The organism is Sphingobacterium allocomposti (genome assembly GCF_008124885.1).
GTDB classification, from domain to species: domain Bacteria; phylum Bacteroidota; class Bacteroidia; order Sphingobacteriales; family Sphingobacteriaceae; genus Sphingobacterium; species Sphingobacterium allocomposti.
This window is the reverse complement of the sequence record NZ_VNHX01000029.1, coordinates 1-56996: the sequence shown is the minus strand read 5'-3', so window position 1 is coordinate 56996 and position 56996 is coordinate 1. Positions and strand designations below refer to the sequence as shown.

Below are 56996 nucleotides of genomic sequence, written 5' to 3'. Positions count from 1 at the left end.
TTGCAAAAATATCTTCCGGAAAAAGACTCGGACTATTGGATGGTAATGCTTTGAATAGTATGTTTGCCATATTGTTTGGGTACACCTAAAAATAAACATTTTTTAGGACAAACAATAAAAATCCCCGACACTTTCACGTATCGGGGATTCCTTTTAAAAAAAGGCTTTTTAGACAACCTCTTTTCTTAATAACCGTGCGGGCGCTCTATGGGAAAATACCAAGCTCTTCATAGGCCACACCGATCTTATTGATCGCACAGACGAAAGCGGCCGTTCTTAAATCTTCTACCCCTTCCTGGGACACATAAATATCTCTGATTTCGCGATAAGCATTGATCATCGTGTCCTCCAGCCCGGAGTGTACCAAATCGATCTCGTCGGGTCCGCGGAGAATCGTTTTTCGTTCCAGGTCAGAGACCCTCTTTCCGGTGGTCGACTCAATGATATCCACGACCTCCTTATACATGTTCTCGTTAAAGCGCTTTTCAAGCCGTCCGTACCGCACATGGCTCAAATTCTTAAGCCATTCGAAATAAGAAACCGTTACACCACCTGCGTTTAGATAAATATCCGGAATAATGAGTACGCCTTTCTTATTTAAAATGTCGTCCGCCTCCGAGGTCAACGGGCCGTTCGCCGCTTCACCCACGATTTTGGCTTGTATGCGGTCTGCGTTGCCCTTATGGATAACACTCTCCAACGCCGCCGGAATAAGGATATCACAAGGCTGCTCCAAACCTTCCGAAGGATCGGCAAAGCTGATCGCTCCCGGATAATTGACAATGCCGCCCGACTTCTGGCGGTGTGCCTGCACAGCATGGAGGTCCAATCCGTTTTCATCGTAAATAGCGCCGTCATATTCAATGAGGCCTACAAGCTTTGCGCCGGCCTCCTGAAAATACATGGCCGCATGATAGCCGACATTGCCCAAGCCCTGCACAATCACCCTTTTTCCTGCCAAGCCGGTACTCAATCCTAGTTTCTCCATGTCTTCAGCAAACGAACAAGCTTCCCTAACACCGAAGAACACACCCAGTCCAGTGGCTTCCGTACGTCCGCGAACACCGCCCTGCGAGATCGGCTTTCCCGTTACACAAGCCTGTGAATTGACATCGTTCGGATTCAATGACGAATAGGTATCTAAAATCCAGCTCATCTCCCGGGCTCCCGTACCATAGTCTGGAGCCGGAACATCGATCCCCGGACCAATGAAATTCTTTTTGCACAACTCCGAAGTATACCGTCGCGTGATTTTTTCCAACTCGAATGCAGAGTACTTTTTAGAATCTATCTTTATACCGCCTTTACCACCTCCGAACGGGACATTAACGATAGCACATTTATAGGTCATCAGCGACGCCAGAGCCATCACTTCCTCCTGATCTACTTCCATACTGAAGCGTATTCCTCCCTTACACGGTAGTTTATGATGTGAGTGTTGGACGCGGTAAGCTTCGATAACTTCGATCTTATCGCCGATCTTCACAGGAAACTTTACCCGCAGAATAGAGTTACAGGCTTTGATCTGGTCAAGTATTCCTTTGTCAAACCGTGTATGTTTAGCGGCTTTGTCAAAGTTGCGTAGGACGCTCTCGAAAAAACTGTTATTCACTGAATTTGTAACTGCCATAACAATGCTGTTTATGTGTTTACTTGGTTTTATTTACAGGTTAAAAATAAAAAACTTCTACGCACAAAACGATTAAATTGGCAGGACATTAAATATTTATGGTTTTTCTGATATACCGTTAGTTTTCTTTAGGATCAGACAAAAAAAAGAAGCAAACACTGACGATTTCACGGCAGAGCCCTTCTTTTTTTAAAAATTAAAATGGGAGGCTGAGAGCCTCCTTTGCTATTTCTTTCTGTTTCCTGCTAGTAAACATCCATGTCCGGATCGATCTCCTCTTTCCAAGCCAGAATTCCGCCCTTCAGGTTAGCAAGGTTATCAAACCCCTGCTGTTCGAGCAACATAACCGCCTGTGCACTGCGCTTGCCGCTACGGCATTGTATGATTACAGGTCGGTCCTTTGCTACCTTATCCGATTCTATAACAATTCCTGCCAACGGAATATTTAGACCATTCAGGTTGGACACTTCATATTCGAACGGTTCGCGAACGTCAATCAACTGAAATTCGTCATTGCGATCCATCATGTTTTTCAACTCTTGAACTGTAACTTCTTTCATATTTTTTATACTTTTATCAAACTTAGAGAAATTTATGTTGGTATGCAATATCTTCGATTCTGTTTAAGTAGGTGCGTGAGAAATTTATAGTCGGCTTTAGGGCACACGGGGCGATGCCAATGAGCAGGTTGTTGCTTTTTCTGCCGAAAATTACGCCGGTGCACACACATAAATCTTTACGGTACAACTGAACTACACACAATTTTGAAGCAAAAACCATGAGCACAGCTATGAAAATAAAACCTTCCTTCTGGACGGTCCTGCTTATCTTACAGGGTCTTTCCACCGTTCGAACGAGTCAAGCGCAGACCGTAGACACACACGACATCCAGCGCATTATTCAAACGCTCACTGACGACAGCATGCGCGGTCGTGCAGCGCTGACTCCTGATATTGAAAAAGCCGCCGACTTCATCGCCCAGGAGTTTCAAAAGGCAGGACTGGAACCCTACGCAGAAAAAAATTACAGACAGAGCTTTCATGTTACCAAGGTAAGCAGTGAAGAGCAGCGGATAGAGGTAAACGGTGCCGCGCTTCCGCCGGAAGAATTTCTTATCATCAGCAGTCAACCTACTTTATCCTGGGACAAACAGGCCGGCATAACGTCCCTGGAAATTAAAGCAGGAGAAGATTTTTCCGCCCGTTTTCGGGACATTGTCCGCAATGATACAAGTAACCGCGTTGTTTGGGTCGATCCTTCCTTCGAATCCATGATGGATCGATTCAAGAAAATCTTTGCCCGCGAAAATGTAGTCACTAAACAGGAAACCGCCACCTACGGACCAAGCAAAGTGTTTATCCTTAAGAGAAAAGCTGCGCACGACTTCCGGATAGAAGCCCGTACCAAGCACGAAGACTTTCCTCTATTCAATGTTGCGGCCGTTATTCCAGGCAAGTCCAGGGCCGACGAGTTCGTTGTATTCTCAGCACACTACGACCATATCGGGATCCTCGACCCGGTCAACCAGGATTCCATTGCAAACGGAGCAGACGATGATGCCTCGGGCACCACGGCCATGATTGCCCTGGCTAAACATTTTAAGAAACTGGGTAATAACGAGCGAACTTTAATTTTTGTTGCGTTTACGGCCGAGGAGATAGGCATGTTTGGTTCGAAATATTTCTCTAACCGCATCGATCCAGATAAAGTCGTGGCCATGATCAATATCGAAATGATCGGAAAAGATTCGAAGTTCGGCCCCAATTCACTGTATGTCACCGGGTACCACCACTCTGATCTGGCGCAGCTGATGCAATCGAATGTTAAAGGGACGGCCTTTACATTCCATCCTGATCCTTATCCGCAGCAAAACCTCTTTTATAGAAGCGACAACGCCGTGCTGGCGGCACTAGGTGTTCCTGCACATACGTTTTCAACCTCGCAGATAGACAAGGACGAATTTTATCACACGGTGAAAGACGAACTGTCGACGTTGGACATAAACAATATCAAATCGAGCATTGAGGCTATCGCTCAGGGCGTTACCGGGATCGTAAACGGCACACAGACCCCCTCGAGAGTAGAGAAATTAAAAGACTGACCGCGAAGGTCTTATGGAAGTGAGAAGTCCAAAGTGAGAAATTAGATGTTAGTAGTGAGTAGTGGAGACGCAAGATCTTGCGTCTCCACAGCTATCTGCCATTAGCTATCTGCCTTATTAACCCTAACAACCTTCTTTCGCATGATGTAGTCATCGAGTAAGAAACCGAAATAGGGAATATCGATCTCGGCAGTCACTTCGAACCCTTGCTTCCTATAGAAATAGTACGCTTTATTCTTTCTGTTGACATTCAGTTCAAGCTGTGAGCATTTCTGCTTAGAAGCCTCCTGTTCCGCAAACCCTATAAATTGCTGCCCATATCCTTTACCTTGTACCTCCGGAAGGAGATACAGCTTTTCTATCCGCAGAACGCCATTGTCCGCTCTCTGTAAAGCGATAAAACCCACAGCGCGCCCACCGCAGCTGCCCAGGTAAAACCGCTGTCCTTTATCCATTGCTTCCAAAATTCCGGGCTGGCTATACGACTTTTCCAGCATGAACTCAATTTGTTCCGTCGACAACACATCCTTGTAGCCCGCCCGCCAGCTCCGTTGGGCAAGATCCGATAAGATGCTCCATTGCGTTGCAGATGCTTCTTCAATTTCCATATTTGTTACAAGTCTTCTCCAACCGTCACGACGCGATCCGTGTTAAACTCCAGGTAAAAAAAGCCATCCTGTTCGGTCTCAAAAACATGACGTGCGATCTTTCTAAGACCGGACAGCGATTTCAGCACATTTTCCTGAACGAAGATACGGGAGCCGGCCTCCTTCCACTTTTCGTAACGGTGCTGCACATATACATAGCGCCTGTCATCGCAAAATACGACGGCGGTAAGCCCATTTACATGCGCACATAAATCGTCCGGCAACGTGTCGCAGAGGATATTCACCGATCCGTAATTACTTTTGGCGAGATAAGATAGACCATCTATAAGGAGGCCGCGTTCTAAAGGAAGCGTTTTAATCTGCTCCTGATAGTAAGACGCTGCACGATTGGTGAACACAATATCAACTTTAATCTGCTCTGCCAAGAGGAAATCGACGGTCTGGTCATCGGCCAGGATGGTAGGGCTCCATTCCAGCAATTGCCCCATCTGTTCGCTGTCGAGTACGCCGACGGCGGCCACAAGAAGTGCGAGCTCCTGATTTTCTCTAACAATATGGTGGGAAGACATACGTTAAAATAGTCTTTAATAAATATTCACGTGTATGCAAGCTAGCGGTTAATGATGCGTAACGCAACCATCTCCTATTTCTCCATCTGACGCATGGTCATATAAGCCATTAACCCAATGCTGGTCCGCAAAGCCCGCTCATCAATATCGAATGTAGGCGTATGCACGGCAGCAGTAATTCCGGCAGCTTTGTTTCCGGTACCTAGCCGGTAAAAACAGGCATTCACCTCTTGGGAATAATAGGAAAAATCTTCGGCTGCTGGCCAGATATCCAATTCAACAACATGTTCTTCTCCAAGATACTCCACTGCAAATTGCCGGCATGCTTCGGTAATTTTGGCTTCATTAATCAAAAAGGGATAACCTTTTCTCACCTCGAAGTCGCACGACGCCCCCATGCTTTCGGCAATTCCGACAGCCATCTTTACCATACGGCTGTGCGCCTCCGCCCGCCACTTCTCATCGAAGGTCCGAAATGTCCCCTCAAGGTAGACTTCTTCCGGAATGACGTTTGTAGCCCCGTTTCCAATAATTTTTCCCCACGACAACACCGTAGGTGTCCGTGGGTCTGCATTTCTGCTGACGATCTGTTGAAGTGCGGTGATAATCTGTGCCGCTATTGCAATAGGATCTATGTTTTGGTGAGGATGGGCACCGTGTCCGCCCTTCCCTTTGATTGTCATAAATAATTCGTCACAGGAAGCCATATATTTGCCCGCGCGGAACCCCACCTTTCCAGCTTCGATCAACGGCATAACGTGCTGTCCTATTATACCTTGTGGCACAGGGTTCTCCAGAACGCCTTCCTTTATCATGATGGAAGCCCCCCCGGGGAGACGCTCCTCGCCAGGCTGGAAAATGAGCTTTACCGTCCCTGCAAAAGAGCCCCGTAGCTGCTGCAGAATAGAAGCCACCCCCAATAGCGAGGCGGTGTGTACATCATGGCCACAGGCGTGCATTACGCCGGAGCGGCGCGAGCCATACCGCCGTCCCTCTACTTCCTGTATAGGTAATGCATCCATGTCGGCGCGCAAAGCCAAAACCTTTCCTTCGCCCAGTTCGCCCCGTATGGTTCCAACAACGCCTGTACCGGCCATACGTTCATATGGAATTCCGAGGCTTTCGAGACGTTGTTCCACAAACCTGGCTGTCTCATGTTCCTCGAACGATAACTCTGGGTTTTGGTGTAAATGACGCCTCCATGCCACGGTATCAGCAAAGAATTCTTCCGCGAGCGTCTCTATACGTTCCTTAAGTATGGACATGTCCTATATCGTCTTTATTCGTAAGCCCAAACATCTTCTGTAAACACGAAGACATTACTGTATTGTGAGCGCAGCTCCCGCATAAAACTTGTCGCCTCAGAGCGGCTTCTAAAATCGCCGACCTTCACGCGGTAATTTGGCTCCTCGTAAGTCACGTAGCAGCCAAAATCCTTGTACGAGTTCTGAAATCGGGCCTGCACGGCATACGCTTCATTACGGCTCGATCCGGAGAATATCTGCACTCTAAATCCACGCACCTTCACGCGCTTGGCGTTCTTCTTGTCTACGGCTTTTGAACCCAGGCTTACCATACGTGCGGTAGTAGGATTGATACCATTTTCTGCCCTAAACTCTTGTAACAAACTGATTAAAGAATCTTTTTGGACCTCAACAACGCCAGATTGTGCTCTGCCCGTCTGTATTAATCCTACGAGTAAAAAACCGAGTATCACCCCTCTATATAACATGATCTTTAAATTTACTAACTGTTTCTTCCGTGACAGTTTTTATATTTTAGCCCCGAACCACAAGGACATTCGTCGTTACGTCCCACCGTATGCTCCTTGCGGATAGGCTGTGTCACCTGTTGTTCCCGTGTATCCTTATCTTCTTCAGAAACGCCGGTCGGAGACTTTAGTTCTGCCTTGCTGGCTTTCACCTGAGCGGGTTGCGCCGGAATTGGACGTGCCGCCTGCACATTTTGCGGTTGCTGCTCCTGTCCCGGTATTTCTCCTTTGAACAAGAAGCTTACAATCTCCTTGTTCATCGAGGCAAGCATACTTTTGAACAGGTTATAGGCTTCCATCTTATAGATAATAATCGGATCCTTTTGTTCGTATACAGCATTCTGCACAGACTGCTTTAGGTCGTCCATCTCACGCAGGTGTTCTTTCCACGCTTCATCGATCAGGGCTAACACAATGCCCTTTTCAAATGACTTAAAGACTTCCTTACCTTTCGTTTCTACTGCTTTTTGTAAGTTGGTCGCAACTTGTATGCCACGAATTCCATCTGTAAATGGTACCACCACATTTTCTATCATTGCTCCGCGCTCTGCCAACACGTTGGTCAGCACAGGCAGCGTCTGATCGGCTATGTTCTGCGCTTTTGCATGATAGTGGTTGATCACCTGTTGGAAAAGCTTATCCGTCAAGGACGCCACGCTTCCCTGAGCAAACTCTTCTGCCGAGATCTCGGGGTTTATAGCAAACAGACGAATCACCTCTATTTGAAAATCTTCGTAGCTTCCCCCCTCTTTTGTCTCTGTTAAAATGTCTTCTACCACGTCAAATATGGTATTATTCAAGTCGACGTCCAGGCGCTCTCCGAACAGGGCATTTTTCCGCTTTGTATAGATTACTGTACGCTGCGAGTTCATCACATCGTCATATTCCAATAATCTTTTACGTATACCGAAGTTATTTTCCTCCACCTTGCGTTGCGCCCTTTCGATCGACTTGGTCAACATACTATGCTGCATAACTTCGCCTTCTTCGACGCCCATCTTCACCATGATGTTGGAAATCCGCTCCGACGCGAACAGACGCATAAGGTTATCTTCCAACGACACGAAGAACTGCGATGATCCTGGGTCTCCCTGACGTCCGGCACGTCCACGCAACTGCCGGTCTACGCGCCGGGACTCATGTCTCTCGGTACCGATGATTGCCAGCCCCCCGGCTTTGATAACATCTTCCGTAAGCTTGATGTCGGTACCACGTCCAGCCATATTTGTGGCGATAGTTACCTGTCCAGGACGGCCTGCTTCGGCTACAATATCAGCCTCCTTCTGGTGAAGCTTCGCATTCAGCACATTATGCTTAATTCCGCGTAGCTTCAACATCCTGCTTAACAGCTCAGAGATTTCTACCGAAGTGGTACCCACCAAAACCGGCCGACCTTCTTCCGTCAGGCGTTGTATCTCTGCAGCGACCGCATTATATTTCTCCCTGGCTGTACGATATATCAGGTCGTGACGGTCATCACGCTGTATAGGCCTGTTCGTCGGGATTTCTACAACGTCCAGTTTATAGATCTCCCAAAGCTCTCCCGCCTCGGTAGATGCTGTACCTGTCATTCCTGAAAGCTTGTGATACATCCGGAAATAGTTCTGCAACGTGATAGTCGCATAGGTTTGTGTCGCGTCCTCAACCTTTACATTTTCCTTGGCTTCAATTGCCTGGTGTAAACCGTCGGAATAACGGCGACCTTCCATTATACGGCCTGTCTGCTCGTCGACAATCTTCACCTTCCCTTCGTCGACGATATATTGGTCGTCTATTTCGAACAGGGTATATGCTTTCAACAGTTGATTAATCGAATGTATCCGTTCAGATTTAATAGAATAGTCGCGTAGCAGTTCTTCCTTTTTCTGCGCTTTCTCTTCTAAAGAAATATCCGATTTTTCTATGTCAGCTATTTCCGAACCTACATCCGGCAGAATGAAAAAGGTAGGATCTTCGCCTGACGCGGTAATCAGCTCGATACCTTTTTCCGTAAGCTCAACCTGATTATTTTTTTCGTCGATGACAAAGAAAAGCTCGGCGTCAACCTTTGGCATATTACGGTTCTGCTCCTGCATGTAATAGTTTTCCGCTTTCTGCAAAATCTGTCTATGGTTTCCTTCCGACAGGAATTTGATAAGCGCTTTGTTTTTCGGTAGGCCGCGGTACGCCCGCAACAGAGCCATGCCGCCACCTTCTACATCCGTGTCTCCGGCCGCTATCGCTTTTTTAGCCTCATTGAACACTGTGTTAATATACGCCTTCTGCGCATTAACCAAGCGCTCTATGCGGGGCTTCAGCTGATAAAATTCGTGTTGGTCGCCACGGGGAATAGGTCCTGAAATAATGAGTGGTGTACGGGCATCGTCAATTAATACCGAATCCACCTCGTCAATCATTGCAAAATGAAGCTTGCGCTGCACCATTGCGTCAGGTGTTTGCGTCATATTGTCACGCAGATAGTCAAAACCGAACTCGTTGTTTGTCCCGTAGACGATATCACTGGCGTATGCTTTTCTCCGCTGTGGAGAGTTTGGCTGGTGTTTGTCTATACAGTCGACACTTAGCCCGTGGAATTCAAACAACGGTCCGTTCCACTCGGAGTCACGACGAGCCAGGTAGTCGTTCACGGTTACGATATGAACCCCTTGTCCCGACAGCGCGTTGAGATAGGTCGGTAACGTCCCCACCAATGTCTTACCCTCTCCGGTAGACATCTCGGCGATTTTACCTTGGTGAAGAACAACACCACCGATCAGCTGTACGTCGTAGTGAACCATGTTCCAAGTCACTTCAGTACCTGCTGCGACCCATGTATTTTTCCAGATTGCTTTGTCGCCCTGGATAACAACATTCGGCTTGCGCGCAGCGATCTCCCGGTCGAAATCTGTAGCCGACACCTCGATTTCCTTGTGCTCGGTGAAACGTCTAGCTGTTTCTTTTACCACGGCAAATCCTTCAGGAAGTATTTCCATAAGAACCTCTTCCAGCTTTTTATCCCGGTCTTTATTTAGTTTATCGATCTTTTCATAGAGGTCGGTCTTTTTGCCCATGTCAACGTCGTCCCCATCAGCCGCCGTTTTTAAAGAATCGATTTCTGCATCTATCTCCGCTAGGTATTCTTTGATCTTATTTTTAAAAGCGATTGTCCTTCCACGTAGTTCGTCGTTGCTTAAGGAAGAAAGTTTTTCATATTCCTCCTTGATCTTATTCACAATAGGTTGTATGGATTTAATATCTCGCTCAGACTTGCTGCCAAATAATTTGCTTAAAAATTTCAACATAATATTTTTTTATCTCAGTTTACCGCGGTGCAATAATGGCTCCAATCCTATTTTGCAGACATTTTGGCACTAACCGGGCAAATTTACTTATTACATGTGATAACTAACAGGATTACAAGTTATTTTTTTAATTTGTTACGGGACAATTTAGCACTGCTTCTCCGCCCTCCGCGGACTCTTATTCTCCCGATTCCGTCACCTGTCGTCAAGGCCGTTTTTCAGCCGGGCGCTTATGCCCGTGTCAGGAATAGTTCTTTCTTCAGCGGCGGTATCACCCCCAGTTCAACAGCCTTATCAAACATCTGCTGGATAGCCTGCCGCCCTTCGCTTCCGAGGTTGACTGAATACGCGTTTACATAGAGTTCTATATGTTTATACATGACGCTCTCCTCCATTTCCTGTGCATGCGAACGGATATAATCCAATCCCGATTTTGGGTTTGCAAACGCAAACTCTACGCTTTTACGGATCAATCTATTGACCTTATGCTTTATTTCCTGGTCCAGGCTTCTCTTAATGACAATACCACCCAAAGGAATAGGACATCCGGTTTCACGCTCCCAGTAGTCGCCCAAGTCAACTACTTTATGAAGACCCTTCTCCTGGTAGGTAAACCGGTTTTCATGAATAATTAACCCGACATCAATCTGTTCCGTGAGTAGGGAAGATTCTATATCTGAAAAGACCATCTCCTGTTTATTCTGTAGCCTAGGGAAAGCGAGTCCCAATAAAAAGTTAGCAGTTGTATACTTCCCCGGAATCCCCACACGGAGGCCATCCATTCCGGCTGTGTCTCCTGACGACAGCGACGCGCGCAACTGCGCGGCCAGCTTTTCACTTTTGGTGATAAGCAAAGGGCCGACGCCGAAGCCCAGCGCGCTTCCTGCGTCCAGCAGTTCGTAATCGGATGCCGCGTAGGCAAATGCATGGTAGCTTAGCTTCGTAATATCCAGCTTTCCGCCAAATGCATTTTGATTCAACGTTTCGACATCCTGATAGTCGACCGAAAAATCCAATCCTTCGGTATCGATCTTGTGATGAATCAACGCATCAAAAATAAACGTATCGTTCGGGCAGGGAGAAAACCCCAGTGTCAGTTTCATATGGAATAGTTATTCTTGTGTGTTAATTTTTTCAATGGTATTCATGAGCTCACTACGCTCAGTTATTCATATCGGGGTTCTTCTCCATAGGCTGTCCAGTTGAGCATCATAGCTGCAGCTTATGAAAATACAGAAATACCAGCATACTGCCGAAAGTGGCAAGTACGATTCCCTTTGCTACCTGTTCCCTGGGAGCCGAACCCTTATAAAAAAAACGGATCAGGAAAAGATTAACGGCTGCCGCTACCACATATAACACATACGGTTTGTCCGACGAGATGAACGTTGCCGCACCTGTAAACTTGGTTAACAGATACGCCACCAGCGGACCGCATAAACCCAACACAACCCCTCCCCATATACTGTTTCTCATTCTTTTATATCGAAGTTCCACGAGTTCAGTTCAGTGATGGTATGATGGGCAGTCATATCAAACTGTGTCGGTACGACCGATACAAAGCCTTGACTTAACGCGTACGCGTCTGTATCTTCTCCGCGATCCAGCAGCTGAAATTTTCCCGTCATCCAAAAATATTCCCTATTGTAGGGATCCAGGCGTTCGTCGAATTCTTCGAACCATTTTGCTGTTGCCTGCCGGCATATTTTTATGCCTTTTATCTCCTTGCTTATATGCGGGAAGTTAACATTCAGCAGTGTGGCTTTCTGCAAGCCGTTCTGCAATACCTGTTGCGCAATGGCTCGTATGTAGGGTCTGCAATGCGAAAAATCAGCGTGGTGCGAAAAGTCGTCCAAAGAGAAGCCTATCGACGGGATATCTTCAATAGCGCCTTCCACGGCGGCAGACATCGTTCCGGAATATAAGACGTTAATAGAGTAGTTCAGACCATGATTAACTCCTGAAACACATAGATCCGGCTTTCTACCCTTGAAAATTTTGTTTACTGCCAACTTAACGCAGTCGACCGGAGTGCCGGAACATTTATACATTTCTACACCTTCGTACAGATCGATTTTATCGAGCCGGAGCGGCCTCCCGATGGTAATCGCGTGTCCCATACCTGACTGTGGGCTATCAGGTGCAACCACAACAACCTTTCCGATCTTTTGCATCTCTTCCAGCAAAACCTTAATGCCCGGAGCGGTAATCCCGTCGTCATTCACAACGAGGATCGTTGGCTTCTTTTTTGTCATAGTGCTAATTTAGAAAAAACTACAAACGTAGCCTAACATAAAATGAAGAAGGCGCTGGATATCCCAACGCCTTCGTCCTTGTTTAGAAAAGATATTATCCTAAACTTTTCAACCAATCTATTACTTCCTCTCGTGTTTTGCCCAATTTCTGCTGAATCTTGCCCAATAGCTCGTCGTCCTTTCCCTCCTCATATTTTAAGTCGTCGTCTGTCAGGTCTGCATACTGTTGTTTTGCTTTTCCTTTCCATTCATTCCATTTTCCTTTTAGATCTAGCTTATCCATAGATTTTCCTTTTTATTTTAATTACTTACTTACTTAGTAACAATTCGCTCAGGAAATTGTTTCGACTGATTAAGCACATGATAAAATTCGGAGCGTGTTTATCTGCAGCTTGTTGACACCGGAAAGCAGGCTGCCCATAAGCCATCCAGCCCCTGCCTGAACACAGGCTTCACTTACGCTTAACTTACTGTAGATGCCCTACGCAAGTTGCTAGATTTGGTAAGAATAAATAGAATTAAGTATGATCCTTCCGGAAATAAATTGTCCGTTAATCAGCTTATTAGCAGGAGCTGAAACTTGTAAGAAGTTGTTTTTAAAGCTGCTTAAAGGCATTCTACGCACAATAATCCAAAAAAAGTTGCGCGGACGTAATCTCGTCAGCGCTGGAGGATATTACGCCAGCTCTCGACGTAAACTTATGCGGAGCGGACGCTATGTCGTGGACAGCGGATGACTTCACACCGGACGCTGACGTACTTACGTGGGCATCAGACGACATAACGTCTACATCTAGGGTGATTTCTTCCGTGTTCGACGTAATGACGTCCGCATTCGACGTAAATGTTTTCACCTTCGACGTGTTTACGTCCATGGTCGAAGAGATTACGTCCATAGTCGAAGAGTTTACGCCCACGGTCGAAGAGATTACGTCCATAGTCGAAGAGTTCACGCCCATGGTCGAAGAGATTACGTCCATAGTCGACATGTTTACGCCCATGGTTGACGTGTTTACGTCCACGGTCGAGGAGATTACGTCCATAGTCGAAGAGTTTACGCCCACGGTCGAAGAGATTACGTCCATGATCGAAGAGATTACGTCCATAGTCGAAGAGTTTACGCTCACGGTCGAAGAGATTACGTCCATGATCGACGTAATGACGTGCAGCATCAACGTAATGTCGTCCACGTTGGTTCAAATAACGTCAGCAAAGCGCTTTTCTTTTTCCGGCGGGGAAAAACTACTGTATTTTTCAATTAACAATGAACTGTTTTAGATTTTAAAAAAACGTACCGACGATATCTGTCCGGTAACGTTATAAATTATTTTAGGTTGATTTTGTCTTGCGCATTAGAACCCATAAGAGTTCAATATACTTTGGAATCGGATAGCTGTTACACAATAATGCGGGGTTAGCATCTCCCGGAATGCCCGCGATTATTGACCCCGCCCGAGTTTTACATACCCAAACAACCTCCATATCTGCGGGGTCAGCTTGCTCCAGTGTATGCGAAATGACAACGTTTCCGAAGATAAGCCTACCTTTTACGGGTTTTAAGCCTTATCTTAGACTGATTATCAATCTTTGTTTATTTTATTATGAGCCATACAATTTTTGAAAGCCGATATGCAGTTGGCCCGAATGAGGCCAAGGGGTTGGACACTAAAGGTCTCCGCGAAAATTTTCTTATAGAAAAAGTTTTCACCGCAGACAAGATTCATTTTGTCTATACCCATTACGATCGCTATATGGCCGGGGGGGCAATGCCGGTGGAGGGCCGTCTACAGTTGGAAACGATCGACGAGCTTCTGAAAGAGCCATATTTTTTGGCCCGCCGCGAATTAGGCATTATCAATGTCGGCGGTGCGGGACAGGTGGAAGTCGACGGCACGGTCTATGAGGTGGGTCATAAAGAGGCTCTTTATGTCGGCAAGGGCGCAAAGGACGTATATTTCAGCAGCAACGACAAAGCCAGTCCAGCTAAGTTCTATTTAAACTCAACACCGGCACACCAAAGCTTCCCCACAAAACGTGTTACCAAAGACGAAGCCAACAAAATTGAACTGGGATCGTTAGAAACGTCCAACCACCGGACCATCAACCAGATGCTGTTAAACAAGGTCGTCGACACCTGTCAGCTGCAAATGGGGATGACAGAGCTGCGGCCGGGATCGGTTTGGAACACCATGCCGGCACATACCCACGACCGCCGTATGGAGGTGTACTTTTACTTCGAAGTTCCCGAAGGGCAGGCCGTGTCTCATTTCATGGGACCGATCGACGAGACCCGCCATATCTGGATGCATAACGAGCAGGCCGTGATCTCGCCGCCTTGGTCGATCCACGCGGGGGCCGGCACCAGCAATTACACGTTCATATGGGGAATGGCCGGTGAGAATCTAGACTATGATGATATGGATAAGTGTCCGATCACAAAACTAAGATAACGAAGCTGCGTCCGGCGCTTTCCTCCTTTTCCTGATGTTGGCTACAGCCTGTAGGAAGGATTGGGAAGACCGCTTAGGACCGCATCTATTTAACATTTATCGATTAAACTTTAGCATTTAGTTAACATGTCCATATTGAAATCCTTCGATCTTTCCGGAAAAGTAGCTTTAGTGACGGGCTGCAAACGCGGAATTGGAAAAGCGCTCGCAGAAGCGCTGGCAGAAGCGGGCGCAGACATCATCGGCGTATCCGCCACCCTAGAGCTGGAAAACTCCAATGTTGCGCAGTCGGTAACGGCTCTCGGCAGAAAATTTTATGCGTATCAGTGCGACTTTTCCAATAGAGCATCATTGTACGCTTTTATTAACCAGGTCAAAGAAGATCACCCTGTCATTGATATCTTGTTTAACAACGCGGGCAACATTCTGCGTAAGCCGGCGGCCGAACATCCCGACGAATACTGGGACGAAATCATTGAAGTGAACCAGAATGCCCAGTTTATTTTGACCCGCGAGATCGGAAAGGAGATGCTTTCACGTGGAACCGGCAAGATCGTCTTCACGGCCTCCTTACTAACTTTTCAAGGCGGCATAAATGTGCCCGGGTATGCGGCTTCCAAAGGAGCGATCGGATCTTTAACAAAAGCTTTCGCCAACGAGTGGGCAAGCAAAGGTGTCAATGTTAACGCCATAGCTCCCGGATACATCGCTACAGATAATACCGAAGCGTTGAGAGACGATCCAGAGCGGTCTACGTCCATTCTGGCCCGTATCCCTGCAGGCCGATGGGGCGAGCCGCAAGATTTCAAAGGGCCGGCCGTATTCCTGGCTTCGAACGCGTCGGATTATGTCCACGGCACCATTTTGACCGTCGACGGCGGATGGATGGGCCGGTAGCAAACCTGTGTTCGCTCCTTAGGCTAGATCAACTGGAAAAAAGAACAAAGGGGTTGCCGAATTCACGCCACCCCTTTGCTTCCTCACCTTCTATAGAGCCCCTTTTTTTCGATAAACTCCAACACCTTATCCGGTGTATAAAATCGTATGCTCTTATTTTCCTTTATAGATTTCCTCAAAAATGTAGAAGACAATTCCATCAACGGCGTTTGTGTCACTGTTACCGACGGATGTTCTCTTAGATGGCTTGCCCTGTAGCCTGGGCGTGGGTATACCATTATTTTATAGTCTCTTAGAATGATATCCGCATTTTTCCATTTCTCCAGATTTTGCAGATTATCCTCTCCCATAATCAGAACGAACTCCTTCTGTGGATAGCGCTCGCCCAGATGAGCAAGTGTATCGATTGTATAAGAAGGCTGCGGCAGGCCAAATTCTATATCCGATGCGCGCAGACGGTCCTCACCTTCTATGGCAAGATTTACCATCTCCAGCCGGTCATACATATTTGCCAGACTCTTCTTCTCCTTAAACGGATTGTGCGGCGACACGACAAACCATACCTCGTCAAGATCTGCGTAGTTTGTCATATAATTGGCAATAATAAGATGTCCAACATGAATAGGATTGAAAGAACCGAAAAACAAACCTATCTTCGCCATCGACATTCTATTTGGCAAGAAAATCCAACACCAGTTCCTCCGCCTCCTGACAAGCGCTCTCGAGGTCAAAATTATTAAGCACGACATCAAACTTACCTGCATAGGTCAGTTCGGTCTCGGCTTTCGCAAAACGCTCTTTTAGTTTTTCCTCGCCATCGGTGCCGCGCCCCCGTAGCCTTTCTTTTAGCACCTCCAAAGACGGCGGATTTACGAAAATGGCCAAAGCTTTATCGGCAAATTTCGACTTCAGTCGAAGCCCTCCGACGACGTCTATGTCAAAGATAACAGACTTCCCCTCTTGCCATATACGGTCGACCTCTTTGCGTAAGGTTCCATAAAAAGTGCCTGAATAGACCTCTTCAAACTCAATAAATTCCTGCTTGGCTATTTTGTGAAGAAAGTCGTCCTTGCTGATAAAATAGTAATCCTTACCATCTATTTCTCCCTCCCTGGGCTGCCGGGTACTTGCGGAAATGGAGAAGGCGATCTTATCCCCGTGCTTTGCCAACAACCGCTTCACAATAGTTGTTTTGCCTGCTCCCGACGGAGCTGAAAATATGATTAATTTGCCGTTCATTGTTACAATACGTTAAGCAGTTGCTCTTTAACCTTTTCTAATTCCTCTTTCATCCGTACCACAATCTGTTGAATGTTCGCGTCATTAGCCTTCGAGCCGAGCGTATTTATCTCACGGCCCATTTCCTGCGAAATAAACCCTAACTTTTTCCCATTCGAATCGCTTGCATTAAGAGCCTGTATGAAGTAATTGCAGTGACTGCGTAAACGCACCTTTTCTTCGGTTATGTCCAGCTTGTCAATATAAAAGATTATTTCCTGTTCGAAACGGTTCATATCGACGTTTTCCTTTCCGACCGCTTCATTTAAATAATGGCTAATACGTTCCCGGATGAGTGGTATACGGTCTCCTTCAACGCTTTCCACTTCCGTTAGATACGAAAGAATAAGGTGCACGCGGCTCTCCAGATCGCTCTTCAAAATCCCCCCTTCATCCTGCCTAAACTGGTTAAAACGGTCTACGGCACGGTAGAACGCTTCCATTAGGACCTTGCCTTCCTCTTCGTCGACGACGTCTTCATTAGAGGATACCACTTCGGGCATATTTAAAGCCATGTCCAGCAGATTTGCATTCTTATCGCCCACCTGTACCGCTATTTCCTGCAGCTGCTCGTAATACTTCTTGAGCAAAGCCGTGTTAATGGAAGATGCCTTTGCCGTCTGATCTACATATTCAACGGTAACAGTGACATTCACTTTTCCCCGTTCAATAAGCTTACTGGATTCCGAACGTATCGCAAACTCACGGTCGGAAACGGCTTTTGGCAAGCGCAGATTAAGTTCCAGAAATTTCGAATTCAGGGACTTCAGTTCCACGGTATATTTTACCTTCCCATTTTCCTGGGAGCCAATACCATACCCTGTCATAGATTTTATCATACGCAAAGGTATGAAATATCCAGGACTGCTAAACACAAAAAATAACTACCAATCGTGTTTCGCGATAATCACGCATAGATAAGTTTGATAGGTGGCTCCGCGCGGAACACGCACGAATCCTATACCGATATCCTGTAGGGACCCGTTCCATTGATCCATACCCAGAACATGCTTACGATGCATAAACCCCGGCGAACCCCTGCCGACAATGAACGCTTTGATACCGTCTACGGCAGATGGATGGTTTGCCGCGATCGACTCAAAATTATTGGCTGACCGCTTTTTTAACCAATCGGCATTCAGCGTATAACCAGATTTCGCGATATAATAGTTCGGACCTAACCCTTCCGGCGTTACATGATCAAAATAGTTTCGTTCGGCCATATCCCTCGCTCTGAATTCGGCTACCTTTGCCAGACGCTCGTTCCACCGCAGCCTGGTATTGGATACCTGGGCGGGATCAAGGCGCACGCCCAGTTCGCGCATCAGCCTCCGCGGGTTTTCCCGGAAAGCGTTCAAATAATGGAAAGCTTCCTTAGCTTCTTTCCGGTCGACTTGGATTTTCTTGCGCTGGCCATATAGCAGAGAGCTCGCCAACGACAAAAGGACACATAGATATAAGATACGCATAAGTCTTCGTTTAAACGATAGACTTTGGATAGCACCTAACGTTTAACAACAAATGGCGTGGGTGTCGTGGTGATCACCCGTCGCTCTTCTTCTTGCTTATTTTCTCTTTCACCACCTCAATGATAGGCGGCAGCATCGAAAGCAGGATAATCGCAAAAATAACAATTGTAAAATTGTCTTTTATAACCGGCAGTCCGCCAAAGAAATAGCCAATAAATAAGAAGCTTGTCACCCACAAAAGAGCGCCTACAATATTGTACGATGCAAATCGCCTGTACGACATCGACCCTACACCGGCAACAAACGGGGCGAACGTCCGCACTATCGGCACGAACCGCGCATAGATAATGGTCTTTCCGCCATACTTTTCGTAGAACCGTTCCGTTTTCTCCAAATATTCCTTCTTCAAAAAGCGATATCTTCCGCTGAATGCCTTCGGCCCGATATATTTGCCAATGTGGTAATTAACCATATCGCCGACAATGCCGGCCACAACCAATATACACCACATGACAAAGATGTTCAGATCGGTTTCCGGCTTGGCAATAATTGCTCCTGTTGCAAAAAGCAATGAGTCGCCCGGTAAGAAGGGCGTTACAACCAAACCTGTTTCCGCAAATATGATCAGAAACAGGATCAGGTATGTCCATGTCTGGTAATCGTTCACTATTTCGACCAGATGTTTGTCGATATGGAGAACAAAATCGATAATAGCGTAAACTATTTCCAAAATGCCTGTTCTAAATGTTGTTTAACATTACCGGCATCACCAGCATCAAAATATCCTCGTTGTCCTCTTTAATAGCAGGGATTAGCAGTCCGGCTCTATTTGGGGTACTCATCTCGATAACCACTTCGTTCGAACTTAGGTTGTTCAGCATCTCTACCAAAAATTTCGCATTGAAGCCGATTTCCATGTCCTGTCCTTCGAACTGGCAACTTAAACGTTCATGCGCTTCGTTGGAAAAGTCCAGATCCTCGGCAGATATATGTAGCTCGCTTCCGGAGATTTTCAGGCGCACCTGATGCGTTGTCTTGTTTGCGAAGATTACCACACGGCGAAGCGTATTTAAGAATAACAAGCGATCCACCGTAAGTTTGTTAGGGTTAACCTGAGGAATGACGGCTTCATAATCCGGATAGCGCTCGTCAATTAAGCGGCATATCAAATGGATGTTTCCGAAGCGGAAGAAGGCATTCGTGTTATTATATTCGATAGACACCTCTGTATCGTCCGACGGCAATGAAGACTTAAGCAGCGTCAACGCTTTCTTTGGCAGAATCAAGGAAGTAGGCTTGTCAGATCCCACATCCGTCCGGCGGTAGCGAACAAGCTTATGGGCGTCCGTCGAAACAAAGGTAATGCTTTGCTCCGAGAGCTGCACCAATACGCCAGACATAGCCGGCCGAAGTTCATCGTTGCTGACGGCAAAAATAGTTTTGTTAATAGCCTCAGATAAGATAGAAGCTCCCAAGGTAACGGTCGATACGTTGTCTACCACCGGAATCTTCGGAAAGTCGTCGGCATTCTCGCCGCTCAATTTATATTTACCGTCACCTGCACTGATTTCAATCGCCAAGGTATTCGTATCCACCGAAAACGCGACAGGCTGATCAGGAAGCGTCTTCAGCGTCTCAATCAAAATTTTAGAAGGCATGGCCACCCGCCCTTCTTCCTTGGCCTCGATCTGCAGCGACGTCACCATACTCGTCTGCAGGTCCGTAGCAGAAATTGTCAACAAGTTATCTTTGATCTCAAACAAAAAGTTTTCAAGGATGGGAAGGACAGTACTGCTGCTCGAAGCCCCGCTAATTGCCTGTAATTGTTTTAATAAAATTGAAGTGGATACAATAAATCTCATTTCCTGAATTTTATAGATTTTTATATGCAATATTACAGAAAAGAATCTACATTTTAAATAGCGGATGTTTGACGGATGCGACAGATTTCCGCGTAAACCTGATGTCCTTTACGAGACGAAGAGGCGACGACGAAGCCAACACTACCCTTAATGCGAAGCCGAGCGCCACTAAGAATCTTAAAATAAAAAAGGAATCTAAGACTTACTCCGATCCGTAGAGACCCTGCGGAACTCTATAGATAGTATGGGACGGGTGCGACAGATTTTGGGGTAAACCTATTGTCGTCAGTACCCACCACAAGAAAAGGCGGGTTGCATCAGCACGCGAGGTCCGCACGCTTGCCTGATCTGCACCGGCCGTACTCCGCCCTGACACTTTTTCCTGAACGGATTTTTGTCGTCTATCCATATCTGACACTAAATGAAGTAAAATAGTTAGATAGGGTATCTTCTAAGTCCATCGAACCACTAACAACTGACCACTAAATTTAGTACCTTTGTAAGGTTAAAAAATATGCAGTTTAAGGACATCATTGGACATTCGCAGATCAAAGCACATTTGGTACAAACGGTTAAGGACAACCGGGTGAGCCACGCGCAGCTTTTCCTGGGGCCGGAGGGGTCGGGAAGCCTCGCCTTAGCCGTGGCGTATGCGCAGTATGTCAACTGCGAAAACAAGCAGGAAGACGACAGCTGCGGCGTATGCGGCTCCTGCAACAAATACCAGAAACTTATTCATCCGGACTTACATTTTTCCTATCCTTTTTTTGCAAAGGGGAAAGACGAGGTGGCCGCAACCTATCTGGAGGAGTGGCGCAAGGCGTTCCTTGAAAACCCCTACATGGGCCTGGATTTCTGGCGGAGGCATCTGGATGCGGAAAACAAACAGGCGAATATCAATATCGCCGAAGCACACGATATCATCAAAAAATTAAGTCTGAAAGCGTTCGAGGCTGAATACAAGGTGCTAATCATGTGGTTTCCGGAGTTTCTGGATGTGCAGGGCAATGCTTTGCTAAAGCTTATTGAAGAACCACCTGCAAAAACACTTTTCCTCTTGGTTGCGGAAAACCAGGACCGCATATTGAATACCATCATATCGCGTACGCAGCTGGTAAAAATTCCGAGGCTCAGCCACGACGATATAACGCTCTTTTTAATGCAGCGCAGAAACGCGGTGGCACAAAAAGCAAACGAAATAGCCTTTATGGCGGACGGCAATTTACAGGCAGCGCTCGATTTGCTAGAAGAAGAGTCAAACCCTTATTTTGACCTGTTGTTAAACTGGCTTCGGTTTGTTGTCACCGACACGGGGCTGCATATCATCCGTCTGTGCGAAGAAGACTTTCCGAAACTTGGCAGGGAAAATCAAAAAAATTTCCTACTTTATGCCGTTAATATGTTCCGCCAGATTGTGCTGATGCAACAGGGACTTCATCAATTAGTGCTTCTTCAGGGACAGGAGCTGGATTTTGTCCAGAAATTCAGCAGCAACTTCAAGATCGAACAGCTGGAAGCGGCTATCGATTTGCTGGAAAAAACACATTACAAGGTAGAGCGCAATGCGAATCCTAAAATTTTATTTTTAGATTTATCTTTGCAATTAGTTTTAATTTTTAAATATCAAACGTTCCCTCAAGGGACTCAATATATATAAAGGAAGAAAATATGGGATGTGGCAGTTGCTCATCCGGCGGTGGGTGCAGCAGTGGTAGTCAGACTACCTCGGGGAAAGCACCGGCAGGTTGCCAGAACAATGGATCCTGCATGACCAGCGGATGTAATAAATTAGATGTATACGATTGGCTGTCCGATATGGATTTGCCATCAAATTATAAACCCTTTAACATTGTAGAAGTAAGGTTCAAAGGATCCAGAAAGGATTTTTATGTAAACACGGATAACCTGTATCTGGAAATGGGCGAAATGGTTGCTGTCGAACCCAACACAGGGGGGTACGACATCGGACATGTGTCCCTTACCGGCGAACTGGTCCGCCTGCAGCTGAAAAAGAACAATATTACGCCAGAGGCGGTCGTAAAGAAAATCTATCGGAAGGCCAGTGAAACGGATATCCAGAAATACAACGCGGCGAAAGACTTAGAATGGGAAACCATGCATCGGGCCAGAAATTTAGCGCTGGAGCTGGGATTGTCCATGAAAATCTCGGATGTAGACTATCAGGGAGACAAGACGAAGGCAACATTTTATTATACCGCCGAAGGCCGTGTAGACTTTAGGGAGCTGATCAAGCGCATGGCCGAGGCGTTTCGCATACGTATTGAAATGCGCCAGATCGGTATGCGGCAGGAGGCCAGTAGACTTGGCGGAATAGGTTCCTGCGGCAGGGAGCTGTGCTGTTCGACTTGGCTGACGGATTTCAAAACAGTGTCAACATCGGCAGCCCGGTACCAAAATCTGTCACTCAATACGCTGAAGCTGGCAGGACAATGCGGTAAGCTAAAATGCTGTCTGAACTATGAGCTCGACAGCTATATGGATGCCCTCCGCGACATACCGACCAATGTCGATCGGTTAGAAACCGAGTCAGGGACTGCTTATCTTCAGAAAACGGATATATTCAAGAAGATAATGTGGTATTCTTATCCAGGCGTCGAAAACTGGATCCCGTTGGATGTTAAACGTGTACGGGAGTATGCCGAAATGAACAAAGGAGGAAGAAAAGCGCAGGATCTGACGGTTGCCTATGTACCGAAAGAAGTGGAAAAACCCGTTTCTTACGACTACGAGAATGTGGTAGGGCAAGATTCTCTGACACGATTGGATGAGAAAAACCGAAAGAAAAAACGCAAAAAAGCAAAAAATAAAAAGGATACGGGAGCGGATAGCAGATCCGCAGAACCTAAAAAGGTAGAGGCGAAAAAAGCGGAACCGAAGGATAATAACAAATCTGCAGCAACAAAAGACGACAACGGCGGTGCAGCATCCAACAACAGCAAACCGAAAAAAAGATTTAACCGGAATCGGAACAGAAACCGGAATAAGTCTCAGGAAGGAAGCAACAGTAGTGCTGAAGGGTAAGCAAAACACTCCGCCGCATTTAAAAGACAAGCTTGTCAGCTAAACCACGTAGGATGGATGAGAACACGTAGCGTCATTTGCTTATATTGTATAACCCTGTTTTTCCTATCATGCGGAGAACAGGGTTTTTACGAAAGGAATATCCCCATTAAAGACCGAAGCTGGGCATATAATGCCATTCCGACATTCGATGTGAAAATAGAGGACAACCGTGCCAGATATGATCTATGGCTCAACGTGCGTCATACGAACGAATACAACTACGCGAACCTGTTCATTCTTCTTCACGAGAAGGGTCCTCTGCTGAAAGACACCGCTTATCGCTATGAGGTACAGCTGGCGCGTGCAGATGGCCGATGGACGGGGTCCAGCGCCGGCACCATTTATGGACGGCAGTTGCTCCTCAAGGAAAACTACTCCTTTCCTGATACAGGCGTATATACATTCGGTATCGAACAAAATATGGTAGACAATCCCCTTCGGGATATTACTGACGTCGGAATAAAGCTCGTAAAACGGTAACCCTATGATTCACGTGGTACGCTGGTTGTTGCTTCCGGTCTCTTTACTCTACGCCGCTGTCGTCTGGCTAAGGAATAGGATGTATGACCTGCAGATACTGAAGAGCACTTCTTTTGACCTCCCCGTCGTGGTTATCGGAAATCTGGCTGTCGGCGGAACGGGTAAAAGTCCTATGACGGAATATGTCCTCAGTACACTCAAGCAGCGAAGGAACATCGCCGTTGTAAGTCGAGGATATGGCCGGAAAACGAAAGGTTTCCGCATCGTTAAGACAACCGATCAATCAGTGTCCGTCGGAGATGAACCCCTGCAGATTAAACGTAAATTTCCAGAAACAGAAGTGATCGTATGCGAAGACAGGGTACTGGCCATAAAGCAGCTGCGCGATACCGTCGACGGCGTACTACTCGACGATGCCTTTCAGCACCGTGCGTTAAAGCCTTCCTTTGTTATACTTTTATTTGACTATGCGTCGCTCCTCCAACCCATTTTGCCTTTGCCCACGGGAAACTTCAGGGATACCTTGGTGGAAAGCCGCCGTAGCGATGTTATTGTTGTAACGAAATGTCCTGACCATGTCGATCCGTCCGTCAAATCTGTCATAGCATCCAGACTTTCGAGATACAGCCATTCACCTATATTTTATGCCAAAACAGCTTATGGCCATCTGAAAAACGCGCAGGGAGCACACTTCGATGATAAACTCCTTGCCGACACACACGTACTTCTCGTCACAGGAATAGCTAATCCTAAACCAATGGCTTCCTACCTAACACAACGGGTAAAGAACGTAAAACACCTGCGCTACAACGATCACCACCACTTTACCCAACGGGAGTTTACAGAAATAAGCAACACCTTTCGCAAGATCGGTCGTGAACAAAAGATCATTGTGACAACTGAAAAAGACTTTCAGCGGATTCCCTCCTCTTTTTTGGATCGCCACCCCGTTTACTTTTTACCAATCGAACAAGCCATACTCTTTGGAGAGGCTCCGCAGCTAAACACAGAGATCGAAAAAGCATTTCAATCAGGAAGTGTTAATTAGTATCAATTTACGTTAAAGTATACTAAATAACAATCTATAGGCTAACAAGTTACATCAATAACATTTACTTTTATATAGCATGAGTGTTTGGCGTATTAGTCGCTGCCGTCGTGACGTGACTGTCATCGTCGGCAAGAACAACGAACGCCTGATACAACCATGAGCTGGATGAAACCGGCTCATCGAGAACGGATATTTAACAGTTATAGATAATTAGACAGATGAAAAATCTAAATGTACTTTTACTGTGCTTGATGCTAGGAATCAGCATAGGCTACGCACAGGAGCGCACAGGACGCGGCTTTCAACAAATGGATCCAAACGAAAGAGCAGGGCGCAGGGTTGAGCAACTCACCAACCAGCTTCAACTGGATAAGACCCAGCAGGATTCCATATATAAATATGCCTTGGCGCAAGCCAATCATGAAAAAAAGGCGTTCGCTGAGGCCCAAGGAGATAGACAGAAGATACGCGATGCCATCCAGCAGCACCGACGAACCTACAGTACCAAAATTAAATCCTTTCTCCGGCCGGAACAGCTAGAAAAGTATGAGAAGCTGGAGAAACAGTGGGAACAGAGGCGTCAGAGCCGATAAGATAAAGCTCTTTGGGCTACTAAAAGGGATCGGCAGAAGCTGATCCCCCTTTTTAGTGGTGAGGTATACCCATCGCTTCCGCACGCGAAACACGTTAACGAATGTTAAAATGTAACATATATGATACATTAAAATACTAAAGCGTAGCTTTTTCTGTTATTACTATAAACGGAAGCTATTTTATATAGCTTATAATTTAAGGAAAGATATGAAAAAGCTATTTTTGACAGGAATCGGTTTACTTTTGGCATTCACCATTGCTTTTGCCCAGCGTAATCCCGAAGAAGTGGCCAGACAGGAAGTTAGCGTGTTAACAGAAAAATTGGCCTTAACGGAAGATCAGCAAAAGCCCATCATTCTTATTGTCCTGGAAGGGACGAAAGCAAAAGAAGCTTTAAAAGCAGACGCTACCCTTTCCCCGCAGGTGCTGGCGGAATCACTGAGCAAATTGCAGGCTACAACCGATGCACAAGTAGCGGAAAAACTGACGGACGAGCAGAAAACACTATTCGAAAAGTTCACTTCCGAACGGCCGGTAGAAACAATGCCCGCGGCACCACCGGTACAACATCAGGAACAGCAACCCGAACAAAATAATCAATAAATAGCAGCATAATAAATCTCTAACATCATCCTTTCGAGGATACATTTAGCAAATGTGAAAAGTGGAACCGCTATAGTTCCACTTTCTTCTATTTTAACGTGCTTATGGATAAATTCCCGATATATCTGCGGCACAGTGCCTGATACAAGTAGAAATATACAGTCAGGTAGCAAAAAATGCGAAACCAGAGAGATTTCGCATTCTTCATACATTCAAAAATCAAAGTCGTTTAGGAAGTTTTGAGTTTCTTCTGAATATCCTGAACGTACGTTTTAAACTTCTTGTCCGTTTCAATTAAATCCTCTACTGTTTGGCAAGCGTAGATTACCGTCGAGTGATCCCGCCCTCCGAAAAAGTTTCCGATAGACTTCAAAGAAGACTTGGTGTGGTTCTTGGCCAGATACATGGATATCTGACGTGCCTGAACAATCTCTCTTTTCCGTACTTTGGATTTGACCATTTCTACAGGTACTTCAAAGTATTCACAAACCAATTTCTGGATATATTCCATAGAAATTTCTTTGTGTGTATTCTTGACAAAGTTCTTTAACATCGATTTAGCCAGATTTAAATCGATATCCTTTTTGTTCAACGTCGATTGTGCCAACAACGACACCATAGCGCCTTCCAGTTCGCGTACGCTATTGTCTATCTGAGTAGCTACATACTCTACGACATTCTCGGGTAGCTCAATACCATCAGAATACATTTTTTTCTTCAAGATCGCCATTCTGGTCTCCAGATCGGGAATCTGAATGTCTGCCGACAACCCCCATTTGAACCGACTTAACAGACGCTCTTCCAGTCCGGATAGATCCTTTGGAGCCTTATCCGAAGTCAGGATGATTTGCTTTCCAGACTGATGTAAGTGGTTAAAAATATGGAAGAAAATGTCCTGCGTCTTTTCCTTACCGGAAAAGTTGTGCACATCATCCATAATAATCACGTCCATCGCCTGATAGAAGTTTACGAAATCATTGATGGTGTTATTTTTCAATGAATCCACAAACTGTTGGCAAAACTTCTCGCACGAGACGTATATAACGAGCTTGTCCGGTAAATTCTTTTTAATTTCATTACCAATAGCCTGTGCTAAGTGTGTTTTCCCTAATCCCACATCTCCGTAAATCATCAACGGATTAAATGAGGTGCCGCCGGGCTTATTGGCTACAGCGAATCCCGCAGAACGCGCCAGACGATTACATTCTCCCTCGATAAAATTGTCGAACGTATAGTGGTGGTTCAATTGAGGATCCACCTGCAACTTTTTCAATCCTGGAATAACAAAAGGATTTTTGATATTCTTGTTCAAAGCGACAGGGACCGGAATAGATTGCTTCTTTCCTTCCGCACCATTACCGTTGGAAGGAATGTTCGTTGTATAAGGCGTGTTGGCAGACGATTTGTCTACGATAATATTGTACTCCAGTCGACCCTGTTCTCCCAAAAACTTTTTGATAGTTTTACGAAGAATGCCGACATAGTGTTCTTCCAACCATTCGTAGAAAAAAACCGAAGGCACTTGAATAGTCAAAACGTTTCCATTTAGACCTACTGCTTTCACAGGTTCAAACCAGGTCTTAAAACTTTGCGCAGGGATATTGTCTTTTATGATTTGCAGACAGCTATTCCAGACACTTGTGCACGTTTTTTCCATTCTTAAATTGTTAATAACTTGAAAACCAATATTTGACAAAAAAATTGTTCAAAACTTTCTCTTAAGACGAAGATGACAAAAAAATTTGAGCTAAAAAACTAAAATCTTAAAAAAAGAATAACTATTTATTAATCAACTGTTTAACTTAATTTTTAACGCAATTATCACCTAGATTAGGCCTACAATTTTTATTTTTCAACATCATAATTTTCGGGCTTTTCACTGCCGCATTTTTTAACGAAATCTCTATTAAAGCTTGGTAGATGTGGAAAACTATTCGTTAGATCTTCGTTTTAAACTTACATAAATTCACGTTAATATGCAACATATTTTTTCACCGCGGCTGCGGAGTGATGAGTAGGGGTAATTAGGGGTAGGGACTGGAGCGTGATTCTCGTCTCGTGATTCGCTAGATGCGAGATTTGAGTAGTGGGTATTGAGAAGCGAGAAGAGTTAGAGGGTAGGGATTAAATTGCTTCGTTGTCGTACGAGGGCTTCGACAGAGCCTGTCTGAGCCTGCCGAAGTGCTCAGCCTGACGTTGTCGTCCAGAGCCCGTCGAAGGATAGACAATGGAAAGAGAAGTGAGAATAATTAGAGGGGGTAGAAGAGTTAGAAGACGTTTCTCGTGATTACGGGTTAGCTTTACAAATCAGCAACTCTATGGCTTATGACTGTTCGCACATAGGTTACATTAGCTTATTCCTTATTCAACCTTATCAACTTTATCTCACTACGAAGTACTCTTCACGATTCCAAGACTTTACACCTTCACAACTTTAATTAAGAAACCATCGTATCGGTCTTTATGCTTTTTGCCAAATTTTTTGAAGCTTCCATAATAGCCGTGGCGTCATATCCGCATAGCTTCCATAGCTCCGCCTGCTCGCCGTGCTCCACCACGGTGTCCGGTATCCCTAAGCGGACAACCTGTGCCTGGTAGTTATGATCGTTCATAAATTCGAGAACGGCCGATCCTATTCCTCCTATCAAACTTCCATCCTCTACCGTTATAATCTTTTTAAAATTAGCAAAAACCTCATGCAGCAGATCCTCATCCAGCGGCTTGGCAAACCGCAGGTCGTAATGCGCCGGATATATCCCTTCCTGGTTTAATACCTGTATGGCCTTTACAGCTTCATTGCCGATAGTCCCGAAAGTTAAAATAGCCAACTCCTCTCCATCATGCAATTTCCGTCCTTTGCCAATCCCGATTTCTGCAAAGGGCCGCTTCCAGTCGACCATGACACCGTTGCCCCGGGGATAGCGGATAACAAAAGGACCTCTATCCGGCAGCTGGGCCGTATACATCAGGTTCCGCAGTTCCTCTTCATTCATCGGAGCCGAAACGACCAGATTAGGGATACACCGCATAAACGCTATATCATAAGCCCCATGGTGTGTTGGTCCGTCCGCGCCGACAAGTCCTGCCCTATCTAAACAAAACACGACCTGCAAATTCTGTAGCGCCACATCATGTATCACCTGGTCGTAGCCACGCTGCATAAAAGAGGAATAGATATTGCAAAAAGGAACCATCCCCTGTGTCGCCAGACCGGCACTAAAGGTTACAGCATGCTGCTCGGCAATCCCCACGTCGAAAGCCCGTTCCGGCATAGCCTTCATCATAATGTTCATCGATGAGCCTGAAGGCATAGCGGGCGTGATCCCCATGATTTTTTTATTCTGCTCGGCAAGTTCCACTAAAGTGTGTCCGAACACATCCTGATATTTTGAAGGCTGCGGCTTATCCGATTTATTCTTTTTAATCTCACCGGTAATCTTGTCGAACAGACCGGGAGCATGCCACTTCGTTTGATCTTTCTCCGCCAGTGCATACCCTTTTCCTTTTACAGTTACGGCATGTAACAATTTCGGTCCGGGAATATGTTTCAGATCTTCTAATGTCTTAGCCAATTTGACGACGTCGTGGCCGTCTACAGGCCCGAAGTACCGGAAGTTTAACGATTCAAACAGATTTGCGTTCTTCAATAACGTCCCTTTAATACTCTGCTCGAGTTTCTTTGCCCATCCATACGCGTCGGGGCCATTTTTGGATATCTTTGCCAGAACTGCAATCAGTTCGTCCCGAAACTTGTTATAACTTTTTGAGGTGGTAATACTTGTCAGATACTCCTTCATCGCACCGACGTTGGGATCAATGGACATGCAGTTATCATTTAAGATAACCAGCAGATTGGATTTTTCAATTCCAGCGTGGTTAAGTGCTTCAAATGCCATTCCACCGGTCAATGCCCCATCGCCGATGATCGCAACATGTTGCCTATCGGTTTCACCCTTATATTCCGACGCTACGGCCATGCCCAGCGCAGCGGAAATAGAGGTGGACGAATGTCCCACACCAAATGTATCGTATTCGCTTTCGCCTCGTTTCGGGAATCCGGAGATTCCACCCAATATCCTATTTGTATGGAAAACATCCCGACGTCCGGTTAATATTTTATGCCCATAGGCTTGATGCCCGACATCAAAAATAATCTGGTCGTAAGGTGTATTAAGTACATAATGAAGAGCAACTGTCAGTTCTACCACACCTAAGCTTGCCGCAAAATGCCCGCCGTTAACTGACACGATATCAATAATGAATTGCCTCAGTTCATGACACAAGTCCTCCAACTCTGTAGCTTTTAGCTGTCGAAGATCAGAAGGATAGTTTATCTGTTGTAGCAATGGACCTGCCTCTACTTGCATATCTTCTCTTGTATATAAATAAGTTACAAATTAACAACTTATTCATTAAACTACAGAACAATAAATCCAAATAAAAGTTTACACGCCTGGTGTTTTTCGTGCAACGATAATCTTGCAATCGTCTTATGCTCTGTATTATCGATTCCAATAGGGGTGTAGATGCTGAATATAATGTTCTCTTTCGGTGCCGATTGGCAGAACACGTCCTCCAGCTACGTCCGGAAAATATAAAAAATTATTTCCGGCCAATTCCTTATTTTTGAAGCGACTATGCAGAGCGAAGCTTACGAAATAAAACTGGAACAGTTTGAAGGACCGTTTGATCTACTTTTGTTTTTTATCGAAAGAGACGAACTGAATATACATGATATTCCTATTTCAAAAATTACAGACGACTTTTTGGATTACATTCAGCAGATGCAATCACTAAATATAGAGCTGGCGAGCGAGTTTATCTTCGTTGCCTCTACTTTGATGCGTATTAAAGCCAAGATGTTGCTGCCACGCCCGGAACTTGACGAAGCTGAAAATGAAATAGATTTAAAGAAAGAACTTACGCAAAAGCTTATTCTATATAAACAGTTTAAGGAGGTATGCGAAAAATTGCGCGAGCTGGAGGACGCACGCGGCAGACTACACAGCAGGGGCAATGTAACAAAAGATAACAGGATCGCGCGGAAAAAGGACAACACCGAGGAGCAGCTAGACACATTTGACTTATACAGGCTGCTCGTCGTCTACGAGAAGCTGATGTTCAACTTCCGGCATAGGATACAGGAAGTGACGCATACGGTCGTCAAATATCCGTACACCATAGAACAGCAGAAAAAAGCGATTGCCGAACTCATAGAGATCAACAGCAAACTCGACTTTCAGCAGATGCGGGCTCACTCTGAAAACAAAGTTCAGTTTGTTTATAACTTTCTGGCCATGCTGGAAATGCTGCAACAGAAACTGCTGGAAATCCAGATCGGATTAGGGTTCAACAACTTTTGGATCGAAAAACGGAGCGACCTGAATTAACAGGCAAACTAGTTCTTCTCATCGCGTAGATTCTCCAGGCATTCCTTTAAAAAAGAATAGTGTTTGTCTTTCGCTATACTGGGAAGCTTCCTTAATGCACCTATACCCGCCGACAACGTCCGTGTATCAAGTTCTTTGAACGACGCAATTAACTGGGTAACGGCTGCCTCTTCATATATAGCATCCACTATACCCAACCTCAACGCTTTTTCTATATCGAAGTACTCTGTTTCAAGACAGAGCTGCAACACCTGTTTCTCCGGCATCACCTTATATAGGCTGGCCATAACCTGAAACGGAAAAATCCCCAAAGCTACCTCTGGTAAACGGAACCGCACCGCAGAACGGGCAAATACATAGGTACAGCCAAGTACAAGCAAAAAACCACCTGCAATAACGTCTCCTTCTACGATTGCTATCGACGGCTTACGCAAACTGTCCATCACTTCGCCGAGAGAGCTATCGGTAACCGGAACGGCAGGGTTGACAACATCCATAGAAGGATCCCTAAACGTATGTAAATCCATTCCGGCGCAGAATACCGGACCTTCAGCCCGTACGAGTACCAGTTTTATGGTGTCGTCTTTATTAGCAATATCCAGTGCATGTGCTATCTCGCTGACCATAGACGGCGTAAAGGCATTTCGCTTTTCAGGCCGAGCAAGCGTTAAGGTAAATACATGTGCTGCCGTATCTGTGCGTATATAGTTATAGTTCATGCCGTAACATTTGTTGAAATTCATCCATGAGCAAATCTATAGCGATATGGCCGCTTCTGCCAAATCTATTTATTAAAAGTTCCGATGGAATGTTACCTACCAGATCGTCCTGCGCAAAAGGACAGCCGCCATAGCCCATGATTGCCCCTTCGAAGATCCTACATCCGGCCTTATATGCTGCTTCGACCTTGGATAGGGCATTTGCCGGGCGGCTGTGCAGATGTATGCTGAGCTCGGCATCGGGAAATTCCATTCTTACCTGCCCGAAAAGTTGCTCTATCTGTTCCGGAGAAGCTTCCGCTGTGGTGTCGGCTATGGAGAACTTCCCTATCCCTACGTTACTGAGTTTCTCCATCCATCCCAGCACAATGTCCGGATCCCACGTATCTCCGTATGGGTTCCCGAAGGCCATCGACACATAGATCATTAACGCCGGCCCTCCATCCAATATTTCCTGACACCGCTTGACGGTATCAAACGCTTCGTCTATAGAGCGGTTCGTGTTGCGGCGCTGGAACGTCTCCGACATCGAAAAGGGGTAACCTAAATAATCAATGGCGGAATATTTTTTGCCGGTGTGGGCTCCCCGCTCATTGGCGATGATAGCTATCAGTTTTGTAGCGGATTTCCCGCCAATGGCGCGGACGACATCCTCGCTGTCAGCCATCTGGGGCACTGCTCCTGCCGAAACAAAGCTGCCAAAATCCAGAAAGTCGAACAATCCGCTATCGATCAGCCTCTGCAGATAGGCTACTTTCTTTCCGGTAGGAATAAAAGAATGTATTCCCTGGATAGCATCCCGCGGGCAATCTACCAATTGTACTTTATCAGACATCATCTTTTATTTCGCGTGATATGACCATACGTTGAATAGCGCTGGTACCTTCTCCAATGGTACAGAGTTTGGCATCCCTAAAGTATTTCTCTGCCGGATAATCTTTGGTAAAGCCATACCCTCCATGGATCTGAACACTTTCATTAGACACCTCCACAGCCACTTCAGAAGCAAACAGCTTTGCCATAGCGCTTTCCTTGGTCACCCTTTTATCGGAATCTTTTAATTGGCCTGCCTGCCTGATAAGCAGTTCCGCTGCCTCAATTTTAGTAGCCATGTCGGCCAGTGTAAAGGCGATAGACTGGAAATTAAATATTTTCTGGTTAAACTGCTCTCTTTCATTGGCATAACGCAACGCACACAGATAAGCTCCCCTGGCTATTCCCAGCGAAAGAGCGGCGATCGATATACGTCCGCCATCCAGCAGCTTCAGGGCCTGCACGAATCCTTCTCCCTCTTTGCCGATAACCTGATCCTTATGGACGCGGCAGTTGTCAAAAAACAGGCTCGCTGTCTCCGAAGCCCGCATTCCGAGCTTATCAATTTTCTTTCCCGCAGAAAAGCCTTCCATTCCCTTCTCGAGAATAAATGCGGTTACCCCCTTCTTGTCTCCTTTTTCGCCGGTACGCGCCATAACTACCGCTACATCGCCGCTAATGGCATGTGTAATAAATGTCTTCGACCCATTTAGAATATAATAGTCGCCTTCTCTCACAGCCGTCGTTGCCAGTCCGCCGGCGTCCGAGCCCGAGCCGGTTTCTGTCAGACCCCATGCCCCTATCCATTCCGCTGTGGACAACTTAGGCAAATACCTTTGTTTTTGCTCCTCATTTGCAAAAGACAAGATATGATTAGTACATAGCGAGTTGTGAGCTGCTACGGATAGTCCGATGGAGCCACACACCTGCGATATCTCGTCGAGTATGGTGATGTAAGCCTGATAATCCAGTCCCGCACCGCCGTAAACCTCGGGTACAAGAATCCCCATAAAACCGTACTCGCCCAATTTTTTAAAAAGCTCTATAGGAAAATATTGCTCTTCATCCCAGCTCATAACATGAGGCTTGATAAAGTCGTTGGAAAAATGCCTTGCGCTCTCCCTAACCAAAGTTAATTGTTCGTTTTCGTATGCACGTAACATAATATTTCGTAAGTTTATATTGGATTTATGAAAATTATAAAAAAATATCCGTAATTTAAAATTTTCACAAATTATCAAGCAAATACCACTTATAAATTTAGATTTTAAAAAAAGACCTCTATATGCAAGAATTATTGGAACTTTTGAAACGAAAGAATGAAAAACTTCAATTGGGCGGCGGCATAGATAAAATCCAAAAACATAAGGAAAAAGGCAAGTTAACCGCGTGGGAGCGGATTTTTTATCTTTTAGACCATGAACGTCCATATACGGAAATAGGCAAGTTTGCTGGCGACGGCCTTTACGAAGAACATGGAGGATGCCCCAACGGAGGCGTCGTCGTAGTCCTCGGGTATGTAAGTGGCCGGCTCTGTGTCGTGGTTGCCAATGACGCTACCGTAAAGGCTGGTGCCTGGTTTCCTATTTCTGCAAAAAAGAATTTACGGGCGCAGGAGGTAGCCATGGAAAATCACCTGCCTATCATCTATCTGGTTGATTCAGCCGGCGTATATTTACCTATGCAGGACGAGATCTTTCCCGATAAGGAGCATTTTGGCCGCGTGTTCCGTAACAATGCTAAAATATCCGCGATGGGAATTCCTCAGATAGCCGCTATTATGGGCCCTTGTGTAGCAGGCGGAGCCTACCTTCCCATCATGTCTGACTACGCGCTGATCGTGGAGGGAACCGGATCGGTTTTTCTGGCTGGCTCCTATCTGGTACGTTCATCCATTGGCGAAGTTATCGATAACGAAACGCTGGGAGGCGCTTCGACACACTGCGAAATTTCCGGCGTCACGGACAACCGATATCCCGACGACGAAAGCTGCCTGGACGCTGTCAAAAGTATTGTAGACAAGTTCGGTTCAAATGCCGCCAGCAATTTTTCGCGCGTAGCTGCCCGGGAACCGGAATACGACTCCCAATTCCTCCATACCTACCTGCCAGTGGATAGGCTTAAACCATATGATATGCGCGAGCTGTTAAAAGGCATTGTCGACAGGGGAACGCTGGAGGAGTATAAAAAAGAATACGGCAAAACCATCCTTTGCGGATTGGCCCGCATAGACGGATGGGCGGTAGGAATCGTGGCTAACCAACGGGAAATCGTGAAAGCTAAAAAGCCGGGAAATAGCAGCGAAATGCAGATGGGAGGTGTAATATACTCTGATGCCGCGGACAAAGCAGCCCGCTTTATCATGAACTGCAACCAACAGAAAATACCGTTGATATTTTTCCAGGATGTCACCGGATTCATGGTTGGATCCAGATCGGAACACGGCGGAATCATTAAGGACGGTGCAAAAATGGTCAACGCCATGGCTAACTCCGTTGTTCCGAAGTTTACGTTTATCGTTGGCAACAGCTATGGCGCGGGCAATTATGCGATGTGCGGCAAAGCGTATGATCCCCGGCTGATTTATGCGTGGCCGACAGCCAATATGGCTGTGATGAGCGGCGCATCGGCGGGAAAGACACTATTGCAAATTGAAGAAGCGGCGCTGAAAGCTAAAAATATCGAATTAGATAAGCAACAGAAAGAAGAGTGGATGTCAAAAATCGAAAGACAGTATAACGAACAGCTCAGCCCATATTATGCTGCAGCGAGACTATGGGTGGACGGCGTCATTGATCCATGCGAAACCCGTAAAATCATATCGCTGGGCATAGAAGCCGCTAATCATCAACCGGTTTTTGAAGCTTATCGTCTTGGTGTAATACAAGTATAATCCAAAGTCTACTTTCAGGACTAACTTTAAGCGAACTGGATGATCTTGTCAGGCTGAGCACTTCGGCAGGCTCAGCACAGGCTCTGTCGAAGGCTTTCGGACAATAATGGGCGCTATAATATTCAGATTGCTATTACTTCCTCCCTACTTGGCCGGTAGTTTATCTCTACCGAGCTTAAAGGAAAATTCGGCCTCCGTCAATACGACTGGCCGTTCGCTTTTTTCAGCTCTTCGTTGTAGATTTTCAGGAAGTCCGAAACACTTTCCGGGTTGCGTATAACATCCGTAATCACTGCTTTTTCAGGCGGGGTCCCTGAAAAAATTTTCTTTATCGGTATCTCCAGCTTTTTTCCGCTCAGGGTGTACGGTATATCGCTCACGCGATAATACAGATCAGGGATGTGCCGTGGACTGTACTGCTCTCGCAGCGCTGCCTTAATTTTTGGGACGACGTCCGACAGTAGGATCTTCCCGTCCAGCTTTAAGAAAAGTATCATCTTCGAATGTGCAGACGTCTCTTCAGTAGCTATTACCAGACTATCGGACACGTGTTCCACAGCCTGCACAGCGTTATAAATCTCTGCGGTTCCTATTCTTACTCCTCCGCGGTTTAACGTGGCATCCGAACGTCCGAACATCCGTATTCCCCCATTTCCGGTAATGAGTATCCAATCGCCGTGGCTCCATACATTGGAAAACCCTGAAAAATAGCTTTCCCTATATTTGGTATCCCCCTTGTCGTTCCAGAAACATAGCGGCATGGACGGCATGGGCTGTTTGATGACCAGCTCGCCGACTTCATTGTATACCTCAAGCCCAGCGTCATTATAGGCTACTATATCCGATCCCAGCGTCCGGCATTGGATCTCTCCGGCATACACGGGCAGAAGCGGACACCCCGACAGAAAAGCACTGCAGACATCAGTTCCCCCGCTTAGGGAGATAATAGGCGTATCCGGAAATTTGTCGTGTATATTTTCAAACGTGGCATCCGGTAAAGGGGAACCCGTTGAACCTATCACCTTTGGCCGGTAGTCTGGTATCGTCAACTCATGAATTGATGCAAAGTAAGAAGCTCCCGAGCCTAAATGGTCGACCTCCGAACGTCGGACAAAGTCCCAGAAACGTGTATGCTCCCTATAGGTGATTGAACCATTGTAAAGGCATAATGTAGCACCACATAGCAGACTCGATAACGCGTAGTTCCACATCATCCATCCGGTCGTGGTATACCATAGGAAATTATCTCCTTTTTGTACGTTCTGGTGCAGCGCCAAAGCTTTATAGTGTTCGAGAAGATTGCCCCCTGTACGATGGGTTATAGCTTTGGGACGACCTGTCGTTCCCGAAGAATATAATATCCAGATCGGAAAATCAAATGGAACCCGCTCGAAGGAAAGTACCGTTGGAAGAAACGATTGAAAAATTTGATTCCACGTAGAGCCGTGTACTTCCACGATTTCGCTCACCGTCGGAATTTGCTGCTCTATGTCCAGCTTTATAGCCTGCTTGTCAAATTTTATTCCATTATACTGATAGGTAGATTCCGTAAACAATAGTTTCGGCTCGACTAACGCCAGGCGGTCAACAATTCCTTTAATACCAAAATCAGGCGAACAGCAGGTCCAAATAGCACCAATACTATTAACTGCCAGAAAGATAGCAACACATTCAATTGTATTGTTTAAGACACCGCCTATTCTATCTCCTTTTTTTATACCTTTTTCCAGTAAAAATTGCTGTAAACAGGAAACGCTGGCTTCCAACTCTTTCCAGGTAACCGTGACATAGTCTACCCGTTCATCACCATATTTGATGGCTACATCATCTTCGTTACGATGCAGAAAAATGTGCTCACTATAGCTCAGGTAGATTCCGTCGAACCATTTAACATGTATAAAGTCGTCCGCTCCGCGATCGTAGACTAAGGCCTTTTCATATGTTCCCGAAAACCGGACCCCAAAGAAATCCAATAAACTCTCCCAAAACAGCGGAAGATCAGCTATGGACCATTGATGCAGGCCTGCGTAATCTTTAAACTCCACTCCGAAACGATGCTCCACGTAACGCTTGTATTGATACATGACAGAAGCGGTCATATAGTCATCCGTTGGTATCCAGATCGGTGTTTTCATATAGTTTATAATGGAGCTAAAACAAGATAAAGATAAGAAACTTTCTAGATTTCATTGAGTCTGCAATGGATGCGATGACGGTTACTCCCTTTCCATCCATATCGGATATGGATTTAGATCGTGTTCTCGTCCCCCCATGAGGTTTTATCTACGGTATTGGTCGACAACAGGATGTTTACCTCCGGAACTACCTCCAGCTAACGGCCGGTTAATTTGCTTGTTGACTTTTTTCGTTCATTGCAAGGACGAATGACGACCGCCGAAAGCTGCTGCGAAGAAACCAATCTATCTAAGAATTATACCTATTTTGGACATTAAGGACGTTTTAGGACATTTAAGGACATTTGGACCAATTCCGGACATTTTGGACATACCTTTCGAAAAGACAGCGTATGTTTGCCGGATCCGCTACTCCAAAGAGGATGGCAGACCGGCGTACAGTCATCGGAAGACACCTCGAAATATAGGACGCCATGAGACAAAAAGACCAATGTCAGTCAACAATGTTAACTATAAAATATTAGAAAAATGTTTAAATTAAAATACGCATCAACCCCGAAGTTCAAAAGGATCCCATAGCGGCAGGGAAGTTTTACGCCTGTCCTTTGGGCAGCACCGGCAGCGATACGGCCGAAGAAATCTCTGTAACCCATACACCGCAGATTTGGTACTCCCAGAGGGCACTCCGCCCAGCGAAGGTCATGACGATCTAAGTTCAGCAAGATGAAATCATCATTCTTTGCTGGTTTAACCACGTGGCCGTCATCTCCAGATGCCGGCTTTTTTGCTTATATACCCGAAAAATGACCGTGGTCAAATAAAAAACGGAACGTTCATTTTTAAAAACGACCGCGGTCACTTTACAAAAACAAACTTTGAGTTGGATAAATGACCGTGGTCATTTCGGTTTGAGATTTCTTCGGACCAAAAACTCACTATATTTCACGTATTATTGGGTTAAAATAACCAAATAGGAGAAGTATCCGGCTCTTTCAAAAACCTAGGCGTCGGACCGGTAATTCACGTTAATGTGACTCCGGATCCCTACAGCCACACGCTTTAGTTCTCCTAAACGTCGCCTACCGCGACGGCGATCTCTAAAGGTTCGGGCGCCATATACACTATTCACTCTCCGGATCAGGGGAAGCAAAAGCATTCCAACCCTGCGCTTTAATACTATGAACGTGTCCAGATTTGGAAATCATCTCGCAGCCCGCGGATTCCTCGGTGATATATCCTATTATGCTGATGTCCATCTGGTTTTTCACCTGATCATATTGGCTTTGCGGAATTGTAAACAGCAATTCGTAATCTTCTCCTCCACTTAGTGCACAGACTGTAGGATCGAGTCCAAACTCACGCGCAGTTTCATATGTCATCGGATCGATCGGTATCTTTTCTTCATAAAGCTTACAACCTACTTTAGAAGCTTTACATATGTGCAGTATTTCCGAAGCTAGACCATCGGAAACATCGATCATCGCACTGGGACGGATACCGTAGGTCCGGAATAACTCGATAACATCTCTACGGGCCTCGGGCTTGAGCTGTCGCTCAACAATGTAATCCTTTCCCTCCAGATCTGGCTGTATATTAGGGTTTTCGAGGAATATCTGCTTCTCCCGCTCCAGCAGTTGCAATCCCACGTACGCGCCGCCGAGATCACCGCTCACACAAAGAAGATCGCCTTCCTTTGCGCCGGAACGATAAACAACCTGGTCCTTCTCTCCGGTACCGATGCTGGTTACGGAAATAACCAGCCCTTGTACAGAAGCAGATGTATCTCCCCCTACCAGATCTACGTTATATTTTTTACACGCTATCAATGCACCTTCGTAAATCTCCTCGACAGCCTCTAGGGGAAACTTGGAAGACAGACCGATAGAAAATGTAATCTGCGACGCTATACCGTTCATCGCGTAGATATCGCTTAAGTTTACCTGAACAGCTTTATATCCCAGATGTTTCAGCGGCACATAACGGAGATCAAAATGTATGCCTTCTAGAAGCAGGTCCGTCGAGACCAGTGTGGCCTTTTCCGAAAAGTCCAGTACAGCTGCATCATCGCCAATACCTTTTACCGTAGAGGCTTCTTTAATTTCCACGGCGTTGGTCAGATACGATATAAGTCCAAATTCTCCTAGCTCGCTGATATCCGTTTTGTCTTTGTTATCAAACATGTCTTTTTACCTAAGGTTAATATCCCATCAGAACGTCATTTCGCCCGATGCATAAAAATAAACTATAATCCGAAACGCTCGGAAATTTCCAACATACGTTCTATCGGTTTTCTGGCCCGTTGAATGACGTCCGCCGGCAGATCTACTTCCGGAAGTTCGTAATACAGACAGTTGTAAAGCTTCTCAAGTGTATTGAGTTTCATATGTGGACAGTCGTTGCAGGCGCAGACATTATTGGGCGGCGCCGGGATAAATGTCTTAGACGGACTTGCCTTCTGCATCTGATGCAATATCCCCGACTCTGTAGCAACAATATATTGGGCTGCATCGTCTTCTATCGTAAACTTGAGCATTCCCGATGTAGAACCAACATAATCGGCCTGTGCCAGAATATGGTCCTCGCATTCCGGATGCGCTATAAACTTGGCTTTTGGAAACTGGTTGCGAAGATCAGCTATCTTATCGTGGGAGAAGATCTCATGTACCATACAGGCTCCATTCCACAGGACAAGATCACGTCCGGTTTTCTTCTTTACGTAGTCACCCAGGTTTTTATCGGGCCCGAATATGATTTTTTGATCCTTCGGCAGACTTTCGACGATCTGTACCGCATTACTCGATGTGCAGACAATATCTGACAAAGCCTTCAATTCGGCAGTACAATTTACGTAAGTTATTACAAGATGATCCGGATATTGTTCTTTGAAACGGGCAAATAGATGGGGAGGACAACTGTCGGAAAGCGAACAGCCCGCCTTCAGGTCAGGAAGCAGAACCTTTTTAGATGGCGACAATATTTTCGCCGTTTCAGCCATAAAGTGCACACCGGCGAATACGATCATGTCGGCGTCGGTTTTGGCAGCCTGCTGTGACAGACCTAAACTATCACCTATATAATCTGCAATATCCTGAATTTCAGCATTTTGATAATAGTGAGCCAAAAGAACAGCATTTTTTTCCTTCTTAAGTCGCTGGATTTCAGCTACTAAATCAAGTGTAGGATCGATGGGCTCATCGATATACCCTTTTGCTTCCAGATCTTTTTCAAATGTCGTATTCATCTATCTTCTCAATATATGTTTCACGTGTAAGACTACATGACTACACAAAAGTAAACAAAGAAAATGAAACGGAATCCACATTCCCTTTTTCCAATAAATGATAATGTTTTTTTAAGAAAAGAATCTTGTTGTTTATTAGTGTGTGGAAAATGGGGAAAATCCGGATCTTTTATTTTTGGAAAAGTGATTTTTAATCTGTTTTCCACAGGTTATACACATTTTCCACGTGCTTATGCGTTGATTTACAAAGAGGTGTTTTAAAAGGCTTTTCTTTTTCCATATTTTTCTGTTGAATTTTTACTGTTTACATTTTGTTAATATAGGGTTCATTTTCTCTTAATTTTTCACGTGGAATTGTGGGAATTTAAAACCGCCGGTGGAAATAAATAAAGTTTTCAATTTTACTTCACGGTTTTTATACAGGTTTTCCACATATTTTGTTAATTTGTTCACTCCATTATTAGATATAGCGAACCCGAGTTCACATTATGGCACATAGAAAGGTAGATTTTTTAGTTATTGGGTCTGGTATTTCCGGTTTGAGTTTTGCCCTGAAAGCAGCAAAGCTAGGTAACGTATTGATACTCACTAAGTCCAATGAGGATGAGTCCAATACGAAGTATGCACAGGGTGGCGTGGCAGCTGTTGTGGATAAGTCGGATAGCTTTGATAAGCATATTGCTGATACTGAGGTTGCTGGAGATGGTTTATGCCATCCACAAATTGTGGAAAACGTTGTGAAAGAAGCGCCGGAGCGTATTCGGGAACTTATAGACTACGGTACCAATTTTGACAAAGTCGACGATGAGCATTATGACCTTGCGCGCGAAGGCGGACATTCCAAGCACCGCATTTTGCACTATAAGGACATTACGGGCTACGAGATAGAGCGAGCTTTGCTAGAGCAGGTCCACGCACACCCGAACATAGAAATATTAACGCATTATTTTGCTATAGATCTGATTACACAGCACCATCAGGGGGTACATGTGGACAAGTCTACTCCGGATATTAAATGTTATGGTATTTATGCACTCGACACGCGGACGAACAAGATAGAGACGTTCCTGAGCCGCGTAACATTAATGGCTTCAGGCGGGGCCGGACATGTTTATGCCAGCACGACAAACCCGACTATAGCAACTGGAGATGGTATAGCGATGGTATACCGTGCTAAAGGTAAAGTTAGGAACATGGAGTTTATACAGTTTCACCCCACGGCGCTATACAACCCCACCGATTCTCCGGCATTCCTCATTTCCGAAGCGGTGCGGGGTTTCGGGGGCGTGTTAAGACGTGTAAATGGCGAGTCGTTTATGGAAGAGTACGATACAAGGGGCGATCTGGCGTCACGGGATATCGTGGCAAGGGCCATAGACAACGAGATGAAAAAATCGGGACTGGAGTTCGTCTATTTAGATATTACACATAGGAAGAAGTCTGACATTATAGCTCACTTTCCTAACATATATGAGAAGTGCCTATCCATAGGCCTGGACATGACAAAGGATTATATTCCGGTTACACCGGCGGCTCATTATCTGTGTGGGGGGATTATGGTAGATGAGGTTGGGAGGACTTCAATTCAGAACCTGTATGCCTGCGGCGAATGTTCATCCACCGGCTTACATGGTGCGAATAGATTGGCTTCTAATTCGTTACTCGAGGCTGTAGTTTACGCTCACCGTATTTTTGAAGACGCAAAGGCTGTGTTTGGATCTATTGTACACGCTGACGACATACCCGATTGGGATGAGTCTAAGGTTCAGCTGCTTAACGAAGAGATATTGGTGACGCACAACCTGAAAGAAACGCAAAAGCTGATGAGCGATTATGTGGGCATTGTACGTTCGGACTTTAGGTTGGATCGTGCCATCCGTCGGCTTGGTTTTCTTTATGAGGAAACAGAAGAATTTTATAGAAATACGAAATTGTCGGTAAAGCTGTGCGAGCTAAGGAACGTTATTCAGGTCGCTTACCTCATTGTGAAGTCCGCTATGCAACGTAAGGAGAGCCGGGGATTGCATTACACGACGGATTATCCAGATAAGTCAGCTTCTTTACAGGATACTGTTCTATAGTTTATCGCGGCACCGCCGACATGTGCATAGCAGCGATAGGAGCCGTTTTTGTTGACGCGGCTGAAAGCGTATAAGAGAAATGAAACGTTAGTATAGGAACGGCGGTTTTATGCTTAATAGCATATATTAAAAGATTTATGAGTATTATTTTACCAGTAAAGGGAACGGCTCCCGTAATACCGGAGAGCGTGTTTATTGCCGATAATGCAACGGTGGTCGGCGATGTTGTTTTCGGTGAGCATTGTTCTGTGTGGTTCAACGCGGTCGTCAGAGGAGATGTAAACTATATTAAGGTGGGAAGCCACACCAATATACAGGACGGTGCCGTTATCCATTGCACCTATTTAAAGAACGGTACGGACATTGGAAATTTTGTGAACATCGGCCATAATGCCATCGTACACGGATGCGTTGTGAAAGACTATGTGCTTATCGGGATGGGAGCTATTGTAATGGACAGAGCCGTCATTGAGTCTAATGTCATTGTTGCTGCCGGTGCGGTAGTTCTGGACGAGAGCAGGTTGGAATCCGGATTCCTCTATGCAGGTGTCCCTGCGAAGAAGATCAAACCTTTAACGGAAGAACAACTACAGTTGTTACAAAAATTGCCGGACAACTATATTCTTTACAGCTCCTGGTTTAAATAACAGCAGGAGCCTTTGGGCCCTGCTATTATAGAGCTATTATCACTCGGTGTTGTCCGCAGTAGCGGCAGGTAGTGTAATGGTCTCGTTCTGATCCCAGTTGGGTCTGATGGTAAAAGTTTTATTCAGGTACCATATATCCTCGGCCTGTTTTCGAGCGTAGACGTCGGCAGGATCCCATTTTCCGTTTTTGTTGTCGTCGTAAATGACCCGCAAACTATACTTTCCTCCGGGAAAGTTTTTGTAGTTGATAACGTTTTGATTGGCAGAAATTACTCTTCTATCGAAGACCTTTTCCTTCTGTTCGTCTATCATTTCGACAATGTACTGTCTCGCCGAATCCAGTCCATTAATCGTGAAATTTATATTTCCATAGTTATCGGTTTCGTCCATGGTGAACTGTGTCTTCAGCTCTTTGTTGTAGTCATCAAATGGACCGCGCATAGCCTGCTCCTGTATAACAAGTTCGTAGTTGCGCTGGGGCCTCCAATTATAGCGTATGTGATACAGTTCGCGGTCTATGCTGTCCTGCTGAAGTTGGAAATTACGTTTTGACACCGAGTCTTCGTATAGTAGTATTTTTGATTTGTCGACCGACGCCAGCGGCGTTGCACTGCTCAGTCGGATATGACGGACACGGTCCACCTTATTGCTGATGTTTAAAACCGGTTTGATATCCCGTTCGTACTTGGCGTTCTTGTTGGTGCGTATCAAAACGGTATCGATAACCTGACCCATTTCGCTGAGCTCTAGTTTGACAGAGTCGAGCGTTACATTTTCGATGAATATTTTAGCCGTATCGTTGTAGAAGCTGTATCGCTCAATTTTGCTGTCATTTATTTCCCGCGGATGGAGAATATTTACGGACGGTTCAACAAGTGGTCTATTAAACGTCAGCAGGACGTATCCCGCCTGTTCTACTTTTCGTTCGAGCGTACGGTGCGTTTTCGGATATGCCTTCGTAATTTCCAGATGTATTCCGCTGATGTCGTCGTTTAAAACGATGCTATCGTTCAAAAAGCCTATCCATTCGTCATTCCCGTTGAATATCCGGTCGTTGTTCTGTTCCTTTAGGGCGTAGATACGGTAGGTATCTTCCCGCAGGTTGTTAAACTTAAAGTTCCCGGCAGTGTCGACATTCACAAATATGTTAGCCTTCCGTTTTCCGAAAATGCTGTCCTGTCGGGTTGGTATCAGCAATACTTTAACGTCTTTATCGGTTTTCTCGTCAAAGGACTTTGTAAAGCCATTGGTAACTCTGCCGCTTATGGAAAGGGAGTCCAGCTCGTTGCCCGTAGCAAAAACGTAGTTGTAATTAACTACTGGATTTCCCTCATTATAGTCGACCAGCCCTTTACCGAAATTAATAGTATACGTCGTGTTTTCTTCCAGTGAATCCGGGAGATTGATGACAAGGTTCTTCTTCCTTATTTTATAATCGACTATATCTTCTACATCCGGACTGATGCTGAATTCCTTAAAGTGGTTATTTAGCTTTATATATTCGTCGAACGTCAGTACGATCTGTTTGTCCTTAAAGTTCCTGCTGAAATTGGCCGGAGACTCGTTGAGTAACTTCGGCGGAAGGGAGTCTTTGGGACCGCCCGATGGGCGTTGTACGTTGGCGCAATGGCTACAGGTCAGGAGAATCAGCAAAACGAAGGCTAAAAATAGTGTATACTGGATGCTAGCTCGTTTAAGCCCCGTAGAAGCCATTTGGTTGAATCCGGATGATTGAGTCATAAAAATTAAAATAGTCTTTTATACAGCCTTATTTTGAGTTTTGTGTAATTTACTGATAATCAATTTGTTAGCTCATATGTACCATAAGTACGCTTATATCGGATGGCGACACCCCCGATATTCTTGATGCTTGGCCGAGTGTCCGCGGTTTAACTTTGATAAGTTTTTCCCGGGCTTCTATAGATAGCGAAGTTAGGGAATTATAGTCGAAGTTAGGATTGATCTCCTTATCCTCCATCTTTTTCATTTTATTGACGATTTCCATTTCTTTCTCGAAATAGCTGTCGTATTTCACTTTTATTTCTGCTTGTTCTATGATGTCGTCGTTGTATCTCTTTAAAAGGTCGGCAAAAGCTGGGTCGGCTAACGCTAGATCATTTATTCCTAGTTGAGGTCGGCTTAGTAAATTGAATAACCGCGTTTTTTGGTTGATGGGGCTTGATCCGACGCTTTCCAATATTGGATTCATGGTATCCGCCGCTACGCTGTTATGACGCATATAGTCCACGATAGCGTCTGAATGCTCTACCTTTTCATTTACCTTTTGCAAGCGCTCCTCACCGACCAGTCCGAGTTTATGGGCGATCGGTGTAAGACGGATATCCGCGTTATCCTGTCTTAGCAGTAAGCGGTGCTCCGCCCGGGAGGTGAACATGCGATAAGGCTCTTCTGTTCCTTTGGTCACGAGGTCGTCTATTAATACACCTATATATGATTCTGATCTTTTTAAAATTAGCTCATGCAGATCGTTGATACGTTGGTGCGCGTTGATTCCGGCGATGAAACCTTGTGCGGCGGCCTCTTCATATCCAGTTGTTCCATTGATTTGTCCTGCAAAGAATAGGTGTTTTACACGCTGGGTTTCAAGCGTAAGATCCAATTGCATCGGTGGAAAATAGTCGTATTCTATAGCATAGCCCGGCCGGTACATTTTCGCATTTTCGAATCCCGGAATTAACTGGAGGGCCTTAAGCTGAACATCCTCTGGAAGAGAGGTTGAAAATCCGTTAACATATATCTCAACAGTTTTAAACCCTTCCGGCTCAACGAAGATCTGGTGACGGTCACGTTCGGCGAATCGATTGATCTTATCTTCAATGGAAGGACAATAGCGTGGTCCCAATCCTTTGATCCGGCCGGTAAACATCGGTGATCGATCGAAACCCGTTTTTAAAATTTCATGTACTTTATCGTTCGTATAGGTGATCCAGCAACACCGCTGTTCGGTAGGAATATCTACATCCGTATAAGAGAAGCGGCCAGCTTTTTCATCGCCCCACTGTTCTTCCATGAGCTCGTAGTTTAATGAACGGCCGTCTATACGTGGCGGAGTACCCGTTTTCATTCTTCCTGATTCGAATCCCAGACTGACCAGTTGTTCGGTTAAACCGGTGGCTGCCTTTTCGCCGGTACGTCCCCCTCCTATTTTCTTTTCGCCGATATGGATGATCCCGTTTAAGAATGTACCATTGGTGAGGATGACTGCATCAGCCTCGATACGGATGCCGAGGGATGTGACGACTCCTTTTGCCTGACCATTCTCTACGATTACCCCTTTTACTGTGTCCTGCCACATGTCGAGGTTCGATAAGGATTCCAGCGTCAAGCGCCATTCTTCAGCAAAACGCATCCGGTCGTTTTGCGAGCGCGGGCTCCACATCGCCGGTCCTTTGGATCGGTTTAACATACGGAATTGTAATGTAGACTTATCGGCGATAATCCCAGTATAGCCGCCCATAGCATCTATCTCCCGTACGATCTGACCCTTGGCAACACCGCCTATTGCTGGGTTGCAACTCATTTGAGCAATCACACCCATGTTCATTGTGATCAATAAAACAGATGAACCTAGGTTTGCCGCAGCTGCGGCCGCCTCGCATCCTGCATGCCCGGCCCCTACTACTATAATATTATATTTTTTAAACATATTCGATTGTAATGTTTCACGTGAAACGGTTTACGCTGTTCCACGTGAAACGTTAAGCAAATTCTGATAACTCCAACCATCGTTCTGATTTGTTATCGAGAGACTCTTTTAATACTTGTATTTCGTTTGCGATTGTGGCTAGTTTGTCATAATCGCTAGTTGTCCCTAGAGAAAATTCTTTTTTCTTGATTTCCTCTTCGAGTTGCGTAATCTCCTCTTCGAGATTATTATATTCAAGCTGTTCCTTGTATGAAAGCTTTCTTTTGTCCGATTTCACCGGGGTAACCGTATCTTTCGTATTTTCCTTTTCCTGTTGTTTTTGTGTTTTTATGCTCTCCTCCAACTCTGATTTATAATCTGCATAGTTGCCGTTATAAATCCGTATACGTCCGTTACCTTCGAAAATAAAAAGCTGTTCAGTCAGTTTATCTATCAGATAGCGGTCATGGGACACTAAAACCAGTATGCCAGGGAAATTGTCTAAAAACTCTTCCAGTATATTTAGTGTATCTATATCGAGATCATTCGATGGCTCATCCAATATAAGAAAGTTCGGATTACTCATGAGAACCCGCATCAGTTGTAACCTTTTCTTTTCTCCCCCGCTTAGTTTATGTACGGGATTAAACTGTTTCTCCGGCGGAAATAAAAATAGCGTTAGCAACTGGGATGCTGTTAATATATCACCGTTCGCCATTTCTATATAGTCCGCGATATTTTTTACAACATCGAGGACACGGTCGCTTTCGTGGAAATTTAGTCCGCCTTGTTTATAATACCCGAAAACGGTGGTCTCTCCTTTGACTACGCTTCCGTTGTCGGGCGAAATCTGGCCAGTGATAATGTCCAAAAACGTGGACTTGCCTGTTCCGTTTTTTCCAGCGAGCCCAATTCTATCGTGCTTTTTAAATATATAGCTAAAGCCATCAATGACGGATCTGCCATTGTATCGTTTAGCAATGTTGTCTATCTCGAGTATTTTCGATCCCTGTCTTGAAACTTTAACCGATAGCTGCACCGTATTATGCTGCGCCGGGTTCTTTGATTTTTGCTCCAGGTCGTAGAAGGCTTCAATGCGGGCTTTTGATTTTGTACCCCGGGCCTGTGGTTGACGACGCATCCATTCCAGTTCCCTTCGAAGCAGATTTTTAGCGCGTTCGGCTACAACCAGATTGTTCGCCTCCCTTTCCGCTTTTTTCTCGAGAAAATAAGTGTAATTTCCCTTATATGTGAACACCTCTCCCCTATCCAATTCCCTTATCTCATTGCAGACATTGTCTAAAAAATACCTGTCGTGCGTTACCAGCAGAACCGTCTTGTTACCGGTAGTCAGTAGCTTTTCCAGCCACTCTATAGTCTCAATGTCAAGGTGATTTGTAGGTTCGTCCAAAATGTACACGTCCGGTTCGTCAATCAAAAGCTTAGCCAATGCCAGCCGCTTTTTTTGACCGCCGGACAAACTGGATATATCCTGTTTAAAATTAATTATCTGTAGCCTGTTTAAAATTGTTTTTATGTTATGCTCGTACTCCCAGGCGCCCAAGGTGGAGATTTTGTCCGTTAATTCGGACAACTTTCGTTGATCAACGTCCGTGGCAGAAAGAACCTGTTCGTAGGCTTTGATGAGTTGCTGCTGTTCGTTCTCACTGCTGTATATAAAGTCGTTGATCGTCTTTAAACCTGTAAAATCAGGATCCTGAGCAAGAAAGCCGATCTTAATTCCTTTCTCTTTAACTACTTTTCCTTCGGAAGGTATTTCAAGTCCGCCAAGGATTTTTAGTAGTGTGGATTTTCCGGTACCATTGACGCCAACCAGCGCAATACGGTCTCCCTTTTGCATGCCGAAATGCAAATTTCTAAATAACCACCGGTCGTGAAAGGAAATCCCTACCTGTTCTGTTGATAAAATGCTCAATTTTGTTTAATTTACTGTAAATCAAGTCGTTGTATATTATAACTTGCGGTATTATCCATTCTATATGGTACCTCATAAGCCAGTGCGGGATATATGTGTATCCGATATCGGGACATAATATTCCAAGCACAAAAATAAGCAATATTTTGCGGTATTAGCGTTATCCTTCCGCCGGGGGCATATAAATTACAAAAGGATTAAATTCAGTTGAGTTTGAACGAAGCTATTAAATTAAATCGGGGTATATCTACGAGAAAGACGCTGCCATCTAACTCCTTAATCATTTCATAGTAGCCTTCCATATAGCCCATTTCGCTTTTCAGGTTACAGCCGGACATATATTGATGCATCCCTCCCGGGGCTAGAATAGGCTGTTCTCCCACCACACCTTCTCCATCGACCTGTTTATATTCTCCAATGGAATCGAAGATATCCCAATGCCTACTTACAAGTTGAATGGTATAGTCACTTAAGTTCTCTATCGTAATCTGATACGAAAACATGTAGTGGCTCTTTTCCGGGTTGGAGTACTCAGGCTGATAAATGACGTCTACTGATACTCTTACACCTGCTGTAATTTGTGTAGTCATTTGATAATAAACTTATTAATCTATGCCAAATTATCAAATAATATTGATACCTCAAATTTCTTTTGCTACTTATTGGGCATGTAACGACAATGATCCTAATATTTAGTAGTTTTGGGGTATGTCATTTGGAACTTTATATCTTATTCCGGTCCCATTAGCTGAACAGGCGGAGTATAGGTCGTATACCCTGTTTCATAAAGAGCTGTTCGAACATCTGGATGAATATATTGTCGAAAACGAAAAGACGGCAAGACGGTTTTTGAAGCAAGCGGGATTGTCTAAGCCCCAGAATATGCTGAAAATGTACGACTATGGGAAACATGCACGGGATAAGGTAGATTACAATCGTCTGTTGGAGCCGCTGACGGCGGGGCGCGACGTAGGACTGATGTCGGAGGCGGGGTGTCCCGGCGTGGCTGATCCGGGCGCCGAGGTAGTCGGCCATGCGCACAGACGTGGAATACGGGTTGTTCCGTTAGTGGGGCCCAGTTCAATCTTGCTGGCGCTGATGGGCTCCGGTTTCAGCGGGCAGAAATTTGCCTTCCACGGCTATCTGCCCATTGATAAGGGAGAACGGGCAAGAAAAATAAAAGAGCTGGAAAGCTATTCCATCAAATACGGGCAAACGCAGATTTTTATCGAAACGCCGTTTCGCAACCAGGTATTGTTTGAAGAGCTACTCAAGCACTGTAAACGGACTACGCAAATGTGCGTGGCCTGCAACCTGACGGCCGACGATGAAATCATCCGAACGCGCACTATCGCCGATTGGGAGCGCATACATATAGATATACACAAGAAGCCTACTATATTTTTAATATACGGGGGATAAGAAAATTTTATAAACATGTTTGAGATTTTATCAGAAAATATTACCGAAGACTTGCTGTATACGATGCTCGTCGCCGCTGTCATACGGATCGTGGCATGGATCTTTTTTGCCTATACGATTTACAGCACCCTTAAGTTGGTAAAAAAGGAAAACCAGAACATCCTTCCGAACCAGGCTTGGTTTGTGGCCCTGCCATTTTTTAATATTTATTGGAATTTTGAGGTGGTCAGAAGGTTGACAGACTCGTTAAACAACGAATTTTATGATAGACAGATAGAGGTAGAAGAGCGCCCCACACAGCGATGGGGTATGCTGTTCGCGTGGACCTTTCTGCTGAGCAATATTCCGTTTCCGTTCTTTATTCTTTTGGTCATCGGTCTACTGCACTTCGTTTACTTTATTACCTATTGGGTGAAAATCCATCAGCACAAAGTTTTACTGAAATTACATATTCAGCGGTTTGGCCAGGACTATGTAGCAGCTGGAAGAGAGTAAGATTCATCCATTAAAAAACTATTTTGATGAAAATAAAAGAGTTAATAGCGTATCTAGAAGAGCTCGCGCCGTCAGTTTATCAGGAAGGTTATGATAACTCCGGGCTTCTCGTCGGCGATCCGGAACACGAAATTAGCCGTGGTCTCATTTCTTTGGACTGCACCGAAGCAGTGGTCGACGAGGCCATCCGGCGGCAATGCGATATCGTTATTTCGCATCACCCGATCGTCTTTAAAGGGCTGAAAAAGTTTAATGGCAAAAACTATGTAGAGCGTGTCATCATGAAAGCAATTAAACATGATATCGCCCTATATGCCATTCACACCAATCTCGATAATGTCTATGGAGGAGTAAGCAGCAAGATAGCGGCGAAACTGGGACTGGAGCACCATGCGGTGCTTTCTCCGAAGCGACAGCTGCTTAAGAAGCTAGCCGTATTTGTTCCGCGCACCCATGTGGACACTGTACGGGATGCGTTGTTCGAGGCGGGGGCGGGTGCTATCGGCCGTTACGATCAATGCAGCTATAACACGGTGGGGTACGGCACGTTCCGGGCGTTAGAGGGGGCGAATCCAGCTATCGGTGATATCGGGCTGCAGGAGCGTGTGGAAGAGACTAAGATAGAGGTCGTTTATCCGCAGCATAAGGAAAGGGATGTATTGCTGGCCATGTACCAGTCGCATCCCTATGAGGAGGTCGCCCATGATATTATTTCGCTGGAAAATACGCTTTCTACCGTGGGGTCCGGAGCGATAGGGAACCTGCCGGCTCCGATGATGGCGGAAGAATTTCTTGCCCATCTGAAACAAGCCCTTCGCTTAAAGGTTATCCGTCACACAGCGTTGTTAAACCGGCCGATTCAACGCGTGGCCGTATGCGGGGGTGCGGGCGGCTTCCTGTTAGCAGATGCAAAGCGGTCCGGAGCAGATATTTTCATTACGGCTGATTACAAGTATCACGAATTCTTTGATGCGGAAGATCAGATCGTCATAGCCGATATCGGACATTTTGAAAGTGAACAATTTACACAAGAATTATTGTTGGAAGTAATTCAGAAAAAATTTGTTAACTTTGCTGTCCTATTGACAGAGATAGACACAAATCCAATAAAATACTACAGTTAATGGAACAAACCGTAGAACAGAAGTTAAAAGCACTATGGGCGCTGCAGTCCATCCACACGAAAATAGATAAAATTCGCCAAGTACGTGGGGAGTTGCCTATTGAAGTCGCTGATCTCGAAGATGAGATCGCTGGACTTGACACGCGTATCGAGAAGATCCGAACAGATTTAGATGATCTGGAAGATTCTATCGTTAAGCGTAAAAACATGATTAAAGACGCTCAGGCGGCTATAAAAAAATATGAAGGACAGCTTAATGAGGTAAAAAACAATCGCGAATACGACGCCATCTCTAAAGAGATAGAAATTCAAGGTTTGGAAATTCAGGTATGTGAAAAACGTATACGTGAGGCTGAATTTGAGATCAAAAACAAGACTGAGCTGTACGAAAGTACGCTGAAGAACCTCGAGTTTAGCAAAGGCGAGCTGGAAGTAAAAAAGAAAGAACTAGATACGATCACGGCCGAAACCCAGAAGGAGGAGGATGCGCTTTTAGAAAGGGCGGAGCAAGCCGAAGGGCACATTGAAGACCGTCTTAAAAAGGTGTATAAAAAGCTTCGCGGATCATTCCGTAACGGATTGGCGGTGGTATCTATCGAGCGCGACAGCTGTTCGGGATGTTATAATAAAATTCCACCTCAGCTGCAATCCGAAATCCGCCAGCGTAAAAAAATCATCATCTGTGAACACTGCGGAAGGATTATCGTAGACGAAGGTGTCGTTTTTGAAGAAGAGAACGGATAATCTCACAAAAAAACTACGTAGAAAAGCGGCATATTATTAATATAGGCCGCTTTTTTTATTTTCCCACCCCCGTTTAAGCGAATAGGATCAATACGTAGCCGGAAATCCTTCTGCAGCGGTCTCTCCTACTCTTTTTTTGATTTTTTTACCTTAATAATAGCTGAAATCATGTTTAATTGCAACATATCTAATATTGTTGTTCGATAATCGATAATTTCTTCTACTTTTGAGAAATTAATCAGCTATTGATCTGCATGAAAAAAATAATCTCAAAAATTTTCAGTGCTATTGTTTTGTCCGGAGCATTTCTGGCTTCGGCGCAGGCACAACAGGAGACGCTTTTGCTACGTAGTCCGAGTATTAGCGAAAAACACATTGCTTTTGTCTACGCGGGTGACATTTGGATTGCCGAAAAAAGCGGAGAAAATCCCCGCCGATTGACGGTCAATCCGGGTGTAGAGCAAAATCCTATATTTTCTCCCGACGGTAAGCAGGTGGCTTTTACGGGAAATTACGATGGTAATACCGACGTGTATGTTGTTTCTATTTTTGGCGGTGCACCTAAGCGGGTCACCTATCATCCGGCGGCCGACGTGCTGCGTGGTTGGTTAAATAACAACGAGGTATACTTTACAACGACGCGCGAGTTTACCTATTCGCTGGGATCCCGCCTCTATAAGACGTCTCTCGGCGGCGAGCTGGCTACACCGCTGCTGATGCCCGAAGCCTATCAGGGAAGTCCTTCTGCAGACGGCCGCTATTGGGCGTATATCAAGAATACCGATCCCACGGAACGCGATCGGGTAGCCTTTAAGCGGTACCGCGGCGGTGGTATGCCTTCGATATGGATTTTCGACACACAGACCAAAGCTATCGAAGTAGTGCCGGGCGAACGGAGTAACGATGTAAAACCTGTGTGGCTGGGAAACAAAGTTTACTTTCTGTCAGACCGCGATAAGATCGTCAACATCTACAGTTATGATACGCAAACAAAGAAGGTTGAAAAGCTGACAAACTATAAAGACTACGACGTACGGACACTGAGTGGCCGGGATAAGGAGCTGGCTTTTGAATATGCCGGGAAACTCCATATTCTAAATACGGCCAATAATAAGGTTAGTAGCCTCAACGTCAGCGTACAATCTGACGCTATGTATAGACGGCCGCATTATATAGATGTGGGTAAAGAAATCCGTTCTTTTACTATCTCCCCCACGGGGCAGCGGGCATTATTCGAAAATCGCGGCGAGATTTTCAGCGTGCCGAAGGAAAAGGGCGACGCCAGAAATCTGTCTGATTCTCCCGGCTCGCATGAACGGTATCCGGCTTGGTCGCCAAACGGAAAATGGATTTCTTTTCTTTCGGATAAGAACGGCAAATACGAATTGGTTTTACGCGACCAGATGGCCAAAGAAGCGCCGATTTATATAAAGCTCGGTGAGACATCCTTTTATTTCCAGCCGACATGGTCGCCGGACAGTAAAAAGCTGTTTTACAACGATGCTCATCTTAATTTGTATTACGTAGACATTGAAACAAAGAAAATCACATTGGTGGATAACGATAGGCTCAGTTCGATTACGGGCAGGACGTCTAATCACTTTCAGCCGTCATGGTCGTACGATTCAAACTGGATAGCCTACGTAAAAAGTTTAGAGAATGGCGTGCGTACGTTATTCATGTACAACCTCGAGACACGGGAGCGGACGCAGATCACCGATGGAATGAGTACGGTGAACCAGCCTACATTTAGCAGGGACGGAAAGTACCTGTTTTTCTCGGCCAGTACAAACATGGGACTTTCCAACTCAGGGCTGCACATGACTGCCTACGAAAAGAATGTGAGCTTCAATGTATATGCGTTTATCTTATCCAAGGACACGCCCTCTATTTTCAAGAACGAAAGCGATGAAGAGAAGGTTGTGGACGAGGGGTCGGACAAAAAGGACGGAAAAAACACGAAGGACGAAGAGAAGGACGCTAATAAAAAAGGAAAAGACGAAAAAGCAGATAAAACAAAAGTTGATTTAGAAGACATCAACAACAGGATAGTTGCGCTACCCCTACAGCCAGGCTATTATCTTCTTGACGGTGCTGCCGAGAATAAATTGGTGTATATGCGCGGGCGGACAATCGGTGTCTACGATCTGTCTAAACTTGAGAACAAAGATCTCATAGAAAATACGTCCGGCTTTGCAATAAGTGCGGACGGTAAGAAAATGATATACAGAGCGAATAACGACTTTTTTATCGTCGACGTGGGACAGAAGCCTACGCCGGGGAGCGGCAAGATTGAAATCAAAGATGTGAAGCAGCTTGTCGATCCCGAAGCTGAATGGAAACAGGTGTTTCATGAAGTGTGGGCTATGCAGAAGGAATTTTTCTACGTAGAGAATATGCACGGCGTAGATTGGAATGCGATGAAGGTTAAATACGAGCAGTTTTTACCTTACGTGGGTCATCGTTCGGATCTGGGCTACCTGTTGAACGAAATGATGGGCGAGATGGTGGTTGGACACAACTACATATATCCCGGCGATCAGCCCGCTACGCCGTCGGTAAACACGGGCACGTTAGGAGCCGATCTCGAGCAAACGAAAGAGGGATACAGGATCGCTAAGATCTATACCCGATTGGATTGGAATCCTTCCTTTAAGGCCCCATTGGCTGAGCCTGGATTAACGGTTAGCGAAGGGGATCTTATTACGGCGATCAACGGCATACCGCTGACCGGCGGAAGCAACATCTATCGGTTTCTTGAGAATGCCGTGAACAAGCAGGTGTCCTTAAAAATAAAGCGTGCTACCGATAGTGAACCGGTAGAGATTGTTGTCCGCCCGATCACGTTTACGGACGAGATGGCGCTACGGCGTATGGATTGGGTAGAAGGCAACAGAAAAAAGGTTGACCGCCTAAGCAACGGAATAATAGCGTATGTCTATATGCCGAATACGGGGCAGGACGGATATACCTACTTCAATCGTTATTATTTCTCGCAGATGGATAAGAAGGCGCTTTTGCTCGACGAGCGGAATAACGGAGGAGGATCGGTAGCGGATTATGTTATCGATCTGTTGGCGCGCGAGTTGATATCCGGTTGGAAAATAAGGGATGGAAGAAGCTTTACCACACCTGGAAATGGCATATATGGACCAAAGGCCATGATTATCAATGAAAATGCCGGATCTGGAGGCGACATGATGCCATATATGTTCCGCTTTAAAGGACTCGGCAAGCTGGTAGGTAGAACGACCATGGGTATATTGGTAGGTATTTCCGGCTACCCTCCTCTGCTTGACGGTGGAAGCATTACATCGCCTAACTTCGGCATTTTTGACTTGGATGGAAAGTACATCATAGAAAACGAGGGTGTTGCACCCGATATTTTTGTAGAGCAGCTGCCGAAGGATCTATTGGAAGGCAGAGATCCGCAACTCGAGAAAACAGTAAATCTGCTGTTGGACGAAATGAAGACCTATCCGTATAAGGAGGTCAGAACGCCGAAAGACCCGATCCGGGTAAAATAAAAACGAAGAAGGCGTCTAAAAAGGGCGCCTTCTTTGTTTTATTATGGGCTTGTGGTCTGTAATGGTTTTAGGAGATTAGCCTAGGCCGCCAGCGGTTGATATGGGCAATTTATCCATGACTGGTCATAAAATAAGCGGATTATTGTATTTAGGTTCGTCGTTTGGTCCGGAGAAAGTTGTTTCAGGAGTTTTTTCGACCAT

Annotated in this window: 49 protein-coding genes; 19 read left to right on the top strand and 30 right to left on the bottom strand. The window is 45.4% G+C overall.

All coding sequences use genetic code 11. From position 1 onward, the window contains the following. Positions 1-205 precede the first annotated feature (205 nt). On the bottom strand, positions 206-1630 hold the full coding sequence (locus BC792_RS16790) for a Glu/Leu/Phe/Val family dehydrogenase (RefSeq protein WP_148910179.1): 1425 nt from the start codon (positions 1628-1630) through the stop codon (positions 206-208). A gap of 245 nt (positions 1631-1875) precedes the next feature. Beyond that, positions 1876-2190 carry a rhodanese-like domain-containing protein gene (locus BC792_RS16785; RefSeq protein WP_148910178.1) on the bottom strand — a complete coding sequence of 105 codons (315 nt, stop codon included), beginning with the start codon at positions 2188-2190 and terminating at the stop codon, positions 1876-1878. A gap of 230 nt (positions 2191-2420) precedes the next feature. Here BC792_RS16785 and BC792_RS16780 point away from each other — a divergent pair, with 230 nt between their 5' ends. Further along, positions 2421-3731: a M20/M25/M40 family metallo-hydrolase gene (locus BC792_RS16780; RefSeq protein WP_148910177.1), complete on the top strand. Its 1311-nt coding sequence runs from the start codon at positions 2421-2423 to the stop codon at positions 3729-3731. Positions 3732-3832: 101 nt separating this feature from the next. Here the strand turns inward: BC792_RS16780 and BC792_RS16775 are convergent, their stop codons facing one another. The 9 genes from BC792_RS16775 to BC792_RS16735 form a co-directional block, all read right to left on the bottom strand. Continuing rightward, the gene (locus tag BC792_RS16775; RefSeq protein WP_148910176.1) at positions 3833-4339 is read right to left on the bottom strand and encodes a GNAT family N-acetyltransferase; all 507 of its coding nucleotides are present in this window, start codon (positions 4337-4339) and stop codon (positions 3833-3835) included. A 5-nt stretch (positions 4340-4344) separates the two neighbouring features. Continuing rightward, positions 4345-4908: a hypothetical protein gene (locus BC792_RS16770; RefSeq protein ID WP_148910175.1), complete on the bottom strand. Its 564-nt coding sequence runs from the start codon at positions 4906-4908 to the stop codon at positions 4345-4347. A 74-nt stretch (positions 4909-4982) separates the two neighbouring features. Beyond that, complete coding sequence (locus BC792_RS16765; protein ID WP_148910174.1) at positions 4983-6173, bottom strand: M20 metallopeptidase family protein; 1191 nt, start codon at positions 6171-6173, stop codon at positions 4983-4985. A gap of 14 nt (positions 6174-6187) precedes the next feature. Then, positions 6188-6640, bottom strand: a complete 453-nt coding sequence (locus BC792_RS16760) for an SPOR domain-containing protein (RefSeq protein WP_148910173.1) — start codon at positions 6638-6640, stop codon at positions 6188-6190. A 14-nt stretch (positions 6641-6654) separates the two neighbouring features. Then, the gene (gene secA, locus BC792_RS16755; RefSeq protein ID WP_148910172.1) at positions 6655-9960 is read right to left on the bottom strand and encodes a preprotein translocase subunit SecA; all 3306 of its coding nucleotides are present in this window, start codon (positions 9958-9960) and stop codon (positions 6655-6657) included. A 230-nt stretch (positions 9961-10190) separates the two neighbouring features. Beyond that, entirely contained in the window at positions 10191-11063 is an 873-nt protein-coding gene (locus BC792_RS16750; protein ID WP_148910171.1) for a menaquinone biosynthesis family protein, read from the bottom strand. A 106-nt stretch (positions 11064-11169) separates the two neighbouring features. Continuing rightward, on the bottom strand, positions 11170-11436 hold the full coding sequence (locus BC792_RS16745) for a hypothetical protein (RefSeq protein WP_148910170.1): 267 nt from the start codon (positions 11434-11436) through the stop codon (positions 11170-11172). Next, positions 11433-12215 carry a 5'/3'-nucleotidase SurE gene (gene surE / locus BC792_RS16740; protein ID WP_148910169.1) on the bottom strand — a complete coding sequence of 261 codons (783 nt, stop codon included), beginning with the start codon at positions 12213-12215 and terminating at the stop codon, positions 11433-11435. The genes BC792_RS16745 and surE overlap by 4 nt, the downstream gene beginning before the upstream one ends. Positions 12216-12309: 94 nt before the next feature. After that, positions 12310-12498, bottom strand: a complete 189-nt coding sequence (locus BC792_RS16735; RefSeq protein ID WP_148910168.1) for a CsbD family protein — start codon at positions 12496-12498, stop codon at positions 12310-12312. Between the two features lie 434 nt (positions 12499-12932). On the opposite strand from BC792_RS16735, the gene BC792_RS16730 reads away from it, so the two are divergent. The 3 genes from BC792_RS16730 to BC792_RS16720 all read left to right on the top strand — a co-directional run bounded on the left by BC792_RS16730 (position 12933) and on the right by BC792_RS16720 (position 15562). Next, a complete protein-coding gene (locus tag BC792_RS16730) occupies positions 12933-13493 on the top strand; it encodes a methyl-accepting chemotaxis domain-containing protein (RefSeq protein ID WP_148910167.1) in 561 nt (186 codons plus the stop codon). A gap of 323 nt (positions 13494-13816) precedes the next feature. After that, a complete protein-coding gene (kduI, locus tag BC792_RS16725) occupies positions 13817-14665 on the top strand; it encodes a 5-dehydro-4-deoxy-D-glucuronate isomerase (RefSeq protein WP_148910166.1) in 849 nt (282 codons plus the stop codon). 132 nt (positions 14666-14797) lie between these two features. Then, the gene (locus tag BC792_RS16720) at positions 14798-15562 is read left to right on the top strand and encodes an SDR family oxidoreductase (protein WP_211357569.1); all 765 of its coding nucleotides are present in this window, start codon (positions 14798-14800) and stop codon (positions 15560-15562) included. A gap of 83 nt (positions 15563-15645) precedes the next feature. Here the strand turns inward: BC792_RS16720 and nadD are convergent, their stop codons facing one another. The 7 genes from nadD to BC792_RS16685 all read right to left on the bottom strand — a co-directional run bounded on the left by nadD (position 15646) and on the right by BC792_RS16685 (position 20580). After that, positions 15646-16224 carry a nicotinate (nicotinamide) nucleotide adenylyltransferase gene (gene nadD / locus BC792_RS16715; RefSeq protein WP_148910164.1) on the bottom strand — a complete coding sequence of 193 codons (579 nt, stop codon included), beginning with the start codon at positions 16222-16224 and terminating at the stop codon, positions 15646-15648. A 7-nt stretch (positions 16225-16231) separates the two neighbouring features. Beyond that, entirely contained in the window at positions 16232-16801 is a 570-nt protein-coding gene (gene gmk, locus BC792_RS16710) for a guanylate kinase (RefSeq protein ID WP_148910163.1), read from the bottom strand. A gap of 2 nt (positions 16802-16803) precedes the next feature. Next, positions 16804-17679 carry a YicC/YloC family endoribonuclease gene (locus tag BC792_RS16705; RefSeq protein ID WP_148910162.1) on the bottom strand — a complete coding sequence of 292 codons (876 nt, stop codon included), beginning with the start codon at positions 17677-17679 and terminating at the stop codon, positions 16804-16806. A gap of 45 nt (positions 17680-17724) precedes the next feature. Next, positions 17725-18309: a CAP domain-containing protein gene (locus tag BC792_RS16700; RefSeq protein ID WP_148910161.1), complete on the bottom strand. Its 585-nt coding sequence runs from the start codon at positions 18307-18309 to the stop codon at positions 17725-17727. Positions 18310-18382: 73 nt separating this feature from the next. Continuing rightward, positions 18383-19039 (bottom strand): DedA family protein, encoded by a 657-nt coding sequence (locus BC792_RS16695; RefSeq protein ID WP_148910160.1) that lies wholly within the window; start codon positions 19037-19039, stop codon positions 18383-18385. 10 nt (positions 19040-19049) lie between these two features. Continuing rightward, the gene (dnaN, locus tag BC792_RS16690; RefSeq protein WP_148910159.1) at positions 19050-20171 is read right to left on the bottom strand and encodes a DNA polymerase III subunit beta; all 1122 of its coding nucleotides are present in this window, start codon (positions 20169-20171) and stop codon (positions 19050-19052) included. Between the two features lie 202 nt (positions 20172-20373). After that, positions 20374-20580, bottom strand: a complete 207-nt coding sequence (locus tag BC792_RS16685) for a hypothetical protein (protein WP_148910158.1) — start codon at positions 20578-20580, stop codon at positions 20374-20376. A 105-nt stretch (positions 20581-20685) separates the two neighbouring features. Here BC792_RS16685 and BC792_RS16680 point away from each other — a divergent pair, with 105 nt between their 5' ends. The 6 genes from BC792_RS16680 (at position 20686) to BC792_RS16655 (ending at position 25983) form a co-directional block, all read left to right on the top strand. After that, on the top strand, positions 20686-21828 hold the full coding sequence (locus BC792_RS16680; RefSeq protein WP_148910157.1) for a DNA polymerase III subunit: 1143 nt from the start codon (positions 20686-20688) through the stop codon (positions 21826-21828). A gap of 11 nt (positions 21829-21839) precedes the next feature. Further along, positions 21840-23213, top strand: coding sequence for a PSP1 domain-containing protein (locus tag BC792_RS16675; protein WP_211357568.1), 1374 nt, complete (start codon positions 21840-21842; stop codon positions 23211-23213). A 57-nt stretch (positions 23214-23270) separates the two neighbouring features. Further along, complete coding sequence (locus tag BC792_RS16670; RefSeq protein WP_148910155.1) at positions 23271-23735, top strand: gliding motility lipoprotein GldH; 465 nt, start codon at positions 23271-23273, stop codon at positions 23733-23735. A gap of 4 nt (positions 23736-23739) precedes the next feature. Beyond that, positions 23740-24783: a tetraacyldisaccharide 4'-kinase gene (lpxK, locus tag BC792_RS16665; RefSeq protein WP_148910154.1), complete on the top strand. Its 1044-nt coding sequence runs from the start codon at positions 23740-23742 to the stop codon at positions 24781-24783. 221 nt (positions 24784-25004) lie between these two features. Next, the gene (locus tag BC792_RS16660; RefSeq protein WP_148910153.1) at positions 25005-25379 is read left to right on the top strand and encodes a hypothetical protein; all 375 of its coding nucleotides are present in this window, start codon (positions 25005-25007) and stop codon (positions 25377-25379) included. Positions 25380-25587: 208 nt separating this feature from the next. After that, a complete protein-coding gene (locus BC792_RS16655; RefSeq protein ID WP_148910152.1) occupies positions 25588-25983 on the top strand; it encodes a hypothetical protein in 396 nt (131 codons plus the stop codon). Between the two features lie 229 nt (positions 25984-26212). Here BC792_RS16655 and dnaA read toward each other — a convergent pair whose 3' ends face one another. Beyond that, entirely contained in the window at positions 26213-27640 is a 1428-nt protein-coding gene (gene dnaA, locus BC792_RS16650; RefSeq protein ID WP_148910151.1) for a chromosomal replication initiator protein DnaA, read from the bottom strand. A 781-nt stretch (positions 27641-28421) separates the two neighbouring features. Continuing rightward, positions 28422-30350: a 1-deoxy-D-xylulose-5-phosphate synthase gene (gene dxs / locus BC792_RS16645; protein WP_148910150.1), complete on the bottom strand. Its 1929-nt coding sequence runs from the start codon at positions 30348-30350 to the stop codon at positions 28422-28424. A 270-nt stretch (positions 30351-30620) separates the two neighbouring features. Here dxs and BC792_RS16640 point away from each other — a divergent pair, with 270 nt between their 5' ends. Continuing rightward, a complete protein-coding gene (locus BC792_RS16640) occupies positions 30621-31373 on the top strand; it encodes a segregation and condensation protein A (protein WP_148910149.1) in 753 nt (250 codons plus the stop codon). An 8-nt stretch (positions 31374-31381) separates the two neighbouring features. On the opposite strand, the gene BC792_RS16635 is transcribed toward BC792_RS16640, so the two are convergent. Genes BC792_RS16635 through BC792_RS16625 form a run of 3 tightly spaced genes read right to left on the bottom strand, consistent with a single transcriptional unit; the run spans position 31382 to position 34068 of the window. Beyond that, complete coding sequence (locus tag BC792_RS16635) at positions 31382-32092, bottom strand: enoyl-CoA hydratase/isomerase family protein (protein ID WP_170250067.1); 711 nt, start codon at positions 32090-32092, stop codon at positions 31382-31384. Beyond that, a complete protein-coding gene (locus BC792_RS16630; protein WP_211357567.1) occupies positions 32082-32930 on the bottom strand; it encodes a beta/alpha barrel domain-containing protein in 849 nt (282 codons plus the stop codon). Before BC792_RS16630 ends, BC792_RS16635 begins: the two co-directional genes overlap by 11 nt. After that, complete coding sequence (locus BC792_RS16625; protein ID WP_148910147.1) at positions 32920-34068, bottom strand: acyl-CoA dehydrogenase family protein; 1149 nt, start codon at positions 34066-34068, stop codon at positions 32920-32922. The genes BC792_RS16630 and BC792_RS16625 overlap by 11 nt, the downstream gene beginning before the upstream one ends. Positions 34069-34190: 122 nt before the next feature. Between BC792_RS16625 and BC792_RS16620 the strand changes: the two genes are divergently transcribed. Beyond that, entirely contained in the window at positions 34191-35798 is a 1608-nt protein-coding gene (locus tag BC792_RS16620; RefSeq protein WP_148910146.1) for an acyl-CoA carboxylase subunit beta, read from the top strand. Positions 35799-35995: 197 nt separating this feature from the next. Here the strand turns inward: BC792_RS16620 and BC792_RS16615 are convergent, their stop codons facing one another. From BC792_RS16615 to nadA, 3 genes are all read right to left on the bottom strand, one after another. Continuing rightward, a complete protein-coding gene (locus tag BC792_RS16615; RefSeq protein WP_148910145.1) occupies positions 35996-37933 on the bottom strand; it encodes an acetoacetate--CoA ligase in 1938 nt (645 codons plus the stop codon). 1121 nt (positions 37934-39054) lie between these two features. Then, positions 39055-40113 (bottom strand): thiamine-phosphate kinase, encoded by a 1059-nt coding sequence (gene thiL / locus BC792_RS16610; protein ID WP_148910144.1) that lies wholly within the window; start codon positions 40111-40113, stop codon positions 39055-39057. Positions 40114-40175: 62 nt separating this feature from the next. After that, complete coding sequence (nadA, locus tag BC792_RS16605; protein ID WP_148910143.1) at positions 40176-41174, bottom strand: quinolinate synthase NadA; 999 nt, start codon at positions 41172-41174, stop codon at positions 40176-40178. Positions 41175-41662: 488 nt separating this feature from the next. Between nadA and nadB the strand changes: the two genes are divergently transcribed. Continuing rightward, a complete protein-coding gene (gene nadB, locus BC792_RS16600; protein WP_148910142.1) occupies positions 41663-43255 on the top strand; it encodes an L-aspartate oxidase in 1593 nt (530 codons plus the stop codon). 137 nt (positions 43256-43392) lie between these two features. Then, complete coding sequence (locus tag BC792_RS16595; RefSeq protein WP_148910141.1) at positions 43393-43902, top strand: gamma carbonic anhydrase family protein; 510 nt, start codon at positions 43393-43395, stop codon at positions 43900-43902. A 39-nt stretch (positions 43903-43941) separates the two neighbouring features. Here the strand turns inward: BC792_RS16595 and BC792_RS16590 are convergent, their stop codons facing one another. The 4 genes from BC792_RS16590 to apaG all read right to left on the bottom strand — a co-directional run bounded on the left by BC792_RS16590 (position 43942) and on the right by apaG (position 50074). Then, entirely contained in the window at positions 43942-45642 is a 1701-nt protein-coding gene (locus BC792_RS16590) for an Ig-like domain-containing domain (RefSeq protein WP_148910140.1), read from the bottom strand. Positions 45643-45709: 67 nt separating this feature from the next. After that, a complete protein-coding gene (gene mnmG, locus BC792_RS16585; RefSeq protein ID WP_148910139.1) occupies positions 45710-47569 on the bottom strand; it encodes a tRNA uridine-5-carboxymethylaminomethyl(34) synthesis enzyme MnmG in 1860 nt (619 codons plus the stop codon). A gap of 52 nt (positions 47570-47621) precedes the next feature. Then, positions 47622-49484: an ABC-F family ATP-binding cassette domain-containing protein gene (locus tag BC792_RS16580; protein ID WP_148910138.1), complete on the bottom strand. Its 1863-nt coding sequence runs from the start codon at positions 49482-49484 to the stop codon at positions 47622-47624. A 203-nt stretch (positions 49485-49687) separates the two neighbouring features. Next, positions 49688-50074: a Co2+/Mg2+ efflux protein ApaG gene (apaG, locus tag BC792_RS16575; RefSeq protein WP_148910137.1), complete on the bottom strand. Its 387-nt coding sequence runs from the start codon at positions 50072-50074 to the stop codon at positions 49688-49690. A gap of 118 nt (positions 50075-50192) precedes the next feature. On the opposite strand from apaG, the gene BC792_RS16570 reads away from it, so the two are divergent. The 5 genes from BC792_RS16570 (at position 50193) to BC792_RS16550 (ending at position 56795) form a co-directional block, all read left to right on the top strand. Beyond that, a complete protein-coding gene (locus BC792_RS16570; RefSeq protein WP_148910136.1) occupies positions 50193-50906 on the top strand; it encodes an SAM-dependent methyltransferase in 714 nt (237 codons plus the stop codon). A 15-nt stretch (positions 50907-50921) separates the two neighbouring features. After that, on the top strand, positions 50922-51401 hold the full coding sequence (locus BC792_RS16565) for a hypothetical protein (protein ID WP_148910135.1): 480 nt from the start codon (positions 50922-50924) through the stop codon (positions 51399-51401). 26 nt (positions 51402-51427) lie between these two features. Then, positions 51428-52525, top strand: coding sequence for a Nif3-like dinuclear metal center hexameric protein (locus tag BC792_RS16560; protein ID WP_148910134.1), 1098 nt, complete (start codon positions 51428-51430; stop codon positions 52523-52525). After that, a complete protein-coding gene (locus BC792_RS16555) occupies positions 52525-53268 on the top strand; it encodes a zinc ribbon domain-containing protein (RefSeq protein WP_148910133.1) in 744 nt (247 codons plus the stop codon). Before BC792_RS16560 ends, BC792_RS16555 begins: the two co-directional genes overlap by 1 nt. Before the next feature lie 254 nt (positions 53269-53522). After that, the gene (locus BC792_RS16550) at positions 53523-56795 is read left to right on the top strand and encodes a S41 family peptidase (RefSeq protein WP_148910132.1); all 3273 of its coding nucleotides are present in this window, start codon (positions 53523-53525) and stop codon (positions 56793-56795) included. Positions 56796-56996 lie beyond the last annotated feature (201 nt).

Bases quoted from the DNA above. Each gene is read 5' to 3' on its own strand.
- BC792_RS16790 (WP_148910179.1), bottom strand. From the start codon at position 1,630: ATGGCAGTTACAAATTCAGTGAATAACAGTTTTTTCGAGAGCGTCCTA.
- BC792_RS16785 (WP_148910178.1), bottom strand. From the start codon at position 2,190: ATGAAAGAAGTTACAGTTCAAGAGTTGAAAAACATGATGGATCGCAAT.
- BC792_RS16780 (WP_148910177.1), top strand. From the start codon at position 2,421: ATGAAAATAAAACCTTCCTTCTGGACGGTCCTGCTTATCTTACAGGGT.
- BC792_RS16775 (WP_148910176.1), bottom strand. From the start codon at position 4,339: ATGGAAATTGAAGAAGCATCTGCAACGCAATGGAGCATCTTATCGGAT.
- BC792_RS16770 (WP_148910175.1), bottom strand. From the start codon at position 4,908: ATGTCTTCCCACCATATTGTTAGAGAAAATCAGGAGCTCGCACTTCTT.
- BC792_RS16765 (WP_148910174.1), bottom strand. From the start codon at position 6,173: ATGTCCATACTTAAGGAACGTATAGAGACGCTCGCGGAAGAATTCTTT.
- BC792_RS16760 (WP_148910173.1), bottom strand. From the start codon at position 6,640: ATGTTATATAGAGGGGTGATACTCGGTTTTTTACTCGTAGGATTAATA.
- secA (WP_148910172.1), bottom strand. From the start codon at position 9,960: ATGTTGAAATTTTTAAGCAAATTATTTGGCAGCAAGTCTGAGCGAGAT.
- BC792_RS16750 (WP_148910171.1), bottom strand. From the start codon at position 11,063: ATGAAACTGACACTGGGGTTTTCTCCCTGCCCGAACGATACGTTTATT.
- BC792_RS16745 (WP_148910170.1), bottom strand. From the start codon at position 11,436: ATGAGAAACAGTATATGGGGAGGGGTTGTGTTGGGTTTATGCGGTCCG.
- surE (WP_148910169.1), bottom strand. From the start codon at position 12,215: ATGACAAAAAAGAAGCCAACGATCCTCGTTGTGAATGACGACGGGATT.
- BC792_RS16735 (WP_148910168.1), bottom strand. From the start codon at position 12,498: ATGGATAAGCTAGATCTAAAAGGAAAATGGAATGAATGGAAAGGAAAA.
- BC792_RS16730 (WP_148910167.1), top strand. From the start codon at position 12,933: ATGTCGTGGACAGCGGATGACTTCACACCGGACGCTGACGTACTTACG.
- kduI (WP_148910166.1), top strand. From the start codon at position 13,817: ATGAGCCATACAATTTTTGAAAGCCGATATGCAGTTGGCCCGAATGAG.
- nadD (WP_148910164.1), bottom strand. From the start codon at position 16,224: ATGGCGAAGATAGGTTTGTTTTTCGGTTCTTTCAATCCTATTCATGTT.
- gmk (WP_148910163.1), bottom strand. From the start codon at position 16,801: ATGAACGGCAAATTAATCATATTTTCAGCTCCGTCGGGAGCAGGCAAA.
- BC792_RS16705 (WP_148910162.1), bottom strand. From the start codon at position 17,679: ATGATAAAATCTATGACAGGGTATGGTATTGGCTCCCAGGAAAATGGG.
- BC792_RS16700 (WP_148910161.1), bottom strand. From the start codon at position 18,309: ATGCGTATCTTATATCTATGTGTCCTTTTGTCGTTGGCGAGCTCTCTG.
- dnaN (WP_148910159.1), bottom strand. From the start codon at position 20,171: ATGAGATTTATTGTATCCACTTCAATTTTATTAAAACAATTACAGGCA.
- BC792_RS16685 (WP_148910158.1), bottom strand. From the start codon at position 20,580: ATGGATAGACGACAAAAATCCGTTCAGGAAAAAGTGTCAGGGCGGAGT.
- BC792_RS16680 (WP_148910157.1), top strand. From the start codon at position 20,686: ATGCAGTTTAAGGACATCATTGGACATTCGCAGATCAAAGCACATTTG.
- BC792_RS16675 (WP_211357568.1), top strand. From the start codon at position 21,840: ATGGGATGTGGCAGTTGCTCATCCGGCGGTGGGTGCAGCAGTGGTAGT.
- BC792_RS16670 (WP_148910155.1), top strand. From the start codon at position 23,271: ATGAGAACACGTAGCGTCATTTGCTTATATTGTATAACCCTGTTTTTC.
- lpxK (WP_148910154.1), top strand. From the start codon at position 23,740: ATGATTCACGTGGTACGCTGGTTGTTGCTTCCGGTCTCTTTACTCTAC.
- BC792_RS16660 (WP_148910153.1), top strand. From the start codon at position 25,005: ATGAAAAATCTAAATGTACTTTTACTGTGCTTGATGCTAGGAATCAGC.
- BC792_RS16655 (WP_148910152.1), top strand. From the start codon at position 25,588: ATGAAAAAGCTATTTTTGACAGGAATCGGTTTACTTTTGGCATTCACC.
- dnaA (WP_148910151.1), bottom strand. From the start codon at position 27,640: ATGGAAAAAACGTGCACAAGTGTCTGGAATAGCTGTCTGCAAATCATA.
- dxs (WP_148910150.1), bottom strand. From the start codon at position 30,350: ATGCAAGTAGAGGCAGGTCCATTGCTACAACAGATAAACTATCCTTCT.
- BC792_RS16640 (WP_148910149.1), top strand. From the start codon at position 30,621: ATGCAGAGCGAAGCTTACGAAATAAAACTGGAACAGTTTGAAGGACCG.
- BC792_RS16635 (WP_170250067.1), bottom strand. From the start codon at position 32,092: ATGAACTATAACTATATACGCACAGATACGGCAGCACATGTATTTACC.
- BC792_RS16630 (WP_211357567.1), bottom strand. From the start codon at position 32,930: ATGATGTCTGATAAAGTACAATTGGTAGATTGCCCGCGGGATGCTATC.
- BC792_RS16625 (WP_148910147.1), bottom strand. From the start codon at position 34,068: ATGTTACGTGCATACGAAAACGAACAATTAACTTTGGTTAGGGAGAGC.
- BC792_RS16620 (WP_148910146.1), top strand. From the start codon at position 34,191: ATGCAAGAATTATTGGAACTTTTGAAACGAAAGAATGAAAAACTTCAA.
- BC792_RS16615 (WP_148910145.1), bottom strand. From the start codon at position 37,933: ATGAAAACACCGATCTGGATACCAACGGATGACTATATGACCGCTTCT.
- thiL (WP_148910144.1), bottom strand. From the start codon at position 40,113: ATGTTTGATAACAAAGACAAAACGGATATCAGCGAGCTAGGAGAATTT.
- nadA (WP_148910143.1), bottom strand. From the start codon at position 41,174: ATGAATACGACATTTGAAAAAGATCTGGAAGCAAAAGGGTATATCGAT.
- nadB (WP_148910142.1), top strand. From the start codon at position 41,663: ATGGCACATAGAAAGGTAGATTTTTTAGTTATTGGGTCTGGTATTTCC.
- BC792_RS16595 (WP_148910141.1), top strand. From the start codon at position 43,393: ATGAGTATTATTTTACCAGTAAAGGGAACGGCTCCCGTAATACCGGAG.
- BC792_RS16590 (WP_148910140.1), bottom strand. From the start codon at position 45,642: ATGACTCAATCATCCGGATTCAACCAAATGGCTTCTACGGGGCTTAAA.
- mnmG (WP_148910139.1), bottom strand. From the start codon at position 47,569: ATGTTTAAAAAATATAATATTATAGTAGTAGGGGCCGGGCATGCAGGA.
- apaG (WP_148910137.1), bottom strand. From the start codon at position 50,074: ATGACTACACAAATTACAGCAGGTGTAAGAGTATCAGTAGACGTCATT.
- BC792_RS16570 (WP_148910136.1), top strand. From the start codon at position 50,193: ATGTCATTTGGAACTTTATATCTTATTCCGGTCCCATTAGCTGAACAG.
- BC792_RS16565 (WP_148910135.1), top strand. From the start codon at position 50,922: ATGTTTGAGATTTTATCAGAAAATATTACCGAAGACTTGCTGTATACG.
- BC792_RS16560 (WP_148910134.1), top strand. From the start codon at position 51,428: ATGAAAATAAAAGAGTTAATAGCGTATCTAGAAGAGCTCGCGCCGTCA.
- BC792_RS16555 (WP_148910133.1), top strand. From the start codon at position 52,525: ATGGAACAAACCGTAGAACAGAAGTTAAAAGCACTATGGGCGCTGCAG.
- BC792_RS16550 (WP_148910132.1), top strand. From the start codon at position 53,523: ATGAAAAAAATAATCTCAAAAATTTTCAGTGCTATTGTTTTGTCCGGA.